Origin of the sequence: Serinibacter arcticus (assembly GCF_003121705.1) — a bacterium.
GTDB lineage: Bacteria > Actinomycetota > Actinomycetes > Actinomycetales > Beutenbergiaceae > Litorihabitans.
Genome location: NZ_PYHR01000002.1, coordinates 3969454 through 4026697 on the forward strand (window position 1 = coordinate 3969454; position 57244 = coordinate 4026697).

A 57244-nucleotide genomic window follows, 5' to 3' on the forward strand; every position below is an offset into this window, starting at 1 on the left:
CCGACGAAGTCGCCCGCGACCACCGACGTCACCCGGGCGCCCGAGACGTCGCGGGCGGCGAGCAGCGTCCGGCGCACGGCGCCCTTGCGGCTCGGCGGGCGCAGAGGAGACGCCGCGGTGAACGGGCTCGCGGCCGGGTCGAACGCGTACAGGCTCTCCGCGGTGGCGACGGCGGCGCCCGTCCGGGCGGTGTGGGCCAGCACCCCCGCCTCCATCGTCGGCAGCATCCGGGACCACGTCCGGGCGTCGTAGGGGGCGTGGAAGGCCATGTGGACGGCGGGGGCGTCGCCGATCGCGCGGGCCACGGCGTCGTGGTCGAGCACGTCGGCGCGGACGCGCTCGGCACCCTCGGGGCCGGAACCGGAGCGCGTGACCACGCGCACCGTGCGGCCCTGGTCGAGCAGGTGCGCCGCGATCGTCGCGCCGACGGGACCGTGGCCGAGGACGACCGCATCAGGGGTGGTGGACATCAGGTGACTCCTCGTCATGGATGTGAGCACTGCTCTCGGATCGACGGTAGCCCTCGGCGGGTCGCATGGCAAGAGCAGTGCTCACATTTGCGATGATGGGCGCATGAGCACCCCGCGCGAGCTGGCCCGCATCCGCACGATGGCCGAGATCACGCGCCTCGGCTGGCAGCACGTGGAGTCGGACGGCGCCGCCGCGCTCTCCCTGCGCGCCGTCGCGCGGGACCTCGGGATCGTCTCCTCGGCGATCTACCGCTACGTGCCGAGCCGCGACGACCTGCTGACGATGCTGATCGCCGAGGGTTACCGGGACCTGGCCGACGCCGTCGAGGCCGCACTGGCGGCGCGGGAGGCGACGGCGGGTCCGGCCGGGGCGAGGGGCCGCGCGCAGTGGCTGACGGTCAGCCACGCCGTCCGCGACTGGGCCCGACGGCGCCCCGCGGCGTGGGCGCTGCTGTACGGCTCCCCGGTGCCCGGCTACAGCGCACCCCCGGAGGAGACGACGCCGCAGGGCACCCGCGTCGTGCTGCGCCTCGGCGCGATCCTGGCGGACGCGGCGACGCGCGGCGAGGTCGACGCGCGGATCGGTCCGCTGGCGGTCGACACCCCGCTCGCCGAACCGCTCGCGGGCTCGCTGCGCGCGATCGGCGGCGAGCTGGGCCAGGACGTGCCGCCCGCCGCGGTGGCCCAGGTGATCCTCGGGTGGACGTCGCTGCTCGGCGCCGTGAGCTCGGAGGTGTTCGGCCAGCTCGGACGGGACCCGTTCGGCGACCCCGACGCCTTCGCCGCGCTCCAGCTCGCGGCGATCGCCGACGCCGTCGGCCTGCGGGAGTCCTAGGCTGGACGGGATGAGCACCCCGATCGGACCCCTGACCGTCCTGCCCGCCGCGCGCGAGGACATCGAGCTCCACACCGCCGACCACCTCACGCTCGTGGGCGAGGTCGCGCTGCCGGAGACCGCCCACCCCGTCGCCACGCTCCTGACGCTCCATCCGCTGCCCACCCACGGCGGCTACATGGACAGCCACGTCTACCGCAAGGCCTCGTGGCGGCTGCCGGCGCTCGCCGACGTCGCCGTCGTGCGCTTCAACACGCGCGGTACGTCCTCGCCGCGCGGGACGAGCGAGGGGGCCTTCGACGGCGGCGAGGCCGAGCGCCACGACGTCGTCGCGCTCCTGGAGTACGGGGAGTTCCACGACCTGCCGAACCGCTGGCTCGTGGGCTGGTCGTTCGGGACCGAGCTCGTGCTCAAGCACGGCGCCGACCCGAGCATCGAGGGCGCCATCCTGCTCTCCCCGCCGCTGCACCGCGCGAGCGACGCCGACCTCGACGTGTGGGCGGCGTTCGGCAAGCGGCTGGTGGTGCTGGTTCCCGAGCTCGACGACTACCTGCAGCCGGAGGAGGCGCGTCGCCGCTTCGCCCGCGTCCCGCAGGCCGAGGTGATCGCGGGCGAGGGCATGAAGCACCTGTGGGTCGGCGAGACCGCCGTGAGCTGGGTGCTCGAGCAGATCCTCGCCGTCGTCAACCCCGCGGCGCTGCCGCTTCCGCGGACGTGGGAGGGGCCGGTCGAGGCCGCCCCGGAAGGAGCCTGACATGACCGAGATCGACCTGAGCGTGCCCGCGATCGACGGCGTCCCCCTCGTGCTGCTGCACGGGTTCCCGTTCGACGGCAGCATGTGGGACGACGTCGTGGAGGACCTCACCGACGCCGGCGTGCCCACCGTCGCGATCGACGCGCCCGGGTTCGGACGGTCCGAGGTGCCCGACGGCGAGCCCAGCCTCGAGCTCGCGGCCGACGCCGTCGTGGCCACGCTGGACGAGCTCGGCGTGGACCGGGCGGTCGTCGCCGGGCTGTCGATGGGCGGCTACATCGCCCTCGCGCTCGCCGAGCGCCACCGCTCCCGGCTGGCCGGACTCGCGCTGCTGGACACCAGGGCCACGGCCGACACCGACGAGGCGCGGGCCAACCGGCTCCGGGTGGCCGAGGCGGCCCTCGGCGAGGCCGGGGCCGACGCCGTCGCCCCCATGCTGACCACGATCCTCGGCGAGACGGCGCTCGAGGGCGAGCCCGACGTCGTCGAGCAGCACCGCGCGTGGCTCGCCGCCGCGCCGCCCGCCGGCATCGCGTGGGCGCAGCGCGCCATGGCTGCCCGTCCGGACCGGCTCGGCGTGCTCACCGGTGTCGGCGTCCCTGTGCTCGTCGTCCGCGGGAGCGAGGACGTCATCGCGACGCAGGGCGACGCCGAGGCGATGGCGGCCGCGGTGACCTCCGACGGCGGTGACGCCGCGCTGGTCCTGATCCCGCACGCCGGCCACATGGCGGCGACCGAGGACCCGTCGGCCGTGGCCGAGGCCCTGACGGAGTTCTGGCGCCGCTGCGCGACCTGAGATCTCACTCCCAGCCGTGGGAGGCGTCCGCCCGCATGGTCGGGCACCTCTCGCCGACGGCGCCCACCAGCTCGAAGTGCCACCACTCGTTCTCGTAGGTGCGGCACAGCCCGACCTCGGACGAGCGCTCCTCCAGCCAGGCCGCGCCCTCGCGCGGGCCGACGTCGATCGCCGTCCCCGCGACGTGCGCCGAGACCTCCGGCGGCAGCACCGTGCGGCGCGCCCGGTCGAGGCCGTCCCGGGCGATCGCCTCGTCCAGCAGCCGCTGCTGCTCGGCGGCCGAGCGCCGGCCCGACGTGATGCGCAGCTCGATGCCGTCGGCGGCCGCCGCCTCCCGGGCGACGTCGAACCGGGCCAGGAGCTCGGCGTCCAGCCCTTCCGCACCGGGGACGACCGCGCCCCGACCGCCGTCGTCGACGTCGGGGGTGGTCGTGGCCGGCACCGGCCCGGCCGGGGCCGGGCCGTCGGCGCCCGACCGTCCCACGACGGCCGGGGCGGCCAGGGCGGCCGCCGTCGCGAGGCCTCCCACCACGAGGAGACCCAGGACGGCGCGGGTCCCGCGGGCGAGGGCGAGGCGACGACGTCGTCCCCGACCGAGGTGCTCGACCACCCCCGGGGCCGGCGTGGCGGGGGGCGTGGGGTCGTCGATCGAGGACGAGCGGGAGGAGCGGGCGTGAGCGGTGGTGGTGGCCATGCCGCCAGCCTCCGTCGCGGCGCCGCAGCCGCACATGAGCCCTGGGGTCACGCTCGCTGACCCCAGGGCGCACGCCGTCGGCCGCACCTCCGCCCGGGGGCCGACGAGGGACGGGCACCGACTCGCCTACCGTGGCGAGGTGCCCGACAGCAGCAGAGTCCCGTTCCCCGTCGCCGACGTCGCCACCGCCGCGATCGTCGGTGGTGGCTGGACGCTCGCCGTGGCGCTGCTGGCGCGCTCGCCGTGGTGGCACCCGAGCAGCGTGACCTCCTACCACTGGACCGGCGTGCTGCTCGCCGTCGCCGTGGCCGCGCGCCGCCGGTGGCCCGTCGCCGGGTTCTGGCTGGTGCTCGCCGGGACGGTTCTGGTCCAGCGGGCCGGGCTGCAGAGCTACTTCCAGGTGCTGCCGCTGGCCGTGGCGTCGTTCGCCGTGGTGCGGGCGGGCAGGCTCGGGTGGCTCGCCGCGCTCGTGCCGGCCGTCCTCGGCGCGGCGGCGATGACGGTCGCCGGCTACCCGGAGCTGCTGCTCCGCCTCGTCCCGCCGTGGTCGAGCCCTGTCGACCTGCTGCCGGGCTACGGGTTCCCGCTCGTGGTGACCCGGAACTACTCGGAGCTCGTGCAGCTGGTGGCGATCGTCGTCGCCGCCGTCGTGCTCGGCCACGTCTTCCACCGGCTCGACACCGCCCGCGCCGAGCTCGAGGCCCGCAACGCCGAGCTCGTGCGGCTCCAGGGCGTCGAGGCCGATCGGGCGGTCACGGCCGAGCGCAACCGCATCGCGCGCGACCTGCACGACGTCGTGGCGCACCACGTCACGGCGATCGTCGTCCGGGCGCAGGCCGCGCGGCACGTCCTCGAGCGCCGTCCCGAGACCGGTCCGGAGGCGCTGGGCTGGATCGCCGCCGAGGGCAAGGAGGCGCTCGGGGCCATGCGCTCGATGGTGCACGTGCTCCGCGTCGACGCCCCGACGGTCACGACGGCGAACGATCTGCGGGACTCGCTGCACCAGACGGTCGAGCGGCTGCGCGCCGGCGGGCTCGACGTGACGCTCGCGATCGACCCCGCGCCGGCCGGTGCCGGCGGGGAGGTCAGCGCGGAGGTCGGCGCCGAGGTCGGCGTCGCCGTCGTCCGGATCGCCCAGGAGGCGCTGACCAACGTCGCCCTGCACTCCGCGGCGACGTCCGCCGCGGTGACGCTCGGCGGTGACGGCGAGTCCCTCGTCCTCACGGTGACCGACCCGGGTCCGGCCCTGGCCCCGCCGTCGGGCCGATCCCCGCGGGGCGGGAACGGCGTGCGCCACATGACCGACCGAGCGGCCGCGCTCGGTGGCGAGGTGAGCGTCGGTCCGGACGGGACGGGCTGGCGGGTGGCGGCACGGCTGCCGCACGGGCGACCGACCACCGGCACGGAGGAGGGTCGATGAACGAGGCGGGGGAGCGCGAGGGCGCGCCGCTGCGCGTGGTCGTCGTCGACGACCAGCCCACGATCAGGCTGGGCCTGCGCATGATCGTCGACGACGAGGACGGCCTCGAGGTGGTGGGGGAGGCGGGCGACGGCGTCGAGGCGCTGGCGGTGGTCCGCCGGACGCGGCCCGACGTCGTCCTGATGGACGTCCGGATGCCGCGGTCGTCCGGGATCGACGCGATCCGCGCCGTCGTGGCGGACCCCGCTCTGGGGGCGGTCCGGATCCTGGTGCTCACGACGTTCGACGACGACGAGCACCTCGCCGACGCCCTCGAGGCGGGCGCGGGCGGCTTCCTGCTCAAGGACGTCGAGCCCGTGCTGCTGCTCACCGCGATCCACCGCGTCGCACGCGGTGACACGGTGCTCGATCCGACGATGGCCTCGCGCGTCGTGCGCGCCTACCTCGACGGCGGCGGTGCGCGACGGCGGGACGCGCGTCTCGACCTGCTCTCGCCACGCGAGGTCGAGGTGCTCCGTGCGGTCGCCCAGGGCCGGTCGAACCTCCAGATCGGTGCCGCGCTGCACTGCTCCGAGGCGACGGTGAAGAGTCACGTGCGCTCGATGCTGACGAAGCTCGACCTGCTCAACCGCGTCCAGCTGGTGGTGTTCGCCTACGAGGCGGGTCTCCTCGTCCCGGGGGTGTCGAGCGACTGAGGCCGAGGACCGACGGCGGAGGTCCGGGCGGGGACAGCGCTCAGCGCCGGCGGTGCCGTTCCAGCGCGGCCGACATGTCGATCGTCTCGCCGTCGCCCCCGCCCTCGCCCACGATGAGGGGCGGCGGGACGGGGAGCGGGGTGTAGCCGCGCAGGCGCTCGCGGAGCGACAGGTCGGCGCGCAGGACGTAGAAGCCGCCGTCCGTGCCGAGCGCGACGGAGCGGTCCTTCTTGAGGTACCAGCCCGTCAGGGTGGTGCGGGCGCGGCCGCCGCGGTAGCCCTGCACGGCCAGCGGCTCGGGCGCGACCGCCTCGTTCGCGGCGGTGGCCAGGAAGGCGTCGATCATCGCCTGGGCGCGGGCCGACTCGGCCGCCTTGCGCTCGTTGAGCCGACGCTCCAGCTCGAGGGCGGCCTCGCGCCGACCCTCGGCCCAGGAGGCGTCGGACACGGTCAGCGCCGCGGGGAGCCGGTGGCGGCGGAGGAGGTCTCCTCCGACGACTCGACGTGCGTCTCCGTGACGGAGCCGGTCTCGTCGGCGTCGGCGTCGTCCTCGGTGTCGGTGTCGGAGTCGGACGTCTCGGTCCCGGACCCCTCGTCCTCGGCCGTCGCGTGGGACGAGGAGTCCTCGTCGGCGCTCCCGTCCTCGTCGTTGTCGTCGTCGCTCTCGGCCGTCGCCTCCTCGAGCGCCGCGGCGGCCTGGTCGGCCTTGGCGATGAGGTGCTCGTCCGGAACCACGCTCGAGCCGAGCAACCCGCGGAGCTCGTCGAGGTAGGCGGTGATGGCCTCGCGCTGCCGCTCGAGGTCGGCGACCTCAGCGCGGACGGACTCGAGCCGGAGCTCGGCCTCCTGGGCGGCAGCGGTGAGGGTGCGGTCGGCGGCGTCGTTCGCGTCGTCGACGATGCGACCGGCCTGCTCGCGGGCGGAGGAGAGGGTCGAGCGCGCGCTCGCCTCGGAGGTAGCGGAGATCGAGTCGGCGCGGTCGAGGGCGTCCACGACGCGCTCCTCCGCCTCGGCGACCCGCGCGTTGACGTCGGCGAGCAGCTGGTCGGCCGCCGCCTTCGCGGCGTCGTGGATCTCGCGGTTCTCGGCCTCGGCGGCCTCACGACGCCGCGCGATGTCGAGGTCGCCGGCGGCCTGGGCCGTGATCGTCTCCTCGACGAGCACGTCCGCCTCCTCGCGAGCCGTGGTGACGAGGCCGTCGGCGGTCGAGCGGGCCTGACCCACCAAGGCGTCGGCCTCGGCCCGGGCGGTCTCCCGCGTGGTCGTGGCGTACGCCTCGGCCTCGGTGCGCAGCGCGCGGGCCGCGGCGGTCGCCGTCGCGACGAGCTCGCGGGCCTCCGCCTCGGCCGCGACCCGCAGCTCGGTGGTCTCCCGCAGCACTAGCGACTCGCGCGCCGCGAGGTCCCGCTCGAGCGTGGCGCGGCGCTCCGCCGTCTCGCTCTCGAGCGCGCCGCGGATGCCGCGGGCCTCGCGCTCCGCCGAGGAGACGAGCTCGGTCGAACTGAGGGCGGCGGCGGCGCGCACCGACTCCGACTCCGTCGCCGCGGAGGTGGTGACGTGCTCGGCCTCGGCGCGGGCGTTGGCCAGCAGGTCGGCCGCCTCGCGCTCGGCCCGGTCGAGCAGCTGCTGGGCCTCCTTCTCGGCGCGCGCGGTGATGGTGGAGGCCTTGGTCGAGGCCTGGGTGACGACGTCGGTGCTCTGCTCCTCGGCGGAGCGCAGCAGCTGCTCGATCCTGGAGCCGAGCCCCGCGTAGGTCGGCGCCTCGGTCTCGCTGAGGGCCCGCTGGGTCTCCGACAGCTGGCCGGACAGGCGCAGGGACTCGGAGTCGGAGGCCTCGACCTGGCGGCGTGCCTCGTTCAGGGCGCGGACGAGATCGCTCACGTGCTGGTCGACCTGGGCGCGGTCGTAGCCGCGCAGGACGACGGGGAAGGAGGCGTGCTCGTCAGTCATGAAGGAGTCTCCGGGGGTGGGGGGGCGCGAGGGAGGGGCCGGCGCTGCCAGCGTAACCGGCCCTCGGCGACGGCGGGGGTGGGTCCGGGTGATCGCCGTCGAGGTTCAGGTACCGCCCAGGGGGCGCGGGTACCCTGGGTCGCGCGCGCGCCGCCGGGCGGTTCGCGAGCACGACCTCATGTACCCCGCAAGGCCCTGGAAGGACGTGGCAATGGCCCGTCGGATCATCGGGATCGTCCTGACGCTCCTCGGAGCGGCGGCGATCGTCGTCGGTGTGCTCTCGACCACGTCGTGGCGCACCTCGGACACCGTGACGGCGACGTCACCCACGGCCGACGTGCCCTTCGTCGTCATCGAGCCAGGTGTCGCCGGCGTGGTCGACGACCGGGTCGACGTCGCCATCACCGCCGCCGACCCCGCGCAGACGGTCACGGTCATCACCGGCCGCGACGTCGACGTCGACGGCTGGCTGGCCGACGCCGCGCACCAGCGGCTGGTCGACGTCGTCGACTGGGACCAGATGGTGACCGAGGACGTCGAGGGAGTCACCGAGGGCGTGCCCAGCCCGGTCGGCAACGACATGTGGCTCGACACCCAGGAGGCCGACGGCGAGCTCGCCTTCACCTACGACGTGCCGACCACCGGTCGCCAGACGCTGCTCGTCGTGCGCGACGGCGACACGGGACCGGCGCCGACCGTGTCCTTCACGTGGGCCCGCGAGGTGACGACGCCGTACTTCGTGCCGCTCATGTCGGCCGGCATCCCGGCCGTGGTTCTGGGGCTAGCGCTGATCGTGTGGTCGTTCGTGGCCCGCCGGAACAAGAAGAACGAGGCCGCGCTCGCGACGGCCGGCGCCGAGGGCGACCCGACCCCGGGCGAGGCCTCCGTCGCTGCGGGGAGCGACGGCGAGGACGCCGAGACCTCGGTCCTGCCGCGGACCGCCGCCGCCGGTGCGGCGGTCGGGTCCGGCGAGCCCGGGGAGCCGAGCGATCCGCCGACGGCGGAGACCGCGGTGCTCACCCGCCGCCAGCTGCGGGCCCTCGGGGAGTCGGGGGCCGGCGGCGCCGCCGGCACCACGGCCTACGAGGGGCTCCAGGAGCGGCTCGCGGCGGTCGACGTCGACAGGATCGCCGCCGACATCGCCCCCGCCGACGACCGGGCCGCCCCGCCGGACGCCCCCGAGGCCTACCCGGGGTGGCTGCGCGCGCAGGAGGAGGGCCGGGAGGACGGGGCCACCGAGGTCGCCGAGCCCCCGGCGCGTCCGACGTGGAGCGAGCGCTGGGGCCTGGCCGTGCCGGCACCGGAGAGCGAGTCGGAGGGTGAGGAGCCCGTCACACCGCCGGAGGCGTCGGAGCTCGAGCCGCTGGACGCGCCCGGATCGGAGTCCGAGCCGGTGGAGGTCGAGCCGGCGGCGTCCGAGCCTGTGGAGGTGCCCGAGCCGGAGCCGCTGGTGGAGCCCGAGTCCGAGCCGGAGCCCGAGCCTCTGGTGGCACCCGAGCCCGGGCTCGAGCCCGAGCCGCTGGTCGAGCCCGAGTCCGAGCCGACCCCGAGCGACGACGATGCCGGCCACCCCGACATTGCCGACCACCCCGAGACCGACCGGAACGAGGAGGACCGATGACCCCGCGTCGTCGCCGGCTGTCCGCCGCGGGAGCCGTGCTCGCCACGTCCCTCCTGCTCGCGGGCTGCGCCGAGGAGGTGGCGCCGACCCTCGTGGCCGAGCCGCCGCCCGAGTTCGCCCCGCCCGCCGTCTCCGAGGAGCGCGCCCAGGAGGTCCTCGACGAGGTCGAGGACCAGATCGCCGCCGCTGACGCCGCCGGCGACATCGAGCAGATGCGCGCCAGGGTCGTCGCCCCGGCGATCGACTTCCGGGCGACGCAGTACGCGCTCAACACGGCCACGGGCGGTGCCGACGTCCCGCTACCGCTGACGACGGACTCCGACGTCTTCGTCGTGACGGCGACGGACTCCTGGCCGCGCTCGATCCTCGCGGTCTCCAACCCCGGCGAGGGGAGCACGGTCCGGCTCTACCTCGGCCTGACCCAGAACTCCCCGCGCGAGGACTACCAGCTCGTCAGCTGGTCGCGGCTGCTCCCGGGCGTGGAGACCCCCGTCTTCGCGACGGCGGAGATCGGCTCCGCGCCGGTCACCGCCGACCAGGAGGGGCTCCTGGCGACCCCGGCGGACGCGCTGACCCGGCTGGCGGCCGTGCTCACCGATCCGGCCGACCCCGCGTCGGCGGAGTTCGAGGAGGACCCGTTCCGCCCGTTCCTCACCGCCGAGCTCGACGGCCTGCGGCAGAGCGTCCAGGTGGCGGGCGAGGTCTCCTCGGCCTCGACGCCGGGCGCGCCCGTCTTCGCGATCGCGACCGCCGACGGCGGCGCGCTCGTGATGGGCACCGTCGACTCCACGGTGACGCTGCGCAAGACGATCGAGGGTGCCGAGCTGACGCTCGGCGGTCAGATCGCCGCCCTCGGCGGGGCGGAGCCCGTCGAGGCCGCCGCCGTGGCCACGTACCAGCAGATGGTCACCGTCTACATCCCGCCCGCCGGTGGCGAGCAGACGCAGATGCGGCTCCTCGGGGTCGACCGCGTGCTCGCGTCCGTCACCCGCACCGAGTAGCGACCCGCGCTCGTCCCGGCGAGCGTCACCGGCGAGAGCCGTCCCGTCACCCCCGCACCGTCCGAGAGGTCCCAAGCACGTGAGCCAGCCCCACTTCGATCCGCGCGGCGCCGTCGACCTGTCGTCGCTGCAGAAGCCCACCCCGGCGCAGGAGGCGGCGGCCGCGAAGGCCGCGGCCGCGCGTGCGGCGGTCCCGCCCGGGCTCGTCGTCGATCTGACGCCCGAGTCGTTCCAGACCGTCGTGGAGGGCTCGGCCACCGTGCCGGTCGTCGTCGCGATCGGTGCCAGCCGCACCGCCGCCGGCGAGCAGATGACGCCGCTGCTCGAGCAGGCGGTCGTGCAGTACGGCGGCCGGTTCGTGCTCGCGATCCTCGACGCCGACACCCAGCCCCAGATCGCGCAGGCGTTCGGGGTCGAGGGCGTCCCGTGCGCCGTCGCCGTCATCCAGGGCCAGCCGCTGCCGCTGTTCCAGGGCGCCCCCGCGCCCGAGCAGGTGACGCAGGTGCTCGACCAGGTGCTGGCCGCCGCCGCCCAGGCCGGGGTGACCGGCACGGTGGCCGGTGTCGAGCAGCCCGACGCCGAGCCGCAGGAGGAGCCGGAGCCCGAGCTGCCGCCGCTGTTCGCGGCCGCGTACGAGGCGATCGAGGCGGGCGACTACGACGCGGCCGCCGCGGCCTACCGCCAGGCGCTCAACGAGAACCCCGCCGACAAGGACGCCAAGGCCGGGCTCGGCCAGGTCTCCCTGATGCAGCGCCTGGCGGGGGTGACGGACCCGGTCGCCGACCTCGAGAAGGCGGAGGCGATGGGTCCGCAGGCCGTCGACCTGCAGCTGCACGCCGCCGACATCGAGATGGCGGCCGGACGCGTGGCCGCCGCGTTCGACCGCGTCATCGCCGTCGTCCGCGCCACCGCCGGCGACGAGCGCGAGGCCGCCCGCAAGCGGCTCCTGGAGCTCTTCGAGCTCGTGGACCCGCAGGCCGACGAGCTGAAGGCCGCGCGACGGAACCTGGCGCTCGCACTCTTCTGAGACGCCGGCGAGATCGGTGCGTGCGGGACCCCGGGCGGGGGTCCCGCACCGCTAGGGTCACGTCCATGCACGAGGTCATCGAGGCTCTTCGCCGCGCGGTCGCCGCGGCTCCCCAGGACGTCACGCTTCGCCTGCACCTGGCCGACCAGCTGGTGGCGGTCGGCGACGTCCCGGCGGCGCTGACGGAGATCGCCGTCGCGATCCAGCTGGATCCCGCCGACCCTCGGACCCACGACGCCGTGCGGCGCGCCCTCGACGCCGGGAGCGCGGCTCCCACGACGACGGCCGACCAGGGCCTCGCCCCGTCCGCCCCCGAGCCGCCGGCGCCGACCGCCTCGTCGTCACCGCCCCGCCGCCGTCGTCACCGCCCCCGACCACCCCGCCCGCCGACTTCGACTGGGGACGCGCGGAGTCGGAGCTGCTCGGCGGGACGGACGCGCTCGGTCGGACCGACCCCCTCCTCGCCGGTCGGGACGAGGCGGGTGAGGGCGACGACGCCCCCGCGGACGCGGCGGCGTCGTCCCCGCCGTCGCGGTTCCACATCGCCCCGCCCGACATCACGCTCGCCGACGTGGGCGGCATGCGCGCCGTCAAGGAGCGGCTGAACGCCGCCTTCCTCGCGCCGCTGCGCAACCCGGAGCTGCGCGAGCGGTTCGCCAAGTCGCTGCGCGGCGGGCTGCTGCTCTACGGCCCGCCCGGCTGCGGGAAGACGATGATCGCGCGCGCCCTCGCGGGCGAGCTCGGCGCCCGCTTCCTGTCCGTGGGTCTCACCGACATCCTCGACTCGGCGTACGGGGCGACCGAGCGCAACATCCACGAGATCTTCCAGCTCGCCAGGCGCGAGGCCCCGTGCGTCCTGTTCTTCGACGAGATCGACGCGCTCGGCGGCCGGCGCTCGCAGCGCACCCTCGACTGGACCCGCGGCTCCATCAACCAGCTGCTGACCGAGCTCGACGGCGTGGACGCGCTCAACGAGGGCGTCTTCGTGCTGGCGGCCACCAACCAGCCCTGGGACGTCGACCCCGCGCTCCGTCGCCCGGGGCGTCTGGACCGCACCGTGCTCGTGCTGCCGCCCGACGAGGAGGCGCGCACGTCGGTGATCGCGCACCACCTGCGCGGGCGGCCCGTCGCCGACGACATCGACACCCGGGCCCTCGCCCGCGCCTCGGAGGGCCTCTCGGGCGCCGACCTCGCGCTGGCGTGCGAGAGCGCGACCGAGGTGGCGCTCCTGCACGCCGCCTCGACGGGCCAGGTGCGCGACATCTCCCACGACGACCTGGCCCGCGCGGTCGCCGCGACCCGACCCTCCGTGGGCGCGTGGCTCGACAGCGCCCGCAACGTCGTGATGTTCGGCGACGACGACGGCACGTACACGGAGCTGCGCGCCTACCTGAAGAAGGTGAAGCGGCTGTGACGCACCCCGACGCCCTGGTGCTCGCCCGCGCGTACGCCGACGGCGGGCGCTGGCAGGACAGCCTGCGCGAGGTCGCGGCCGTGCTGGCCGCCGACCCGCGCGACGTCGACGCCCTGCTGCTGGCGTCGCGGGCCCACCTCGCGCTCGAGGAGACGGAGCAGGCGCTGGCCGCCGCGCAGGCCGCCGGACGCCTCGATCCCACCTCACCGGCCCCGGCCATGAACGCCGCGCTGGCGCTCTCGGCGCTGCGGCGACCGAAGGAGGCGCGGGAGGCGGCGGACCGCGCCGTCGCGATCGCCCCGAACCTCGTCACCGCCCACCTGGTGCGGATCGACGTCGAGACGTCGGCCCGGAGCTTCTCGCGCGAGGCCGACGCCTCGGGTCAGGCGGCGCTGCGGCTGGCCCCGAACGATCCGGCGGTCCACGTCGCCCTCGGCAACCTCGACCTGGCGCGCGGCCAGGCCCACCTGGCGCGGATGTCCTACGAGCAGGCCCTGCGTCTGGACCCGGACAACCGGGCGGCGCAGTACAACCTGGCGCTGGCGGCGTCGGGCCGGGTGAACGGGATGCCGGACGCCGTGCGGCACCTGCGCCAGCTGCTGCGCGCCGACCCGAGCGAGGGGAGCTACGAGCTCCTGCTGCGGCGGAGCCTGTTCACCGTGGTGACGACGGCTGTCGCCCTCACCCTGATGGCCACCCTGTTCCTGCTCCCCGGGGGCGGTCGCGCGGCCCCGTCCGGCGCCCTCGTCGGCGTCGTCCTCCTGCTCTGCCTGCTCCTGCAGGGCGGCGCGCTGGTGTGGATCCGCCGGACGGTTGGACCGGCGGCACTCAGCGTCCTCCGCGACCGCGGCTGGCGCCGGACGCTGCTGGTCGTCGCCGCGGTCGCGATCGCCGCGGCCGACGTCGCGCTCGCCGTCGCCGTCGGGGTGCCGCCCCCGGGGCGCAGCGGGCTGGTCGGCGGGGCCGCGACGCTCACGTTCCTCGCCCTGGTGGCGATGATCCCGAGCGCGGCGAACCGGCGGCGCTGACGTCTCCGTCCGCGCCGCCGGTCCGCGAGGCCCGCGCTGCTACCGCTCGGGTGTGAGCCAGATGGCGCCGAGCGCCGGGACCCGGATGGTCGCGGAGTGCGACCGACCGTGGTGCGGCTGGTCGTGCGCCTCGACGCCGCCGAGGTTGCCCACGTCGTAGCCGCCGTAGACCCCCGCGTCCGTGTTGAGCACCTCGCGCCAGCGGCCGCCGAACGGCAGCCCCACGCGGTAGTCCTCGTGCGTCTGGCCCGAGAAGCTCTGGACGACCACGACGACGTCGTCGCCGTCGGTCCGCAGGTAGGCCAGGACGTTGTGGTCGCCGTCGTTCGCGTCGAGCCACTGGAAGCCGGCGGGCGAGAAGTCGTCGGCCCACAGCGCGGGGTGGGCGCGGTAGAGCTCGTTCAGCCGGCGGACGAGCTCGGCGACGCCGTGGTGGCCGCCGTCGTCCATGTGGCCCCAGTCCAGGCCGCGGTCCTCGTTCCACTCGGCCTGCTGGGCGAACTCCTGGCCCATGAACAGCAGCTGCTTGCCCGGGTGGGACCACTGGTAGGACAGCAGACCGCGCACCCCGGCCAGCTTGGTCCGGTGGTCGCCGGGCATCTTGCCGTAGAGCGAACCCTTCCCGTGCACGACCTCGTCGTGGCTCAGCGGCAGCAGGAACTGCTCCGAGAACGCGTACACCAGCGAGAACGTCAGCTCGCCGTGGTGGTAGCGGCGGTTGACCGGGTCCTCGGAGAGGTAGTGGAGGGTGTCGTTCATCCAGCCCATGTTCCACTTCAGGCCGAACCCGAGACCCCCGGCGCTCGTCGGCGTCGTGACGCCGGGGAAGGAGGTGGACTCCTCCGCGATCATCACGGAGCCGGGCGCGACGCGGTAGGCGACGGCGTTGGCCTCCTGCAGCAGGGAGATCGCCTCGAGGTTCTCCCGCCCGCCGTAGACGTTGGGCTCCCACTCGCCGGCCTCGCGCGAGTAGTCGAGGTAGAGCATGGAGGCGACGGCGTCCACGCGCAGGCCGTCGACGTGGAACTCCTGCAGCCAGTAGGCCGCGTTGGCGACGAGGAAGTTGCGCACCTCGGTCCGCCCGAAGTTGAACACCAGCGTGCCCCAGTCCTTCTGCTCGCCGCGGCGGGGGTCCGGGTGCTCGTAGAGCGCGGTGCCGTCGAAGTTCGCCAGCGCCCAGGAGTCCTTCGGGAAGTGCGCGGGGACCCAGTCGAGGATGACGCCGATGCCGGCCTGGTGGAGGCGGTCGATGAGGTACCGCAGCTCGTCGGGGTCGCCGAACCGCGCCGTCGGGGCGTAGTAGGACGTGACCTGGTAGCCCCAGGAGCCGCCGAACGGGTGCTCGGCCAGCGGCATCAGCTCGACGTGCGTGAAGTTGAGCCAGCCGAGGTACTCCACGAGCTGGTCGGCGGCGTCGCGGTAGGACAGGCCCTTCTTCCAGGACCCGAGGTGGACCTCGTAGATCGACATCGGGCCGGAGTGGGGGTCCGTGGCGGCGCGGCGCTCCATCCACGCGCCGTCCTCCCAGGTGTAGCGGTCCTGCGCGACGACGGACGCGGTGGACGGAGGCACCTCGGTGGCGCGGGCCATCGGGTCGGCCTTCTCGTGCCAGGAGCCGTCGGCGTAGCGGATCTCGTACTTGTAGCGCGAGCCGACGCCGGCGCCGGGGACGAAGACCTCCCACACGCCCGTCGACCCGAGCGAGCGCATCGAGCCCGCGGGCCCGTCCCAGCCGTTGAAGTCGCCGATCACGCGCACGGCGGCGGCGTTCGGGGCCCAGACGGCGAACGAGGCGCCGTGCACCTCACCGAGCGCGGACGGGAAGGTCCGCACGTGGGCGCCGAGCACCTCCCACAGCCGCTCGTGGCGACCCTCCGCGAGGAGGTGGCGATCGACGTCACCGAGCGTGGGCAGGAAGCGGTAGGGGTCGTCGGTGATGGTCGCGGCGCCGTCGTAGACGACCTCGATCCGGTAGTCGGGGACGACTTCGGAGGCGTGCGTGGCGACCCAGATGCCGTCCAGCTCGTGCTCGGCGGGGACATCGACGATCTCGCCGCTCTCCTCCAGCACGCGGTAGGTGACGGAGGAGGCCAGCGGCCGACGGGTGCGGAAGGTCACGACGCCGTCGGCCAGGTGGGCGCCGAGCACGTCGTGGGGGAGCGCGAACTCCCCGCGCCCGACGGCGCCGAGCACGGCGTGGTCGACGGGCTGCGGCTGGGGGCGTGGTGCGGACATGACGGCTCCGTCGGTCGGGGGGTGGACGAGCGGGGCGCCGGTGGGCACGACGTCGTGCTCCGGCTCGGGCTCGGTCGGCTCGGGCGTGATGGGCTCGGTGGCTGAGGCGGCCCCGACGGGGCCGAGCAGGCGGTGCAGCGCGGCGAGCGGGATGCCGAGCCAGTCGGGGCGGTTGCGGTGCTCGTAGACCGCCTCGTAGAGCGCCTTGTCGAGCTCGAGCCCGCGCAGCAGCGGCCCCAGCAGCGAGGCCGTGTCGGTACCGGCGGCCGCGGCGTAGCCCTGCAGGAACGCGCCCTGCGCGGCGGCGACCCAGTCGCGCGCCGAGAACGCCTCGTCCTGCGCGGCCAGTTCGGCGCTGCCACCGGCGTAGTCCAGGGAGCGCATCATCCCGGCGACGTCGCGCATCGCCAGGTCGGGGAGCGACCGCTCCGCGAGCGGGCGCAACGGCTCGCCCTCGAAGTCGATCGCGACCCAGTCCTGACCGTGGTGCAGGACCTGGCCGAGGTGGTAGTCGCCGTGGATCCGCTGGAGGTCGGGCCAGTGCTCGAGGTGGTCGAGCTCGGTCAGCGCCCGGTCGACCGCGGGGCCGAGATCGGCCAGCGCCGGGACCTCGGCGACGGCGGCCGTCGCCCGGGCCCGGATGCTCGCCAGCACGCGGGCGCGCTGCTGCTCGTCGACGGGGGCGCTGCCGAAGGCGCGGACGAGACCGCGGTGGATGCCCGCCGTCGCGACGCCCAGCCGCCTGGCCGGCTCGGAGAAGTCCTCCCCGGCCGCGGCGGCGCGCGTGGCGACGCGCCACGCGTCCTCCACCCCCGGCAGGAACTCCTGCGCGAACGCGAGGTCGCCGGCGACGTCGGTGCCGGTGGCGGGGTCCTCCCACGCGCCGCTGACGTGCCCGAAGACCGCCGGGACGTAGGGCGAGCCGTCGGCGCTCAGCGCGCCGGCCACCACGACGTCGGGGTTGTCCCCGGCCGCAAGGACCCGGAACACCTTGACCATGACGGACGGCATCACCGTCTGCGTGGGCTCGGAGACGAGCGTGCAGATGAGGGAGGTGTTGGACTGCTCGCCCGACAGCACGGTGTGCCGTGCCAGCCGCAGGTGGCTCGCGTCGCCGGGGGTGTGTCCGACCACGCGAGGCTCGGGGGTGTGGCTGGTGGAGGTGTGCTGCGCCTGCGCCCGCCCGGTGAGGAGGTCGACGAACGCCGCCGCGAACACGGGGTCGTGGCAGCCGTCGTAGACCCAGCGCTCGCCGAGCACACCGTGCTCGGCCCGGCCGACCAGGGCGTGCGCCAGCTCGGGCGCCTCGGTGGCGCGGTAGGTGAGCGGCACCTGGTAGACGACGGGGGCGGAGCCGCCCTCGTCGGCCACCACGAGCACCTGCACGCCGACCTCGCCTGCGGGGTCGTCGAGGCGGTAGCCGCCGACGACGCGCAGCCGCGGCGTGCTGCCCTTGGCCGCGTACCAGCGCTGCGACGGCATCCACGGCGTGAGCAGGTCGATCTTGCTCGGCTCGAGCGTGGTGCGGTGGATCTCAGCCACGGGTGACCTCCAGCCAGAAGAAGTCGCGGGAGCCGAACGTCATCATCACGGCGCCGCCGCCCTCGGGGTGGGGGACCACGGGCGGGAAGCTCGACCCGCCGAAGAGGTCGGTCAGCGAGGCGTCGCTCGTGTCGGGCAGCCTGACCGTGGCCGTGCGGGGCGTGTTCGCGAGGTTGGCCACGCACAGCACCGTCTCGCCGTCGCGCCCGGGCTCGCGGCGCAGGAAGGCCAGCACCGACTCCTCGTCGCACGGCAGCGGGATGAACTCGCCGTGCCCGAAGACGGGGTGCGCCCGACGGACCGCGAGCAGGCCGCGGATCCAGTGCAGCAGCGACGTCGGCTGCGCCTGGTTGGCCTCCACGTTGACGGAGTTGTAGTGGTAGACGAGCGACTGCACGAGCGGCAGGTAGAGCTTGCCGGGATCCGCCGTCGAGAACCCCGCGTTGCGGTCAGGGGTCCACTGCATCGGCGTGCGCACGCCGTCGCGGTCGGGCAGCCAGATGTTGTCGCCCATCCCGATCTCGTCGCCGTAGTACAGGCACGGGCTCCCGGGCAACGACATCAGCAGCGAGTGCGCCAGCTCGATCTCGGCGCGGCTGTTGTTGAGCAGCGGGGCGAGGCGACGGCGGATGCCGACGTTCGCCCGCATCCGCGGGTCCTCCGCGTACCAGCCGTACATCGCGGCGCGCTCGTTCGTGGAGACCATCTCGAGCGTGAGCTCGTCGTGGTTGCGCAGGAAGGTGCCCCACTGCGCGCCGACCGGGATGTCCGGCGTCTCCGCGAGGATCTCGCGGATGTTGGTCGCGCGCTGGTCGCGCAGCGCGTAGTAGATGCGCGGCATGACGGGGAAGTGGAAGCACATGTGGCACTCGGGGCGCTCGGCGGTGCCGTAGTAGGCCACCACGTCCTGCGGCCACTGGTTGGCCTCGGCCAGGAGCAGCGTGCCGGGCGCCTCGGAGTCCACGAGCGCGCGCAGGTCCGCGAGGAACTCGTGCGTGCGCGGGAGGTTCTCGCAGTCGGTCCCCTCCTCCTCGAACAGGTAGGGCACGGCGTCGAGGCGGAAGCCGTCCACGCCGGTCCGCATCCAGAACCGGACGACGTCGAACATCGCCTCCTGGACGTCGGGGTTCTCGAAGTTGAGGTCGGGCTGGTGGGAGAAGAACCGGTGCCAGAAGTACTGCTTGCGCACCGGGTCGAACGTCCAGTTGGACGTCTCCGTGTCGATGAAGATGATGCGCGCGTCCGCGTACTCGGTGTTGTCGTCGCGCCACACGTAGTAGTCGCCGAACGGCCCCGTGGGGTCGTTGCGGGAGGCCTGGAACCACGGGTGGGCGTCGCTGGTGTGGTTCATCACCAGGTCGATCACGATCCGCATGCCGCGGGCGTGGATCTCGTGCACGAGCTGCTCGAAGTCCTCGATCGAGCCGTACTGGCTCGCGACCGACGTGTAGTCGGCGACGTCGTACCCGCCGTCGCGCAGCGGGGAGGGGAAGAACGGCGGCAGCCAGAGGCAGTCCACACCGAGCCACTGCAGGTAGTCCAGGCGCCGGATCAGGCCCTGGATGTCGCCGGAGCCTGACCCGTTGGTGTCGTCGAACGCGCGCAGCACGACCTCGTAGAAGACCGCGGTGCGGTACCACTCGGGGTCGGGGGAGCGCGTGTCGAGCGGCGTCGTGCGCTCGATGGGGGCGGTCACGGGTTCACCACCAGGACGTGGGCGACGGCGCCGCGCGGGTCGAGCTTCACGTAGTTCTCCCTGCCCCACTCCCAGCTCGCGCCGGTGATCTCGTCGACGACGGTGAGTCTCGTCCCGGCGTTCGACCCCGTCAGGCCGAGCGCGGACAGGTCGAGGCTGACCACGCCCTCGCGGGTCGTGAACGGGTCGAGCGTGAGGACGACGAGCACCGTGTCGGCCTTCCCGGTCGGGCTGTGCTCGGCGCTCAGGTGCTTGGAGAACGCGAGGATGGCGTCGTCCGACGTCGGGTGCACCACCAGGTTGCGCAGCTGCTGCAGCGCGGGGTGGCGGCGGCGGACGTCGTTGAGGACGCCGAGCAGCCGGGAGATGCCCAGCTCGTCGGCGCGCGCCCAGGGACGGTCGACGTACTGGTACTTCTCGTTGTCGATCTGCTCCTGGGCGCCGGGCCTGGGCACGTTCTCGACGAGCTCGTAGCCGGCGTAGATGCCGTACGTGGGCGCGGACAGCGCCGCCAGGGCGGCCCGGATCGCGAACGCCGCGACGCCGCCCTGCTGCATGTACGGCGTGAGGATGTCGTGCGTCGTGGGCCAGAACGACGGGCGCATGAGCGCCGCGGAGTCGCCCGAGACCTCGCGCAGGTACTCCTCGACCTCGGCCTTGGTGTTGCGCCAGGTGAAGTACGTGTAGGACTGGTGGAAGCCGACGGCCGCGAGGGTGCGCATCATCGCCGGGCGCGTGAACGCCTCGGACAGGAAGATGACGTCGGGGTGGGCGGCCCGGATCTCGGTGAGGATCCGCTCCCAGAAGTCCAGCGGCTTGGTGTGCGGGTTGTCGACGCGGAACGCCGTCACCCCGTGGCGGATCCAGGTCAGCAGCACGTCGCGGATCGCGACGTAGATGCCCTCGGGGTCGTTGTCGAAGTTCAGGGGGTAGATGTCCTGGTACTTCTTGGGCGGGTTCTCGGCGTAGGCGATCGACCCGTCCGCGCGGGTGGTGAACCACTCGGGGTGCTCGGTGACCCAGGGGTGGTCGGGGGAGGCCTGCAGCGCGATGTCCAGCGCGACCTCGAGGTCGAGCTCCCGCGCCCGCGCCACGAAGGCGTCGAAGTCGTCGAAGTCACCCAGGTCGGGGTGGATCGCGTCGTGCCCGCCCTCGGCGGCGCCGATGCCGTACGGCGAGCCGGGGTCGCCCGGCGAGGTGACGAGCGTGTTGTTCGGGCCCTTGCGGTTCGTCGTGCCGATCGGGTGGATCGGGGTGAGGTAGACGACGTCGAAGCCCATCTCGGCGATCGCCGGCAGCCGCTCGGCCGCCGTCGCGAAGGTCCCCGAGGTCCACTCGCCGGTGACGGGGTCCTGCGTGGCGCCCTCGGAGCGCGGGAACAGCTCGTACCAGGCGCCCGACAGGGCGCGCACGCGGTCCACGCGCAGCGGGTACGCGGCGCTCGGCGTCACGGACTCGCGCAGCGGGGCGGCGGCCAGGATCGCGGTGACCGCGCCGGTGCGGGCGGCGGCGAGCCGGGTCAGCGCCGGCACCGCGAGGTCGCGGAGCGTCGCGGCAGCGGTGTCGAGGACGTCGCGATCGGCGGCGTCCGCGGCCGCGGCGACCGCGCGGTCGAGCAGCAGCGCGCCCTCGGTGAGCATGAGCTCGACGTCGATGCCCGCGGGCACCTTGATGTCCGCGTCGTGCGTCCAGGTGCCCCACGGGTCCGACCACCCCTCGACGTGGAACGTCCAGTCACCCTCGGCGTCGGGCACGAGGGTGCCGGTCCACAGGTCGAGGCCGGGGTTCACGCACGTCATGGTCGAGGCGGAGGCGACCGTGCCGTCGGGCCGGGTCAGCACGAGCGTCGCGGAGACGGCGTCGTGTCCTTCGCGGAAGACGGTGGCCCGGGTGGGGACCACCTCACCGACGACGGCCTTGGTGGGCCAGCGTCCGTTCTCGGCGGTCGGGGCGACGTCCACCACCGGGATGCGTCCGATGGGGGTGTGCGGCGTGGGCAACGGAGTCGTCGAAGTCACGGTACGAACCTAGTGGCGTCCGTGGCCCGGGTCACCCATCGAGCCACGCGCGCGTCAGGCCGCAGGGGTCGTCAGGGGACGTCGGGCGCTGTCCGGGGAGGGTTGCGACCGTCGCGCCCGCCGGTCTCGAGCAGGGCGAGATAGCGCTCGCGGACGTCGACGACCTGGTGCAGCTGGCGCCCGACGTCCTCGACGAACTCGGTCCGGTAGACCGCGTCGACCTGGACGTTGATGCCGTAGTAGAGGCCGCTGAACGTGGCCAGCGCGCCGGCCACGCGCAGCAGCGTCTGGTCGAGCACGAGGTCGACGTCGCCGAACCCCAGGGGCTCCGAGAAACTCCCGCCGCCGACGTCCCACAGGCCCCGCACCTCGGGGGTGATCGCGAGCACCCCCACCATCACGAAGAACGCGAACGTCGCGAGGCTGACGACGAGGATCTGCAGGAGCTGGGTGGTGGCGATCATCGCGACGACGTTGGTGCGCTGGCGTGGCGTGAAGGTCGCGGCGGGGTCGTCACCGGGACGGGAGGCGTGGACGCCCTCGAGCACGGCGTCAGCCTCGCGGCGCGAGCCCGAGGTCGCCAGCGCGACGATGATCAGGACGAAGAACCCCGCGAGGGCGAAGTCGGCCTGGTCGGAGATGCGGTCGAAGACCTGCCACACCTCGGTGGTGAAGAACAGCACGATCGAGAAGATGACGATGAGGGGCAGGAGCCGCACGAGCCGGCGCAGCGACTGGCCCAGCTCCGTGGCCACGCGCATCACGCCCCAGCCGAGCGTGGACAGCAGGCCCAGCCCGACGACGAACCGCACGATCGCGAGCACCAGCAGGTTGACGACGATGGTGACCAGCCCCGTCACCCAGTCGTTGCCGCCGAGCAGCCACGAGGTGACGGCCGGTGCGAGCACGAAGAACGCCAGCTCCGGCCGCCCCACGTCCTGGGGCAGCTGGTTCCACGGCCGGCCCCTGACCAGGTTGAGCAGCGCGTACAGCCCCGCGACGGCGACGAGCGCCCCCGCGGACGCGGCGACGTTCTGCTGCCAGGACCAGGTCGTGTTCAGCACGCCGACGGTGCCGAAGAGCAGGAACACCAGCAGGAACGGAGCGCTGCGGCCGAACACGTCGCGGCGCAGGCTGTGACCGTCCACGAGGAGCGGCAGCCCGTGCCGGCGGAAGAACCGCTCGCACTGCGTCAGCGTGAGGGTGGGGACGTCGGTCATGGTGGGCAGATCCTACGGCCGGCCGGCGACCGCCCGATCAGCGGGAGAGGTAGAACCGGATGCTCAGCGGCTCGACCGGGACCACCGTGCCGGCGTCGGGGAACGCGCCGTCGACGACCGCGCTCTCGTGGCGCTCGCGCGGGCTCTCCCACACCGAGTCCCAGACCAGCTCCCAGCCCTGCGTGCGCGAGGGCGCGAGGGCGACGTCGACGTCGTTCAGGGCCCCGTTGACGACGACGAGAAGGTCGCGGCGCACGGGGGCGGCGACACCCTCGGCCGAGCGCGGGTTCGCGGCGGCGCCCCCGGCCCGGCGCATCTGGAGCACGCGCCGGTAGGGGTTGTGCCACGCGGAGCCCTCGACGGCGGCGCCGTCCTCGCCGAACCAGGCGAGGTCGATGAACGGGTCGTTGGAGCGGGGCCGGCCGTAGGCGAAGCGGGTCGGGCGCATCACCGGGTGGGCGTGCCGCAGCTCGAGGAGGTGGCGCGCGGTCTCGAGCAGGTCGTCCTGCCAGCCCGTGCGCTCCCAGTCCACCCAGGAGATGGGGGAGTCCTGGCAGTAGGCGTTGTTGTTGCCCTGCTGCGTGCGGCCGAACTCGTCTCCGGCCGTGAGCATCGGCGTCCCGGCCGAGACCAGCAGCGTGCCCAGAACGTTCCGGATGGAGCGACGGCGCACGGGCCGCAGCTCCGACCCGGGGGAGCCGGACTCCACCCGCCCCTCGACGCCGTGGTTCCAGGAGAGGTTGTTGTCGCTGCCGTCGCGGTTGTCCTCGCGGTTGGCGCCGTTGTGCTTGTGGTCGTAGGTGACGAGGTCGGCGAGCGTGAACCCGTCGTGCGCCGTGACGTAATTGATGCTCGCCGTCGGCCCGCGGTCGAACCGGTGGAACATGTCGGCCGACCCGGACAGGCGGGTGGCGAGGTCGCGGAGGTCGTGCGGCGTGCCGTGCCCACCCTGGGCCAGCGCCTTCGCGTCGGCCAGCCAGAACCGCCGCACGCTGTCGCGGTAGCGGTCGTTCCACTCGTGCATCGGCGGCGCGAACTCCCCGGTCCGCCAGCCCGAGGGGCCGACGTCCCACGGCTCGGCGACGAGCTTGACGTCCGCGAGCACCGGATCGCTCGCGAGCGCGACGAGGAAGGGGTGGTCGGGCTCGAACTCGCCGGCCTTGCGCCCGAGCGTCACCGCGAGGTCGAACCGGAAGCCGTCCACGCCGATCTCGCCGGCCCAGTAGCGCAGGGAGTCCAGCGTCAGCTGCACCACCCGCTGCCGGCGGAAGTCGAGCGAGTTCCCGGTGCCGGTGACGTCGGCGTACCGGGCGGGGGTCCCGCCGTCGTGCAGGTAGTAGCCCGTGTTGTCCAGACCGCGCCAGCTCAGCAGCGGACCGTCCAGCCCGCCCTCGCACGTGTGGTTGTAGACGACGTCGAGCACGACCTCGATGCCGGCGGCGTGCAGCGCGTCGACCATCGCGCGCACCTCCGCGACGACGGCCTCGGCCCCGGCATCGCGGGAGGCCCGGGTGGCGTAGCTCGGCTCGGGTGCGAAGTAGCTGAGCGTGGAGTAGCCCCAGTAGTTCGGCAGGTCGCGCGCAGCGATCGCGTGCTCGGTGGCGAACGCATGGATCGGCAGGAGCTCGATCGTGGTGACGCCGAGCCGTCGCAGGTGCTCGATGACCGCGGGGTGGGCGAGGCCGGCGTAGGTGCCGCGCAGCTCCGGCGGCAGGTCGGGGTGCAGCAGCGTGAAGCCGCGCACGTGCGCCTCGTAGATCACGGTGCGCGACCACGGGACGCGGGGCCGGGCGGCCAGGCGCTCCGCCGTCGCGACCGGGTCGCTCGCGGGCAGCACGACGCCGTGCGGCACGAACGGCGCGCTGTCGCGGTCGTCGCGGACCTCCAGCCCGTGATGGGTCGCGGCGGCGTCGGTGACGTGGTGGCCGAAGATCTCCGGGACGTAGGAGACCTCACCCGTCAGCGCGCGGGCGTACGGGTCCAGCAGCAGCTTGTCCGGGTTGTGGAGCTGACCCGCCGCCGGGTTCCACTCGCCGTGCACGCGCAGCCCGTAGCGGGTGCCCGCGGACACGTCGGGCACGTGCGCGTGCCAGAGGCCGTGGCGGGCGCGCAGCAGTCCGGTGCGGCGCTCGCCGTCCTCGCCCAGGAGGACGAGATCCACGGCGGAGGCCTGCGAGGCGAGCACGACGACGTCGACACCGTCGCCGACGACGTGCACGCCCAGGCGCGCCAGGCTGCGGGCCCCGCGCGAGGCGGCCGAGGCCGGCGTCGTGGCGGTGGGGCTGGGGTCGGGGACGGGCGCGGTGGAGGTCATGGCGGCGTCATTTTCCCACTCCGGCAGGGGTGCTGAGCGCCACGTCCGACCGCCGGGCGGGTCACCGCGGGGATCGGGGGTGGCAGGCTAGGGGGATGCGCGTCGTCGTTCTCCTCAAGCAGGTCCCCGACATCACCTCCGAACGGTCCCTGGGGCCCGACGGACGCCTGGTGCGGGAGCCGAGCCTCGCCGTCCTCAACGAGCTCGACGAGGGGGCGCTCGAGACGGCCCTGCGGGCCGCGGACGCCCTCGGGGGCGACGTCGTCGCGATCACGATGGGTCCCGAGCAGGCGTCCGCCGCCACCCGCAAGGCCCTCCAGGTCGGGGCGTCGCTCGGGATCCACCTGTGCGACGACGCGTTCGCGGGCTCCGACGTCGTGGGCACCGCCCGGGCGCTGGCCGCGACGGTCCGCCTGCTGGAGGCCGAGGACGACGCCGAGCCGGTCGGCCTGGTCGTCGCCGGGATGTCGGCGCTGGACGGCCTCGGCTCGGTCGTCCCGGCACTGGTGGCCGCGGAGCTCGGCCGCCCGATCGCCTCGTTCGTCTCCGAGGTCGCGGTGGCCGACGGCGGCGGCGCGGTCCTCGCGCTGCGCGAGACCGAGGACGGGGCCGAGCGCCTGAGCGTCCCGCTGCCCGCCGTCGTCTCCGTCACCGACACCATCGCGGCGCTGCGCGTGCCGAGCTTCGCCACCATGCTCGCGGCGCGCAAGGCGACGCTGCGCACGCTGACCGCCGCCGACCTCGGGCTCGAGCCCGCCGCCGTCGGACTCGCGGGCGCCCGCGTCCGCGTCACCGAGGCCGCCCCGCGGCCGCCCCGGCCCCCGGTCACCGTCCTGCCCGACGACGGCAGCGCCGGTCAGGCCCTCGTCGACCTGCTGCTCGCACGCGGCCTGGTGGAGGTGTCCGCATGAGCGCCGTGACCGTCGCCGTGACGGCGACCGACCCCGACCGCGCCGCGGCGCTCGCGGCCCTGGCCGCCCCGGCCGGCGACGTCACCGTCGTCGGCCTCGACCCCACGTGGACCTCCGCGCGGCAGGCCGCCGCGCTGGTCGACCACCAGCGGACGTCCGGCTCGGACGTGCTCGTGCTCGCCTCGAGCCACCAGGCCAAGGAGGTCGCCGCGCTGGCGGCGCACGCGCTCGGCGCCGGCCTGCTCGTGGACGTGCACGCGGTGGCGCGCACGGCTGACGCCGTCGTCGGCCACAAGCGCGAGCTCGGTGGCACCTGGGACGTCACGTGCACCGCCGCCGGCCCCGTCGTCGTGCTCGCCAAGCCCGGTCCCGTCGACGCGGGCGTCGTCGAGGTCACGCTCCTGGCCGCCCCGCCGAGATCGACGGGGACGTCGAGGTGCTCGAGCGCGTGCCGCACGCCTCCGACGGCCGGCCGTCGCTCGCCGACGCCACGATCGTCGTCGCCGGCGGCCGTGGGCTCGAGGGCGACCTGTCGCCCGTCCGGGCGCTCGCCGACGCCCTGGGTGGCGCGGTGGGCGCGACCCGCGACATCGTCGAGGAAGGCTGGATCGGGCACGAGACGATGGTCGGCCAGACCGGCACGATGATCGCGCCGCGCCTGTACGTCGGCGCCGGCATCTCCGGGGCGCCGCACCACCGCCTGGGGATGCAGGCGGCCGAGGTCATCGTCGCGATCAACCTCGACGCCGACGCCCCGATCATGGAGATCGCGGACGTCGCGATCGTGGGTGACGCGGCCGCCGTCCTGACCCAGGTCGTCGACGCGCTGGCCGCGCGCCGCGCGCACTGACGGACGCGACCCCGTGACCGAGGACCTGCGGATCACGGGCTCCGTCGTCGTCCCCGGGTCGGAGCTGACCGAACGGTTCTCGCGCTCGTCGGGACCCGGCGGGCAGGGCGTGAACACCGCCAGCAGCCGGGTCGAGCTGCTCCTGGACGTCGCGGCCTCGCCGTCGCTGCCGGAGCCGCTGCGCGCCCGCCTCCTGGAGCGGCTCGCCCCGAGGCTGGTCGACGGCGTGGTGACCGTCGTGGCGAGCGAGCACCGCAACCAGCTCGCCAACCGCCGGGCCGCGCACGTCCGCCTGACGGCGCTGCTGCGCGACGCCGCCGCCCCACCGGGGCCCCGTCGTCGCCCCACGCGTGCGACGCGCGGCTCGCAGGAGCGCCGCCTGACCGGCAAGAAGCAGCGGGGTGAGATCAAGCGGGGTCGGCAGGGCAGGAGTGGCGGCCGCGGCTCCTTCCTAGACTGACCGGGTGACCTACCTCGACCACGCCGCCACCACCCCGGTGCTGCCGAGCGCCCTGGAGGCGTTCGTCCGGGAGGCGTCGCGGCTCGGGAACCCGTCCTCGCTGCACTCCGACGGCCGCCGGGCGCGCGCCGTGCTCGAGACCTCGCGCGAGCGGATCGCGCACGCGCTCGGGGCCGAGAGCGCCGAGGTGATCCTCACGGCCGGTGGCTGCGAGGCCGACACGCTCGCCGTCGTCGGCGCGGCCAGGGCCGCGCGCCGCGCGGACCCGGGTCGGACGCGGGCGGTCACCTCCGCCGTCGAGCACCACGCCGTGCTCGAGTCGGTGCACGCGCTGGCCGACGAGGGCGGGGAGGCCGTGCTGGTACCCGTCGGCGCCGACGGCGTGATCGACCTGGCCGCCCTGGAGGCTGAGATCGCCGAGCACGCCGCGCGCACCGGCGTGGTCAGCGTGATGTGGGCCAACAACGAGACCGGCGCCATCCAGCCGGTGGCCGAGGTCGTGGAGCTCGTCCGGCGCCACGGCGGCAACGCGGTCGCCGTCCACTCCGACGCGGTCCAGGCCGTCGGGCACGTCCCGGTCGACTTCGGCGCGAGCGGGCTGGACGCCCTCAGCCTCTCGGGTCACAAGCTCGGCGCCCCCGCGGGGATCGGCGCGCTGCTCGCGCAGCGCACGCTGCCGCTCGCGCCGGTGGTCCTCGGCAGCGGTCAGGAGCGTGGGGTGCGCTCGGGCACGGTGCCCGTGGCGCTCGCGACCGCGCTCGCCGTCGCCGTCGAGCACGCGGTCGCCACGCTCGAGGCCGAGCGCGCGCGGCTCGTCCCGCTGCGCGACGAGCTCGCCGCCGGCGTGCTGGCCCTCGTCCCGGGCGCGCGGCTCAACGGGCCCGTCGGCCCGGCGGCCGGGGACGGCGGCGGCCGCCTGCCGGGGCACGTGCACCTGACCTTCCCCGGCGCCGACGTCGACGCGCTGCTGTTCGTGCTCGACGCCGCCGGGATCTCCGCCTCGGCGGGGGCGGCGTGCGTGGCCGGGGTGACCCAGCCCTCGCACGTGCTGCTCGCGGCGGGCGACGACGAGCGCGACGCCCGCAGCGTGCTGCGGCTCACGCTCGGCTCGACCACGACGGCGGACGACGTGGCGCGCGTGCTCGCGGTGCTGCCCGACGCCGTCGAGCGCGCCCGGTCGGCCGGACGCGTCGCGGCCAGGCGCGGCTGAGGAACGGGCCGCCGCACGCGGTCGGCCGGTGAGTGGGTCGGCCGGTCAGTCGCCGTCGACCTGCGGCGCGGGCTCGCGGTGGCGCGACAGGGCCGGCGTCCAGCCCTCGCGGCGCCGCGCGACGCCGCGGGCGGCGCTGGTGAGGGTGTCGGCGCCCGACCAGGTCGGGTCGACGCCGAGGAGGTCGTGAGCCTTGGTGGTGTCGAGCACGGGCGCGGCCTGCAGCGCGGTGAGCCACTCGGGGCGGGCGCGCACGACGCGGGTCCACCACGCGGCCTCGTGGCTGACGCGCGCGATCTGCTCGGGGACGGTGACGACGCGCTCGGCGCCGAGGGCGGCCGCGACCTCCTCGACGTGGAGCACGTCGGGCGAGGCGATGTTGTAGGCGCCCGGGGCGCGGCGCTCGATCGCGGAGAGGTACGCGGCGGCGACGTCGTCGGCGTGGGAGACCTGCAGCCGGAGTCCCTCGGGCCACAGCAGCAGCGGCACGGTCCGGCCGAGGCCGACCCGGGGCACCAGCGGGCCGACGTAGCGGCGCACGAGCGCGGCGCCGGCCGCCTCCTGCAGCACGACGCCGGCGCGCATCCTGGTGACGACGACGTCCGGGTACCGGCGCGAGAACTCGTCCGCCAGCCGCTCCATCCCGACCTTGTCCTGCGACAGGGTGACGCCGGCGACGCCGTCGGTCGGCCAGGACTCGTCCCGCGGCTCCTCGCCGTAGGAGGGCGCGTAGACGCTCGCGCACGAGGCGAGCACGACCTGGTGGGCCCGGGCCGCGGCGCGCAGCACGCCGCGGGTGAGGGCGACGTTCGCCTCGGTGGCGACGGACGACCGGCGCGCGGTCGACCAGGCGAGGTGCACGACCGCGTCGGCCCCGGCCGCGAGGGCGGCGAGCCGCTCGGCGTCGGGCGACCCGGCCGGGGCACCGGCGTCGAGCGCGTGGTGGGCGACGTGCGCGACCCCCTCGGGTGCGGGCAGGCGGCCCGGTCCACGCCGCGAGACGGCGTCCACGTGGGTGACGCTGCTCCGACCGGCCACGGCGCGCAGCAGGGCGGTCCCGGTGTTCCCGGTGGCTCCGACGACGACGATTCTCATGGCTCTAGCCTTCCATGTCGGCGTAGCGCAGGTGCACGTCCAGCGGCGTCACCTCGGGCCCGATGCGGAGGTCGGCGATCGCGCCGGCGTCGCGCAGCGTGTGCAGCTCCGCGGTGACGCGCTCGCGCAGCGCCCAGGGGTCGATGGTGTTGATGTAGATCTTCGTGCCGCCCTCGAACCCGGCCGGGACCTGGAGCCGCCACTTCAGGACGATGCGCCACGGCATCGGCTCGGACACGTCCGGCGGCCGGTGGTGCCACTCCTCGTTGGTGGCGACCTGCGCCCCGGTGGCGGCGTGCACGGCGTGCAGCAGGTCGGAGACGGCGCGACGCTGCGCCGCGTCGTGCTCCCAGGGCAGCTGGACGGCGGCGGTGGAGTAGATCTCGATGCTCGGGTGGCGGTGCCCCACCCCGGCGACGGCGACCGCGCCGTCGTTCGCGGCGATGACCAGCTGCTCGGTCAGAGCGAGGTCGATGACGGCGTGGCTGTACAGCCGCGGGTCCTCGCGCAGCATCGCGATCTCGCGCTGCGTCTGGGGGCCGTAGGAGTCGATGCCGACGAGCTGCTTGTGCAGGTGCTCGAACGTCGCGCCCGCCGAGCGGAGCCAGTTCTGGAACACCGAGACGTAGCGGGCGGCGGGCTGCCGCTCGTAGACGTCGCGCAGCGCGGCGACCGTGAAGTCGATGAAGTCGGCGTGCTCGGTCGGGGTGAGCGTGCCCGAGGAGGCGAGGTCCGCCGTCGTGACGGCGTCGTCACGCAGGTGGCGACGCGCGACGACGACGTCGTGCGAGCCGGCCATGAAGTCCTCGGTGACCTGCAGCAGGGCCGCCTCGTCGCGCGGCGCCGGGGCGAGGATGCCGCCGGCGGCCTCGCGTGCGGCGACGAGGGCGCCGATGTGCGCCCGCCCCGCCGGGTCGGCCAGGTAGTCGCGGGCCCACGCCGCGACGTCGGCGCCCGCGACGAAGCCGTGGTTGGTGCGCCACGACGCGGCCGGGACGATCTCGAACAGGTTGGCGAACCGGCGCACGTCGGCGACGTCCTCGGCCAGTCGTCCGGCCGGACGACGGCGCGAGATCGTGACGTCGTCGCCGCGCCGGACGAGCCGGGACTTCTCGGGGGTGGTCTCGAGGTAGCGCCCGGGGCAGAAGGCGCACAGCCGGCCCGTCTCCTCGCCCTCGACGGGGACGGCGTCGCTGACGTGACGGGGGAGCGGTCGGTGCGAGCGTCCCGGGATCGTCCAGACCTGCGTGCCGGTGAGCGGACCGACCTGCAGGACGGTGCCGTCGGCGAGACGGACGAGGGGATGGGCCATGGGATCCAGGATCCCAGCGGCCGCGAGGTGACCCGGCCGATCTGCGCGGATCGGGTGGTCACAAGGTCACAACGATTGCCGCGACGGCGACGCCGTCACCGTGCCGGGGGCGCCCCGACGTGGAGCTGGTGCGACGACGTCAGGTGCCGCGAGATCCGTAGCCCGGGAATCGGCGCAGCACGCGCGGCTCGAGCTGGTCGTCGACCAGGAACGAGTGCGGCTGGGTGCTCGCCCGGATGCGGGCGATCGGGCCGATCACGTCCGCCGACCGGTAGCCGGCCCGGACGAGCGCGTCGGTCAGGAGGTCCCGCGGGGATTCCGGGGTGAGGGCCTCGGTCCCGGCCGCCCCGGGGACGGTCCGCAGCGTCACGGGCAGCTCCTGGCGGCCGAGGGACCACGGCGGGGCGGGGACGTGGCGGCGCGGCATGGCGCCATTGTGGCCGACCGGGCTCGCGGGCGGGCAGGTGGCGGCGGTGCCTCTCCGTAGACTGGCCGGATGCGCGTCCTTGCCGCCCTGTCCGGGGGAGTCGACTCCGCCGTCGCGGCGGCGCGGGCGGTCGACGCCGGGCACGACGTCGTCGGCGTCCACATGGCCCTGTCCCGCAGCCGCGCCCAGCACCGCAACGGGTCGCGCGGCTGCTGCTCGCTCGAGGACGCCTCCGACGCGCGCCGTGCCGCCGACGTGCTCGGCATCCCGTACTACGTGTGGGACCTGTCGGAGGAGTTCACCGACACCGTCGTGGCCGACTTCGTCTCCGAGTACGCCGCCGGCCGCACCCCCAACCCGTGCGTCCGCTGCAACGAGCACATCAAGTTCGCCGCCCTCCTGGACCGTGGGCTCGCGCTCGGCTTCGACGCCGTTGCGACCGGCCACTACGCCCGGATCACGGCGGGTCCCGACGGCCCCGAGCTGCGCCGCAGCCTCGACCCCCTCAAGGACCAGTCCTACGTGCTGGCCGTGATGGGCCCCGAGCGCCTGGCGCGCTCGCTGTTCCCGCTCGGCGACGCCCCCTCCAAGGAGGCCGTCCGGGCCGAGGCCGCCGAGCGCGGCCTGAGCGTCAGCGCCAAGCCGGACTCCTACGACATCTGCTTCGTGGCCGACGGCGACACCCAGGGCTTCCTGCGCTCGCACCTCGGCTCGCAGCCCGGGGAGGTGGTGGATGCCGACGGCGAGGTGGTCGGCGGCCACGACGGCGCCTACGCGTTCACGGTCGGCCAGCGCAAGGGCCTGCAGCTGCCGCGCCCCGCGGCCGACGGGCGTCCGCGCTACGTGCTCGAGGTCGACACCGCCGCCAACCGCGTCATCGTGGGCCCGAACGAGCTGCTCTCGGTGAGCGACGTCGTCGGCGACGAGGTTGTCTGGCTGGCGCCCGACGTCGAGGCCGACGCCTGGTCGGAGGTGCTGGTGCAGATCCGCGCGCACGGCGACCCGCTGCCCGCATCCGTGCGGCGGGACGGGAGCCGCCTCCTGGTCGTGCTCGCCTCGCCACTGCGCGGACTCGCACCCGGCCAGAGCCTGGTGGTCTACGACGGCGACCGGGTGCTCGGCCAGGCGACCGTCGGTCTCACGGGTCGGGCCGCCGCCGAGCACACGCGCGGTCCCGCCGCCGTCGGCGCATGAGGCTCACGATCTCGGGGCTGGGCGCCTGGCCCGGCGACGACGCGCTCGCGGCCCACCAGGCGGTGCTCGGCGTGCTGGCCGACGCCCCGTCCGGGATCGACGGCCTCCCGCACCTCGCCGTCCTGCCCGCCCGCGGGCCCTGGGCCGCGCCGATCGGGCGCACGCTCGCGATGCTCGAGTCGATGCCCGCGACCCTCGAGCCGCACGGCTGGCGGCTCGCGTCGGCGCCGTCGGGCGAGCTCGAGCGGGCCGGTCGCACGCTGCGCGCGGACGTGGAGTCCTACGCCCTCGCGGCCGCGGGGCACGACGGCGTCGCGGCCGTCCCGGTCCTCGGCCCGCTGTCGCTCGCGGCCTCGCTCTGGCTCCCGGTGGGGGAGCGGGTCGCGGCCGACCCGACCGCCGTCGCCGACCTCGCCGGATCGCTCGCGCTCGGCGTCGCGCGCCACCTCGAGGACGTCGCCGCCGCGACGCAGCGCCCCGTGGTGCTCGGTCGGTCCCGGGGCGACGCCCACGACGACGGTGCTGCCGCCGACGCGTCCACGCCGGCCGCGACGATCGCCGGCCCCGTCCTCCTGCACGAACCGCTGCTGGGCGACGTGCTGGCCGGCCGGGTCTCGCGCTTCACGGGGGCCGGACGGCTCCGCCCGCTCGACGTCGGGCCCGTGACCGAGATGCTTCGCTCCCTGGTGGCGGCGTGGGCGCCGCACCCGTGCGTCGTCGTCGTGCTGCCCGACGCCGCCGCGCTCCGGGTCGCCGCAGCGGCCGGGCCGGCCGCCGTCGCCCTCGACGTGACGCAGCTGGACGCCGCCGGCTGGGAGGCGCTCGCGGAGGTCGTCGAGAGCGGCGTCGGGGTGTGGGCGACGTCGGTCCCGCACCGCGTGCCCGGCGGGCGCGGCGACCCCGTGGCCGCGGCCCGCGGCGTGCTCGACCCGTGGCGCTCGATCGGTCTCGGCACCGAGTCGGGCGAGCTGACGCTCACCGCGCGGCCGGGGCTCGGCACGCTCGCGCCGTCGGAGGCGACGGCGAGCCTGCGCGACACCGCGCAGGCCGCGCTGGCGCTGGCCGAGCTGCTCGCCTGAGCGACCGCCGACGACGATCGACGGGCCGGGCGGCGCCTACCAGCTGAAGAAGATCGCGCCCGTCGCCTCCGTGACGAGCGAGACGGCGAGCAGCAGCACCGCGATCCCGAGGGCGAGGTGCACGGCGGCACGCAGCGGGCGACGCCGGCTCCCGCCGTTGCCGATCACGCGGGCGGCGAGGAGGAACGTCAGGACGGCGGCCGCGACGGGGCGCCGATGGTCCAGAGGGCGTCGGCGTCCGTGCCGTCGGTGGCGGCGAGCGCCAGCAGCGCCAGGAGCCCGGGGACCACGATCGAGAGCACGAGCAGGAACACGCCGAGCGCGACGAGCAGACCCGACGGCTGCGGTCCGTCACCCATCGAGACGTTCTGCTCGAGCGGCTCGGCGACGCCGTAGGTCTGCGCGGCGGGAGCCAGGGGCTGGGCCTGCAGCGGTGCGGCGCGGAGCGTCTGGTGCTGGGCCTGGAAGGGCTGCCGGGCCTGGAACGGCTGCTGCGACTGCGGGACGGCGGTGCCGGGGTAGGCGCCGGCGCCCCGGTAGGGCGCCGATCCCGGCTGCGGCGCGCTGCCGGGGTAGGGCTGACCGGTCGGCGCCGGGCGGGCGGGCTGCTGCTGGCTCATCCGGTCACCACCAGAACACCGAGCACGACGGCGCCGACCGCGAGCAGCAGACCCGTCAGCGGGCGGTGCCGGGAGTCGACGAGGGCGCCCACGGAGAGGGCGAACATGCCGGCCGCGAGCAGCAGCGGGTCGAGGAGCGCCTGCCGGATCGTCGGCTGCACCGGGCACGCGGGGTCGCTCCCGACGGGGCAGGTGCTCAGGAGGTCGAGTGCGACCGAGGCGTCCTGCGACCAGCGCCACCCGAGCGCCACGAACGAGCCGAGGAGCGCGAGCGTCCCCACGAGCGTCGTGAGCGGACGCAGGCTCGCGGCGGGCGAACCCGTGTGGAGCATCGGGTCGGACATCGTGTTGATGATGGTGGAGCTGCCCCGCGCGGGAGGGCCGCCGCTGGGGCCGTACATCCCGGGGGTGCTCATGGCCCGAGCCTAGACCGCCGGGGGTTCGGCGGCGTGACCCATCTCACGCAAGGTGCGGTCACTGCACTTTTACAGGGAGTGCAATGATTCTCGCGTGACCGAGACCAGCCTGCGTGAACGCAAGAAGGTGCAGCGCCGCGACGCCCTTGTGGCCGCCACGCGCGCCCTCGTCCTGGAACGCGGCCTGGACGGCGTCACCGTCGAGGACGTGTGCGCGCAGGTCGGCGTCTCGCCCCGGACCTTCTTCAACTACTTCGCCACCAAGGAGGACGCCGTCCTGGGGCACACGCTGGACGACCTGAGCACCGACGCCGACGTGCAGCGCGTCTTCGTCGCCGGCGGGCCGTCCGGAGACCTCCTGCAGGACGCGGTCCTGGTCCTGCAGGACGTGCTCGACGACCCGCGCCTCAGCGCCCGCGACCTCGACGAGCTGATGGCGCTCGTGCACCGCGAGCCCCGGCTCCTGGAGCGCCACGTGTTCTGGATCGAGACGCAGCGCTCGGCCCTGGAGGACCTGCTGGTCCGTCGCGAGGCGGTCGCGCCGAGCGGCCTCGACCCCGCCGTGGTCGCCACCTACCTCATGGCGACCTTCCGCGCCGTCGCCGTCACCTGGGTCGCGGGCGGCCACCGCGGCCGCCCGTCCGACCACGTCCCCCGCGTCGTCGCGCAGCTCCGCCGGCTCGCGACCCCCACCCACCCGTCCGCAGGGAGCAGCTCATGACCGATCTCGTCGAGAAGGACGCCGAACGCGCCCCGATCGTCCTCACCCAGCGCACCGTCTGGGTGATCTTCGGGGCCCTGATGGCCTCGATGTTCCTGTCCTCGCTCGACCAGTCGATCGTCGGCACCGCGATGCCGACCATCGTCGGCGAGCTCGACGGCGTCGAGCACCAGGGCTGGGTCATCACGGCCTACATCCTGGCGATCGCCGTCGTGATGCCCCTCTACGGCAAGGTGGGCGACGTCGTCGGCCGCCGCTGGCCGTTCATCGCCGCGATCGCGCTGTTCACGCTCGGCTCGGCCGGCGCCGGGTTCGCCGGCAGCTTCGGCGAGCTCGTCGCGTGGCGCGGCGTGCAGGGCCTGGGCGGCGGTGGCCTGATGATCCTGTCGCAGGCGATCATCGCCGACATCGTCCCCGCGCGGGACCGCGGCAAGTACATGGGTCCGATGGGCGCGCTGTTCGGCATCTCCGCGGTGATCGGCCCGCTGCTCGGCGGCTGGTTCACCGAGGGCCCCGGCTGGCGCTGGGCCTTCTGGGTCAACATCCCGATCGGCATCGCCGCGATCGTCGTCGCGTGGGTCGCGCTGCGACTCCCGAGCAGGAGCAACCCGAAGCCGTTCGACTACCTCGGCGGCATCCTCGTGGTGCTGGCGACGTCGGGCATCGTGCTGCTGACGAGCTGGGAGTCCATCGTGGGCGCCGCGGTCGGCTACGACTGGACCGACGGACGGCTCCTCGGCGTCGCCGCCGCGACCGTCGTGGCCGTGATCGCGTTCGTCGTGGTCGAGACCCGCGTGCCCGACCCGCTCATCCCGCTGCGGCTGTTCCGCAACTCCACCTTCACGATCGCCACGGTGATCGGCTTCGTGCTCGGCATGGGGATGTTCTCCGCGCTCGCGTTCCTGCCGACGTTCCTGCAGATGTCGACCGGTGCCGGCGTGACCGAGTCCGGCTTCCTCCTGCTGCCGATGATGGTCGGCGTGATGCTGACCGCGATCGGGTCCGGCTTCGCCATCACGCGGACCGGCCGCTACAAGATGTTCCCCGTCGTGGGGCTCGCGGTCACCGCGATCGGCATGATCTGGCTGACCCGCATCACCGGCGAGATGTCGATGGTGCTGTTCGGCGCGATGATCTTCGTGATGGGCGCCGGCATGGGCCTGGTGATGCAGACGATCGTGCTCGCGGTCCAGAACTCGGTCGACCCGAGCGAGATCGGCGTCGCCACCAGCTCGAACAACTTCTTCCGCGAGATCGGCGCCGCCGTCGGCACCGCGCTGTTCGCCACGATCTTCACCTCGCGGCTCACCGAGAACCTCACCAGTGCGTTCCCCTCCGGGATCGGCGACGGCGGAGGCGGCGAGGCGGGCCTCACCCCGTCCATCGTGGCCGCGCTGCCGGACGAGCTGCGCACCCAGGTCGTGGACGCGTACACGAACGCGCTCGCCCCGAGCTTCTGGTACCTGATCCCGCTCATCCTCGTGGGCTTCGTGGTGGCGCTGTTCCTCAAGGAGGTCAAGCTGTCCACCGAGGCCGGCATGGTCGCCCGCGGCGAGGCCGTCGCCGCCCACTGAGCCTGTCGCCGCACGCCCGAGCACGCCTCGCGCCACCCACCGCCCGCGGTGGGTGGCGCGAGGCATACTGGCGAGGTGATCTCGTTCACCCTCGCCCAGCAGCTCAGCGACGCCGGCCTGCGCTGGCAGCCCCGTTCGGGGGACACCTTCACGCTTCTCGGTGACGCGTTCGACGGCGAGTCGTTCGCCGTCTCCGAGCTCACCATCGAGGTCCACACCTACCCCGGCGGCCAGGTGCTCGGTTTCAACGGCACCACCGAGTGGGCGCTGGACTCGGTCGCCGTCGAGGACACGCTGTGGCTCCCGCGCGAGGACCAGCTGCGCGACCTGCTCGGCGGCACGTTCATCGCCCTGACGCGGGACGACGCGAGCTACCAGGTGCACGTCGTGGACGCCGTGACGGGGGAGGACGACGCCCACGCCGCCGCCAGCCCGGTCGACGCCTACGCGCTCGCGCTGCTGGCGCTGCTGCGCCAGGTCGACGTCGATGGGTAGCGCCGTGGCCCGAGCTGTCGAGACGAACGCCGACCTGGCGATCGACCTGAACGCCGACCTCGGCGAGGGCGCCGGCGACGACGCCGCGATCCTCGACGTCGTCACGAGCGCCTCGATCGCGTGCGGCGGCCACCGCGGCGACGCCGCCTCGATGCGGGAGGCCGTCGCGCTGGCCCACGCCCGCGGGGTCGTCGTCGGCGCCCACCCCTCCTACGTCGATGTCGAGGGCTTCGGCCGTCGGCGCCTGGACGTCCCCGCCGACGTCCTGCTGGCGCAGCTGCTCGCCCAGGTGCGGGCGCTCGCGGCGGCGGCCGGCGCCGTGGGCAGCTCCGTGCGGTTCCTCAAGGCGCACGGCGCGCTCTACAACGCTGCGATGGTCGACGACGGCGTCGCGGCCGTCGTGCTCGACGCCGCCGAGCAGGCGCTCCCCGCGCCGCTCCCGGTCCTCGGCCTGCCCGGCTCGGTGCTCGAGCGGTCGGCCCGCGAGCGCGGCGTCGACTTCGTGGCCGAGGCGTTCGCCGACCGCGCGTCCGCCCCCGACGGCACGCTCCTGGCGCGGAGCGAGCCCGGCGCCGTGCTGACCGACCCCGTCGAGGTCGCCGCCCGCGCCCCCGGGCTCGCCGCGCGCGCCCGCACCGTCTGCGTGCACGGCGACTCGCCGTCGGCGCTCGTGCTCGCGCGCGCCGCCCGCGCGGGGCTCGAGGCGGGGGGCCTGGTGGTCCGGGCGTTCCTGCGTGCGTAGCCGCCGCTACGGCGAGCGCGACGTCCTCGTCGACGTCGCCTCGGTGGCCGCGGCCCAGGCCCTGGCGCGCCGGCTCGACGGCGCCGCGGGGGTCGTGGACGTCGTCCCGGCCGCGCGGACCCTCCTCGTGCGGTGCGACGGCGTGCCCAGCGCCCGACGCTGGGCCGACGCGCTGGCGACCGAGGACGAGCCGGACGTCGACACCGACGCCGTCCCGGTGGCCCGCCCCCGCGAGGTCGAGATCGCCGTCGTCTACGACGGTGCGGACCTCGACGCCGTCGCGCGCGGCGCCGGCCTGAGCGTCGCCGACGTCGTCGCGCGTCACACGGCGCGCCCCTACCGGGCCGCGTTCGCCGGCTTCGCGCCCGGGTTCGTCTACCTCGAGGGGCTGGACCCCGTGCTCGCGACGCCGCGGCTCGCCGTCCCGCGCACCGGCGTCCCCGCCGGGTCGGTGGCGGTCGCGGCCGAGATGACCGCCGTCTACCCGCGCAGCAGCCCGGGCGGCTGGAACCTGCTCGGACGGACCGACGCCGTCATGTTCGACCTGGACCGCGAGCGGCCCGCCCTCATCGAGCCGGGCGACGTGGTGCGCTTCGTCGACGTCGGACGGGGGAGCGCATGATCACGGTGGAGCGCGCGGACGGCCTTGTGCTGCTGCAGGACCTCGGACGCCCCGGCCACGCGCGGCTCGGCGTCGCGCCGTCGGGGGCGTTCGACGTCGGCGCCCACCTCGCCGCGACGGCGGCCGTGGGGAACGTGCGCGGGGCGGCGACCCTCGAGGTGCTGCTGGGGCCGCTCGTCCTGCGGACGCGTCGCGCGTGCGTCCTGGCCGTGACCGGCGCCGACGGCGACGTCCTGGTCGACAGCCTCGCCGTCGCCCCCGGAAGGCCGTTCACCCTCCTGCCCGGGGCCCTCCTCACCGTCGGGGCGGCCCGCGACGGCGTGCGCCGCCACGTCGCCGTCCGCGGCGGGTTCGACGCCACGCCGGTCCTCGGCTCCCGCTCGCGCGACACGCTCGCCGCGCTCGGGCCCGCCCCGGTCGTCGTGGGGGACCGGCTCGCGGTGGGCGACGCCGTCGCGACGGCGGGCGGTGCGGCGCTGCGCTCCGGCCTCCGACGGTCCGACGCCCGGGACGCCCCCCGGGGTCCCGGGCCCACCCCCGACGTCCTGGTCCTGGAGTGCCTGCCCGGTCCGCGGCCCGAGCTGTTCGCGGCCGACGCCCTCGCGCGGCTCGCGGAGCGGGTCGCCGTCGTGAGCGATCGCTGCGACCGCGTCGCCGTGCGGCTCGACGGCGTGGCCGTGGAGCGAGTCGACGACACCGAGCTGCCCTCGGAGGGTCTGGTCGCGGGCGCCGTCCAGGTGCCGCCGTCGGGGCAGCCCGTCGTGATGGGGCCCGACCACCCGTTGACGGGCGGTTACCCGGTGCTGGCGGTCCTGACCCGCGCCTCGCTCGACGCCCTGGCGCAGGTGCGTCCGGGGGCGCGCGTCCGGCTGGTGGTGCCGAAGGCCTCCGGGGAGCGCTGACGCGGCAGGAGTGCCACGATGTCGCCATGACCCAGACGCCGCCGCCCGCCCCGACCCGCTCGGGCTTCGGAGCGCTCGCCAAGAAGTACTGGCTGCCCGTGCTGCTGACGGCCCTCGCCGTCGTCTTCATCGTGCAGAACACGAACGACATCGCGATCCACCTGTTCAACCGGACGGTCGCGGCCCCGGCCTGGCTCGTCTACACGATCCTCGTCGTGCTGGGCATCGCGGTCGGGGCGTTCGCGCAGCGTCGTCGCATCAAGCGCCGCGTCGGCCTGGGCTGACACGAGGTCCGACCCGGAGCCGGCACGGGAGCGAGGAGCGCCGTCGCCCCCTCTAGACTCGGGGGCATGCCCACGTTCTCCTCCGAGGAAGTCGCGCGCCTGGCAGGTCTCGCGCGGATCGACCTCACCCCAGACGAGCTGGACCGGTTCGCCGGCGAGCTCGAGGTCATCGCCCACGCCGTCGAGAAGGTCAGCGAGCTGGCGACGGCCGACGTGCCCGCCACCAGCCACCCGATCCCGCTCACGAACGTCTACCGCGAGGACGTCGTGTCCGACGTCGTCGATCGCGACGAGGTGCTCGCGCAGGCGCCCGCCTCCGAGGACGGCCGCTTCGCCGTCCCGCAGATCCTGGGGGAGGAGTGACCATGACCGCGTCCCCGCTGGTCCGCCGGACCGCCGCCGAGCTCGCCGACCTGCTCACCGCCGGTGAGGTCTCCGCCGTCGAGGTCGCGCAGGCGCACCTCGACCGCATCGCCGAGGTGGACGGGGCGGTCCACGCCTTCCTCCACGTCGACGGCGCCGACACCCTCGCCCAGGCCCGCGCCGTCGACGACGCGCGCGCCGCCGGCACCGCGCTGCACCACCTCGCCGGTGTGCCGATCGCCGTCAAGGACGTCGTCGTCACGCGCGGCACGCCCACGACCGCCGGCTCCCGCATCCTCGAGGGCTGGGTCCCGCCGTACGACGCGACCCTGGTCGAGAAGCTGCGTGCTGCCGGCCTGCCGATGCTCGGCAAGACCAACATGGACGAGTTCGCCATGGGGTCGAGCACCGAGCACTCCGGCTACGGCCCGACCCACAACCCGTGGGACCTCACCCGCATCCCGGGCGGCTCGGGGGCGGCAGCGCCGCCTCGCTCGCGGCCTTCGAGGCCCCGCTCGCGATCGGGACGGACACGGGCGGCTCGATCCGCCAGCCCGCCGCCGTCACCGGCACCGTCGGCGTCAAGCCGACGTACGGCTCGGTGTCCCGTTACGGCCTGATCGCCCTGGCCAGCAGCCTCGACCAGGCGGGCCCGTGCTCGCGCACCGTGCTCGACTCGGCGCTCCTGCACGAGGTCATCGGCGGGCACGACCCGCGCGACTCCACCTCGCTGCCCGAGGCGGCGACCGGTTACGCCGACGCGGCCCGCCTCGGCGGCACGGGCGACCTGACCGGCGTGCGCGTCGGCGTCGTCAAGGAGCTCGCGGGCGAGGGCTACCAGCGCGAGGTCAGCGAGGCGTTCGCGCGCTCCGTGCGCGACCTCGAGGCCGCCGGCGCCGAGGTCGTGGAGGTGAGCTGCCCCTCGTTCGAGGCTGCGCTCGCCGCCTACTACCTGATCCTCCCGGCGGAGGCCTCCAGCAACCTGGCGAAGTTCGACGGCATGCGCTTCGGCCTGCGCGTCGAGCCGAGCGAGGGTCCCGTCACCGCCGAGCGCGTCATGGCCGCCACCCGCGGCCAGGGCTTCGGCGCCGAGGTCAAGCGCCGGATCATCCTGGGGACCTACGCCCTCTCGGCGGGCTACTACGACGCCTACTACGGCAGCGCGCAGAAGGTCCGCACGCTCATCCAGCGCGACTTCGCGGCCGCGTACTCCCAGGTCGACGTGCTCGTCTCGCCGACGGCCCCGACCACGGCGTTCACGCTCGGCGAGAAGCTCGACGACCCGCTGGCGATGTACCTCAACGACGTCGCGACGATCCCCGCCAACCTCGCCGGCGTCCCCGGCATCTCGGTGCCCAACGGCCTCGACGACGCCGGCCTGCCGATCGGCATCCAGGTGCTCGCCCCGGCCCGCGCCGACGCCCGCCTCTACCGCGTGGGCGCCGCCCTGGAGCACCACTACACGGCATCGCAGGGTGCCATCCTCGACCGCATCCCGGAGGTGTCCCGGTGACCACCCGCCCCGCCGTCGCGCTCGTCGACTTCGACGACGCCGTCCGCCGGTACGACCCCGTCCTCGGCATCGAGGTCCACGTCGAGCTCGGCACCGCCACGAAGATGTTCGACGGCGCCCCCGTCACCTTCGGGGCCGAGCCGAACACGCAGGTCACGCCCGTCTCGCTCGGGCTGCCGGGCGCCCTGCCCGCGGTCAACCGCAAGGCCGTGGAGTCGGCGATCAAGATCGGCCTCGCGCTCAACTGCGAGATCGCGCCGGTGTGCCGCTTCGCCCGGAAGAACTACTTCTACCCGGACGTGCCGAAGAACTTCCAGACCTCGCAGTACGACGAGCCCATCGCCTTCGACGGCTGGCTCGACGTCGAGCTGTCCGACGGCGAGGTCGTCCGCGTGGAGATCGAGCGCGCGCACATGGAGGAGGACGCGGGCAAGAACACCCACGTCGGCGGCCACGACGGTCGACTCCAGGGCGCGGAGTACTCGCTCGTGGACTACAACCGCGCGGGCATCCCGCTGGTGGAGATCGTCACGCGCCCGATCCCGGGCACCGGCGAGCGCGCCCCCGAGGTCGCGGCCGCCTACGTCCGCACGCTGCGCGACATCTTCCGGGCGCTGGACGTCTCCGAGGCGAAGATGGAGCGCGGCAACGTCCGCGCCGACGTCAACCTCTCGCTGCGGGCCACACCGGACAGCCCGCTCGGGACCCGCACCGAGACGAAGAACGTCAACTCCTTCCGCAGCGTCGAGCGCGCCGTGCGCTACGAGGTCTCGCGCCAGGCCGCCGTGCTCGACGCCGGCGGCACGGTCATCCAGGAGACGCGCCACTTCCACGAGAGCGACGCCTCGACCTCGCCCGGTCGTGTGAAGTCCGACGCCGAGGACTACCGCTACTTCCCCGAGCCCGACCTGGTGCCCGTCGCGCCGTCGCGCGAGTGGGTCGAGGAGATCCGGGCGACGCTGCCGGAGCTCCCGGCCGCGCGCCGTCGTCGCCTCGACGGCGAGTGGGGCTTCGCCGAGGCCGAGATGCGCGACGTCGTGAACGCCGGCGCCCTCGACCTCCTCGAGGCGACGGTCCGGGCCGGCTCCTCGCCCGCCGCCGCGCGCAAGTGGTGGATGGGTGAGCTGGCCCGCGTGGCCAACGCCGGCGAGGTGACGCTGGAGGAGCTGGCGATCACGCCCGCGCAGGTCGCGCAGCTGCAGGGCCTGGTCGACTCGGGCCGCCTCAACGACAAGCTCGCGCGCCAGGCGCTCGAGGGCGTCCTGGCGGGCGAGGGCGACCCCGAGCAGGTCGCCGCCGCGCGCGGGCTCGAGATCGTCTCCGACGACGGCCCGCTGCTCGAGGCCATCGACGCCGCCCTGGCGGCCCAGCCCGACATCGCCGAGAAGATCCGTGGCGGCAACCTCGGTCCGATCGGCGCCGTGATCGGCGCCGTCATGAAGGCCACCCGCGGCCAGGCCGACGCCGGCCGCGTGCGCGAGCTGGTGCTGGAGCGCGTGGCGTCCTGACATGACCGGGGGCAGAAGATGACGACGACGCCGCCGCTGTCCGCCGTCGCGCAGGACTACCTCAAGCTCGTCTGGAACGCGCAGGAGTGGTCCGACGCGCCGCTGACGGTCAAGGCGCTCGCGCAGCGCCTCGGCGTCACGGCGGGCACCGTCAGCGAGGGCGTCCGCCGGCTCGCCGACGTCGGACTCATCGACCACGCCCGGTACGGCCAGATCGCTCTCACCCCCGCCGGCCGGGTCGCGGCGCTGGCGGTGGTGCGGCGTCACCGTCTCGTGGAGACGCTGCTCGTGGAGACCTTCGGGTACTCCTGGGACGAGGTGCACGACGAGGCCGAGGTGCTCGAGCACGCCATCTCGGACGAGCTCGAGCGCCGGATCGACATCCACCTCGGCCACCCCACCCACGATCCGCACGGCGATCCGATCCCGACGGCCGACGGCGAGATCACCATCCCGGCCGCCCGTCACCTGGGTGACCTCGAGGCGGGGGAGTGCGGCGTCGTGACCCGGGTGTCCGACGCGGATCCCGCGCTCCTGCAGCGGCTCGCCCAGGAGCGCGTCGTGCCGGGGGAGCACGTGCGGGTGACGGGGCGGGACTCCGCGTCGGCGCTGATGTTCGTGGCGCCGCTGCCGCACGCGGAGGAGTCGGGGTCGACGTCGTCGGCGCCGTTCGGCATCACGGCTCTGCGTCACGTCTGGGTGGTGCCGGGGTGATGTTCGCGACCGGGCCGGCCGTCGCCGTCGGTGCGCTGTGCGTGCTCGGGGTGAACCTGTACGCGGCCGCCCTCATCGTGCTGCGCGCCCGGCGCTACCGGACACCGCTGTACAAGCCGATGCTGCTGAACATCGCCCTGTCCAACGTGCCGATCGTGCTGGCCGTGCTCGGCCTCGTCGTGGTCCTGCTCGCGCAGATCCCCGTGATCGAGGACGCCTCGCTCAGCTGGGTCGGTCCGACCGCGTTCGCCGCGACGGCGGTCGTGTTCGTCGCGTTCTTCCCGAACTCCGCCTACCTCATCACCGAGCTGAACTTCTCCCACCGCAAGGAGGGGGACGGCGTCCCGATGTGGTTCGACATCGTCATGACGTTGACGCTGACGATGTCAGGCATCCTCAACGCGATCGTCTCGCTCTCCCTCGTGCAGACCTTCCTGATGTTCGGCTTCGACGTGCGCCAGGAGTTCCCGCTCGCGCCGCCGCCGTGGACGTGGGCGGTCGCCGCGGGGGTTCTCCTGCTGGCGTGCATCGGCGTGTGGATGGGACGGATGATCCGGCTGAACAGCTGGGACATCGTGCTGCCGTGGCGCATCGTGGTGAAGATGGTCAGGCACCTGCGCCAGCCGGGGAAGGTGCGCGAGCTGCTGGGGTTCACCGTTGCGCACTGGGTCCTCCTCGCACTCCTGTACGTGGCGGTGTACGCCCCCGTCTCGATGCTCGTGCTGTCGGAGCTGAGGCTCGGGACGGCAGTGCGCTGACGGGGCTCCGGACCACCTGACGGACGCGCCCCACCAGCGGACCTACGGTGTCGTAGGTTTGTTCGGCGGTCATCGAGGTCGGTGCCGCCGACGTCTCACAAGGAGCTGGAATGTCACGTCCCCTGCGCTCGCGCACCTCCACCCACGGTCGGAACATGGCGGGCGCCCGCGCCCTCTGGCGCGCCACCGGCATGGGAGCGGACGACTTCGGCAAACCGATCATCGCGATCGCCAACTCCTACACGCAGTTCGTCCCCGGTCACGTGCACCTCAAGGACATGGGGGACCTCGTCGCCTCCGCGATCCGCGAGGCCGGCGGCGTGTCGAAGGAGTTCAACACCATCGCCGTCGACGACGGCATCGCGATGGGCCACGGCGGCATGCTCTACTCGCTGCCCAGCCGCGACCTCATCGCCGACTCGGTCGAGTACATGGTCAACGCGCACTGCGCCGACGCGATCGTCTGCATCTCCAACTGCGACAAGATCACGCCCGGCATGCTCAACGCCGCGCTGCGCCTGAACATCCCGGTCATCTTCGTCTCCGGCGGCCCGATGGAGGCCGGCAAGGCCGTGGTGGCGGACGGCGTCGCGAAGACCCCGCTCAACCTCGTCAACGCGATCAACTACGCGGCCGACGACGCCGTGAGCGACGCCGCGCTGGCCGAGGTCGAGGAGAACGCCTGCCCCACGTGCGGCTCGTGCTCGGGCATGTTCACAGCGAACTCCATGAACTGCCTCACCGAGGCCCTCGGGCTGTCGCTGCCCGGCAACGGCTCGACGCTGGCCACGCACGCCGCGCGCAAGGAGCTGTTCCTCGAGGCCGGCCGCACCATCGTCGACCTCGCCCGCCGCTACTACGAGGAGGAGGACGACTCGGCCGCGCCGCGCAGCATCGCGACCAAGGAGGCCTTCGGCAACGCGATGGCGCTCGACGTGGCGATGGGCGGGTCCACCAACACCGTCCTGCACATCCTGGCCGCGGCGCAGGAGGGCGAGATCGACTTCGACCTCACCGACATCGAGCGCATCTCCCGCGGGGTGCCGTGCCTGTCGAAGGTCGCGCCCAACCACCCGAACTTCCACATGGAGGACGTCCACCGCGCCGGCGGCATCCCCGCCCTGCTCGGCGAGCTGGACCGCGCCGGGCTGCTGAGCCACGACGTCACGTCCGTGCACACGCCGACGCTGCGGGCCTGGCTCGACGAGTGGGACATCCGCGGGGGAAGGCGAGCGAGCGCGCCGTCGAGCTCTTCCACGCCGCGCCCGGAGGGGTGCGCACGACGCAGGCGTTCTCGACGTCGAACCGCTGGGAGACGCTGGACACCGACGCGGCCGACGGCTGCATCCGCGACCTGGAGCACGCCTACACGGTCGAGGGCGGACTGGCCGTGCTGCGGGGCAACATCGCCGAGGACGGCGCCGTGTTCAAGACGGCCGGTGTCGATCCGGACGTCTTCCACTTCGTCGGCACCGCGCTGGTGTGCGAGTCGCAGGACGAGGCCGTGGACAAGATCCTCACCAAGCAGGTGAAGCCCGGTCACGTCGTCGTCGTGCGCTACGAGGGTCCCGCCGGCGGCCCCGGCATGCAGGAGATGCTCTACCCCACGTCGTTCATCAAGGGCCGCGGCCTCGGCAAGGTCTGCGCACTGATCACGGACGGCCGGTTCTCCGGCGGCTCGAGCGGCATCTCCATCGGGCACGTCTCGCCCGAGGCGGCGGCCGGCGGCACGATCGGCCTCATCGAGGACGGCGACGAGATCGAGATCGACGTCGACACCCGCCTCATCCGCCTCAACGTGCCCGACGCGGTGATCGCCGAGCGCCGCGCCAAGATGGAGGCCTCGGAGCACCCCTGGCAGCCGGTCGACCGCGACCGCTACGTCTCCCCGGCCCTGCAGGCGTACGCCGCGATGGCGACGTCGGCCGACCGCGGCGCCGTGCGCGACGTCTCCCTCATCCGGCACTGATCCCGCCCGGCTCCGCACGTGCCGCCGCCGGCGACGCCCCTTCGGGCTGTCGCCGGCGGCGGCACGTTCCTAGAGTGGGGTCATGACCGACACGGTGCGTCCAGAGATCGACATCAAGCCCCGCTCCCGACAGGTGACGGACGGCATCGAGGCGACGGCGTCGCGGGGGATGCTCCGTGCCGTCGGGATGGGCGACGACGACTGGGTCAAGCCCCAGATCGGCGTCGCGAGCTCGTGGAACGAGATCACCCCCTGCAACCTCTCGCTCGACCGGCTGGCCAAGGCCGTCAAGGAGGGGGTGCACGCCGGCGGGGGCTACCCGCTCGAGTTCGGCACCATCTCGGTCTCGGACGGCATCTCCATGGGGCACGAGGGGATGCACTTCTCGCTCGTCTCGCGCGACATCATCGCCGACTCCGTCGAGACGGTGATCTCGGCCGAGCGGCTCGACGGCTCCGTCCTGCTGGCGGGCTGCGACAAGTCCCTGCCCGGGATGCTGATGGCCGCCGCGCGGCTGGACCTGTCCTCGGTGTTCCTCTACGCCGGTTCGATCATGCCGGGGTGGGTGAAGCTCGAGGACGGCACCGAGAAGGACGTCACGCTGATCGACGCCTTCGAGGCCGTCGGCGCCTGCCAGCGCGGGCTGATGAGCAAGGGCGACCTGGACCGCATCGAGCGCGCGATCTGCCCGGGCGAGGGTGCCTGCGGCGGGATGTACACCGCCAACACGATGGCCTCGGTGGCCGAGGCGATGGGGATGTCGCTGCCGGGGTCGGCGGCCCCGCCGTCGGCCGACCGTCGCCGCGACATGTTCGCGCGGAAGTCGGGCGAGGCTGTGGTCGAGCTGCTGCGCCAGGGCATCACCGCCCGGCAGATCATGACGAAGGAGGCGTTCGAGAACGCCATCGCCGTCGTCATGGCGTTCGGCGGCTCGACGAACGCCGTGCTCCACCTGCTGGCGATCGCGCACGAGGCGGAGGTCGACCTCACGCTCGCCGACTTCGACCGCGTCGCGTCCCGGGTGCCGCACCTCGGTGACCTCAAGCCCTTCGGTCGCTACGTGATGAACGACGTCGACCGCATCGGTGGCGTGCCGGTGGTGATGAAGGCTCTGCTCGACGCCGGTCTGCTGCACGGGGACTGCCTGACGGTCACCGGGAGGACCGTCGCGGAGAACCTCGCCGACATCGACCCGCCGGACCCCGACGGCAAGATCCTCCGGGCGCTCGACAACCCGATCCACCGCACGGGCGGCATCACGATCCTGCACGGCTCGCTCGCGCCCGACGGCGCGGTGGTGAAGTCCGCCGGCTTCGACAACGACGTGTTCGAGGGGACGGCGCGCGTGTTCCAGCGCGAGCGCGCCGCGCTCGACGCGCTCGAGGACGGGACGATCACCGACGGCGACGTCGTGGTCATCCGCTACGAGGGGCCCAAGGGCGGACCGGGGATGCGCGAGATGCTCGCCATCACCGGGGCCATCAAGGGCGCCGGCCTGGGCAAGACCGTCCTGCTCCTCACCGACGGCCGGTTCTCCGGCGGTACCACCGGGCTGTGCGTCGGGCACGTCGCGCCCGAGGCCGTGGACGGCGGGCCGATCGCCTTCGTGAACGACGGCGACCGGATCCGGCTCGACGTGGCGAACAAGACGCTCGACGTGCTGGTCAGCGCGGAGGAGCTGGACGCCCGCAAGGAGGGGTGGCAGCCCCTGGCTCCCGTCTACTCGCGCGGGGTGCTGGCGAAGTACGCGAAGCTCGTCCAGTCCGCCTCGCGCGGCGCCATCCTGGAGTAGGTCGGCGAACCGCACGCGGGTCGGCGTGCAGATCCCCGGCGGCCCGGGACGGGGGCGCCGGGGCGGTGCCGCCGGGGGCGGTGCGCGACGGCGGGGGAGAGGGCCGTGGGCCGGAGAGTGGGCAGTGGAGCGGGCGCGGTGACGCAGGCCACAGAAACTGATTCCCCGCTTCTCCCTGACGCTCGGGCCGGCCCGGCCCCCGCCGCCGGGGCGCGTGATCGGCGTGATCTCGCGGCAGAACGGGTGTCCGGGTGGCGCGGCCAGCTGAGCAGGCGAGGAGCGAAGCCGCAGGATTCCGCCGTTTTGCCAGGTCAGCAACCCTGACGTAATGTTCTTGTCACACGGGGAAGCGAGCCGGACCGAGAGGGCCGGGGCTGACCGTGAATCCCAAGCGAAGAGCCGCTGAAGCGGTTCCACTGTCGCGGGGTCACCCTTGAGCTGGATCTGGTCAGGCCGTTGGTTTGACGGAGTGGCTTGGGGGGTGTAAGTTGGAGAAGTTGCCCCGGTTGGTCCGGGCCCCAGGGTTTGGGGTGTGGATGGACTGGTGTGGTGTGTTGTTTGAGAACTCAACAGTGTGTTTGTGAACTTGATGCCATTTGTTGGCCGGGTTCTGTGGCGCGGTCCTTCGGGGCATGCGTTGTGGGGTTTGGTTGACTGTTTTTGTTTTGCCGGGCGTCATGGCTTCCTTTGGGGGGTTGTGGTTGTTCGGGTTTTTGCTTGGATCATTGTCGTTAAATGATTCCCGTCGTGCTTTCGGGTGTGGTGGGGTTAGTTTTTGACGGAGAGTTTGATCCTGGCTCAGGACGAACGCTGGCGGCGTGCTTTACACATGCAAGTCGAACGATGATGGGGTGCTTGCATTCCTGATTAGTGGCGAACGGGTGAGTAACACGTGAGTAACCTGCCCCAGACTCTGGGATAACTCCGGGAAACCGGGGCTAATACTGGATATCACTTCCTGATGCATGTCGGGTTGTTGAAAGGGTTTCTGGTCTGGGATGGGCTCGCGGCCTATCAGCTTGTTGGTGGGGTGAAGGCCTACCAAGGCGATGACGGGTAGCCGGCCTGAGAGGGTGACCGGCCACACTGGGACTGAGACACGGCCCAGACTCCTACGGGAGGCAGCAGTGGGGAATATTGCACAATGGGCGAAAGCCTGATGCAGCGACGCCGCGTGAGGGATGACGGCCTTCGGGTTGTAAACCTCTTTCAGTAGGGAAGAAGCTTTCGGGTGACGGTACCTGCAGAAGAAGCGCCGGCTAACTACGTGCCAGCAGCCGCGGTAATACGTAGGGCGCAAGCGTTGTCCGGAATTATTGGGCGTAAAGAGCTCGTAGGCGGTTTGTCGCGTCTGCTGTGAAATCCCCAGGCTCAACTTGGGGCGTGCAGTGGGTACGGGCAGACTAGAGTGCGGTAGGGGAGACTGGAATTCCTGGTGTAGCGGTGGAATGCGCAGATATCAGGAGGAACACCGATGGCGAAGGCAGGTCTCTGGGCCGTTACTGACGCTGAGGAGCGAAAGCATGGGGAGCGAACAGGATTAGATACCCTGGTAGTCCATGCCGTAAACGTTGGGCACTAGGTGTGGGGTCTGTTTCCACGGATTCCGCGCCGTAGCTAACGCATTAAGTGCCCCGCCTGGGGAGTACGGCCGCAAGGCTAAAACTCAAAGGAATTGACGGGGGCCCGCACAAGCGGCGGAGCATGCGGATTAATTCGATGCAACGCGAAGAACCTTACCAAGGCTTGACATACTTGAGAAGCCACCAGAGATGGTGGTCTCTTTGGACACTCATGTACAGGTGGTGCATGGTTGTCGTCAGCTCGTGTCGTGAGATGTTGGGTTAAGTCCCGCAACGAGCGCAACCCTCGTCCTATGTTGCCAGCACGTGATGGTGGGGACTCATAGGAGACTGCCGGGGTCAACTCGGAGGAAGGTGGGGATGACGTCAAATCATCATGCCCCTTATGTCTTGGGCTTCACGCATGCTACAATGGCCGGTACAAAGGGCTGCGATACCGCGAGGTGGAGCGAATCCCAGAAAGCCGGTCTCAGTTCGGATTGGGGTCTGCAACTCGACCCCATGAAGTCGGAGTCGCTAGTAATCGCAGATCAGCAATGCTGCGGTGAATACGTTCTCGGGCCTTGTACACACCGCCCGTCAAGTCATGAAAGTCGGTAACACCCGAAGCCAGTGGCCCAACCTCTTGTAGGGGGGAGCTGTCGAAGGTGGGATTGGCGATTAGGACTAAGTCGTAACAAGGTAGCCGTACCGGAAGGTGCGGCTGGATCACCTCCTTTCTAAGGAGTCAACGTTGGCTGCTCACTTTCTTCTGCACTGCTTGTTCGTGCTCGCTCGTTGATGCTTCCTGCTGTGGTGGGGGGTGGAGGGTTGAGCTGTTCGGGGTGTGGGGTGTGGGTGGCAGGTCGAACATCATCATCTCGATGGTGGGGTTGCCTGTGACTCTTGGGTGGAACATCAGGTTCACTCTTTCATCGTGTCTGGTCTGCCGGCTCCTTCAATGGGGGGTCTGGGGGGCTGGGGCTGCGGTGGGGGGCACACTGTTGGGTCCTGAGGCAACACACGGGTTGTGCTGGTGGTGACGCTGGCGCGGTCGGGTGGTTGTTTCTGGCCCTCGCTGTCACTGGTCATCTCTGTTGGGGTGGGTGGTGGTGGTGGGTGGGGTTGGTTGTTTGAGAACTGCACAGTGGACGCGAGCATCTTTGATCTTTTGTGGTCAAGTGTTTAAGAGCAAACGGTGGATGCCTTGGCATCAGGAGCCGAAGAAGGACGTTGTGGCCTGCGATAAGCCTCGGGGAGTTGGCAAACGAGCTGTGATCCGAGGATTTCCGAATGGGGAAACCCCGCACGAGTCATGTCGTGTGACCTGCACCTGAATATATAGGGTGTGTGGAGGGAACGCCGGGAAGTGAAACATCTCAGTACCGGCAGGAAGAGATATTCCGTGAGTAGTGGCGAGCGAAAGCGGATCAGGCTAAACCGTGTGCGTGTGATACCCGGCAGGGGTTGCGCATGCGGGGTTGTGGGACCTTACTAGCACTGCTGCCGCAAGTGCGAAGGAGTTACAAAAGCGTGTCATAGTCGAACACTCTTGAACGGGTGGGGATACAGGGTGCGACCCCCGTAGACGAAATGGCATGGTCTTCTGTGAGTGTTCCCGAGTAGCACGGGGCCCGTGAAATCCCGTGTGAATCTGGCAAGACCACTTGCTAAGCCTAAATACTACCTGATGACCGATAGCGGACAAGTACCGTGAGGGAAAGGTGAAAAGTACCCCGGGAGGGGAGTGAAATAGTACCTGAAACCGTTTGCTTACAATCCGTCGGAGCCTCCCTAGTTGGGGTGACGGCGTGCCTTTTGAAGAATGAGCCTGCGAGTTAGTGGTACGTGGCGAGGTTAACCCGTGTGGGGAAGCCGTAGCGAAAGCGAGTCCGAATAGGGCGATTCAGTCGCGTGCTCTAGACCCGAAGCGAAGTGATCTACCCATGGGCAGGTTGAAGCGCGGGTAAGACCGTGTGGAGGACCGAACCCACCAGGGTTGAAAACCTGGGGGATGACCTGTGGGTAGGGGTGAAAGGCCAATCAAACTTCGTGATAGCTGGTTCTCCCCGAAATGCATATAGGTGCAGCGTTGCGTGTTCCTTGCCGGAGGTAGAGCTACTGGATGGCCGATGGGCCCTACCAGGTTACTGACGTCAGCCAAACTCCGAATGCCGGTAAGCCAGAGCGCAGCAGTGAGACTGTGGGGGATAAGCTTCATAGTCGAGAGGGAAACAGCCCAGATCACCAGCTAAGGCCCCCAAGCGTGTGCTAAGTGGGAAAGGATGTGGAGTTGCCCAGACAACCAGGAGGTTGGCTTAGAAGCAGCCACCCTTGAAAGAGTGCGTAATAGCTCACTGGTCAAGTGATTCCGCGCCGACAATGTAGCGGGGCTCAAGCACACCGCCGAAGCTGTGGCATTCACACTGTAGACAAGCCTTCGTGGTTCAGTCGTGTGGATGGGTAGGGGAGCGTCGTGTGGGCAGTGAAGCTGCGGAGTGATCCAGTGGTGGAGCCTACACGAGTGAGAATGCAGGCATGAGTAGCGAAAGACGGGTGAGAAACCCGTCCGCCGAATGACCAAGGGTTCCAGGGCCAGGTTAATCCGCCCTGGGTAAGTCGGGACCTAAGGCGAGGCCGACAGGCGTAGTCGATGGACAACGGGTTGATATTCCCGTACCGGCGAAGTACCGCCCATACCGAGCCCGGTGATACTAACCACCCAATCCTTCCCACCGTGACCTTCGGGTTGCATCGGGTAGGGGCGCGTGGGACCTGAACCGGTAGTAGGTAAGCGTATTAACAGGGGTGACGCATGAAGGTAGCCAGTTGGAGCGATGGTTGACTCCTTCCAAGCCCGTAGGACGCATGATAGGCAAATCCGTTGTGCATACAGTCCGAGAGGTGATGGTGACCGCGAACGCGGGAATATGGTGATCCTATGGTGCCAAGAAAAGCCTCGACGCGAGGTACTAGCCGCCCGTACCCCAAACCGACTCAGGTGGTCAGGTAGAGAATACTAAGGCGATCGAGACAATCGTGGTTAAGGAACTCGGCAAAATGCCCCCGTAACTTCGGGAGAAGGGGGGCCCGGAGCGTGATCCACACTTGCTGTGGTGAGCGTGCAAGGGCCGCAGAGACCAGGGAGAAGCGACTGTTTACTAAAAACACAGGTCCGTGCGAAGTCGCAAGACGATGTATACGGACTGACGCCTGCCCGGTGCTGGAAGGTTAAGAGGACCGGTTAGCCGCAAGGCGAAGCTGAGAATTTAAGCCCCAGTAAACGGCGGTGGTAACTATAACCATCCTAAGGTAGCGAAATTCCTTGTCGGGTAAGTTCCGACCTGCACGAATGGCGTAACGACTTCTCCGCTGTCTCAACCGCGAACTCGGCGAAATTGCACTACGAGTAAAGATGCTCGTTACGCGCAGCAGGACGGAAAGACCCCGGGACCTTTACTATAGCTTGGTATTGGTGTTCGAAACGGCTTGTGTAGGATAGGTGGGAGACTGTGAAACCTTTACGCCAGTAGGGGTGGAGTCGTCCTTGAAATACCACTCTGGTCGTTTTGGACATCTAACTTCGGTCCGTGATCCGGACCAGGGACAGTGCCTGGTGGGTAGTTTAACTGGGGCGGTTGCCTCCCAAAATGTAACGGAGGCGCCCAAAGGTTCCCTCAGCCTGGTTGGCAATCAGGTGTCGAGTGTAAGTGCACAAGGGAGCTTGACTGTGAGACTGACAGGTCGAACAGGGACGAAAGTCGGGACTAGTGATCCGGCGGTGGCTTGTGGAAGCGCCGTCGCTCATCGGATAAAAGGTACCCCGGGGATAACAGGCTGATCTTGCCCAAGAGTCCATATCGACGGCATGGTTTGGCACCTCGATGTCGGCTCGTCGCATCCTGGGGCTGGAGTCGGTCCCAAGGGTTGGGCTGTTCGCCCATTAAAGCGGCACGCGAGCTGGGTTTAGAACGTCGTGAGACAGTTCGGTCCCTATCCGCTGCGCGCGCAGGAAACTTGAGAAGGGCTGTCCTTAGTACGAGAGGACCGGGACGGACTAACCTCTGGTGTGCCAGTTGTTCCGCCAGGAGCACTGCTGGTTAGCTACGTTGGGAAGGGATAACCGCTGAAAGCATCTAAGCGGGAAGCCTGCTTCAAGATGAGGTTTCCATCACTCCTTGAGAGTGGAGAGGCTCCCAGTAGACCACTGGGTGATAGGCCGGAAGTGGAAGCGGGGACTAAAGACCCGTGGAGCTGACCGGTACTAATAAGCCGATCACTTCACCACACCAACAAGCTCAAAATATGTTGCGACGCGTCCACTGTGCGGTTCCCGAACCACCAACACACCCCCGACCCGGGTACTGCCTGGGTTGGGTGGGGTTGTGTTTGACAGTTCGACAGAGTTACGGCGGCCATAGCGAGGCGGGAAACGCCCGGCACCATTCCGAACCCGGAAGCTAAGCCCCTCAGCGCCGATGGTACTGCCCTGGAGACGGGGTGGGAGAGTAGGACACCGCCGAACACCCATTCGAAAGGCCCCACCCGCAAGGGTGGGGCCTTTCGCCATTCCCGGGCAGGTTCACCGGACGCCCAGCCCGGTGGTCACCCTGTCCTGAGTGCTGACTTCCTGCCGCCCCCACCGGCGTGTCACCGGCAGCAACTCAGCACTCAGCGGGCGAGGGCGAGCTTCGGCCTTGCTGCTGAGTGCTGACTTTCTGCCGCCACCACCGGCGTGTCACCGGCAACAACCCAGCACTCAGCGGGGGTGGGGCTCGGGCCGCTCAGCGGGTCGGATCGGATGGCTCTGGTTAGGGTGGAGCTTCCCCGTCCTTGGAGGCCTGTCGCATGCTTCGCGTCACCGTGAGTGGTTCCGGTGCTCCGCGCGTGGTCCTCGGACCGGGGGAGACGTTACTGATCGGTCGGGCACCCGACCAGGCGCTGCCGGATCGCGATCCGTCCGAGCAGCTGCGTATCACCGCGCTCGCCCTGCCCCGGGTCGCCGCCCACGTGTCCCGTCTTCTCGGTGAGGTCGCCGTGGGGGAGGAGGTCGTGCGGCTGCGCTGGCACGGCAGCACCGGTGCCCAGCTCTCCAGCCTGTTCGACGCCCCCGGGGGAGCCCGCCGCGTCACCCTGTCCGACGGCATGGTGGCTCTTCTGGACGAGGGGGACAACCAGCTGCTCGTCCTCCAGGGCCGGCAGCAGTCCGACCGCACGTTCACCGATCTGCTGGTCTCGATCGACGTCGAGCTCGTCGACGCCCCCGCCGTCGGGCAGCCGTGGGTCCCGCAGCCGGACCCCGACTCCGCCCCCACCACGGAAGCACCACGGCTCGAGCCGTGGTCGCGCGAGTGGTACGTCGCCCTCGCGCTCGCCGAGCCCTGGTTGAGCGGCGACGACGACTACCCGCGCCCCGCGTCGAACCGGGAGATCTACGAGCGGATCCTGGCCTGGCGAGGCCACGCGTGGAACCTCGAGCGGGCCCAGCGGGTCGACGACGCCATCAGGGTCGTCGCCCGGATGGCCTTCGGGGTGGCGGACGACCCCTTCACCCAGGGGTCGGGACGCGTCCAGAACGTGCGCTTCGCCGTCGGGCGTCGGTCCGCCGAGGTGCAGCTCGTGACCGCCGCCGATCTGGGCGCCGTCCTGACCGCCCAGGCCCGCGGCGAGGGGCTGCGCCCCGACACCGCCTCCTGACGCGCCGGCCGACCTGACGAGGTCGGCGAGGGCGTCCCTGCTCCACCAGCCCCACCCGAGCCCCTCGCTCGGCGCCCCGTGCGCCGGACGAGGGGCTCGTCGTCGTTCCGGGGCTCCCTGGGTGGGCGGTCGGCGGCCCACGCGGCGGAACCTTCCACCCCCTCCGGGCTCCCGTCGTCGACCCCTGTCTGCCTAGCGTGCACAGCACACGTTCACCACGGCGAGAGGCAGAGACATGTACGACAGAAGCACCTTCTACGGCATCGACCCGGAGTACTCCCGCAACGCCTCCCGGGGCATGGAGCAGGGCTCCTCGGACCTGGGGAGCCTGGTCGGCTCCATCTCGGCGATGCTCGACTCGATCACCTGGGAGGGCGCCGGCGCCAAGCGGTTCCTCGGCGACTGGAACGGGTCGCTGCGCCCCGAGCTGCAGGCCGTCACCGAGTCCCTCGCGGACTCCGCCCACGAGCTGCGCGTGCGCGCCGAGATGCAGGAGCAGGCCTCCAGCTAGGCGGAACCTTCCACCCCCCGAACGCTCGCGGACGGGGCAGGCGCCGACCTAGCGTCGACGTCATCAGCACCGGCGGGACCACCGCCCAGCAGCACACCACGAACGACAGACACGGAGAGGAGGCGGGGAGATGACCTTCCAGGGAGCAGACGTCAGCGCACTCGACAGGATCGCCAACACCTGCCAGGAGGGGGCCGACTTCGCCCAGCAGGTCGTCGTCGCCCTGAAGGTCGTCGTCGCCGCGCTCAAGGCGATGTCCTGGACGGGGTGGGCGGCCGCCTACGCGGCCTACCTCGAGGCCACGGTGATCCCGTGGGTCCAGGCGACCGGCAAGTACCTCGCGAACGCGGCACGGATGCTGTCGATGGTCTCGCAGATCCAGAAGTCCACCAGCGAGGACTCCCCGACCATCACCATTCCGCGCGGCAGCTACACGCCGGTGACGATGCCGACCCAGACGGCCACGAACCCGCCGCAGCTCAGCGTGCCCGAGGTCCGGATCACCGTGTCCGTCACGGGGACCGGGTCGACGGGTGGCGGCGCGGCCGTGTCCACGCCGACGGCGATCGGCGGCGCCGGTCAGGCTCCGGGCGCCGGCGGCCCGGGGGCGGGCGCCGTCGGCGGTGAGGCTGCGGTCACCACCCCGGTGGCTCCGGCCGTCGGTGCCGGTGCCGGGGCGGGAACGGCCGGCGCGACCGGCGGAGGGGACGGCTCCTCGATCGGGGGCTCCCTCTCCCGGGCCGGCGAGGCGATCTCGACCATCGGACGAGGGATCACCGGGATCGGTGACGGCGTCTCCCAGATCGGCGCGGGGATCGACCAGATCCGCAGCGGCATCGACCAGCTCACCGGCTCCTCGAGCGGCAGCGGCTCGGGCGGGGTCGTCGGCGGCGGCAGCGGCGCCACGGCTCCCCAGATCGGTGCCGGTGGCCTGGGTCAGCTCGGTGCCGGAGCGATCGGTGCCGGGGTCGGCGCGATCGGCGCCGGCGGCACCGCGCTCGGTGGGCTGACGTCCGGCTCGGCGTTCCAGCTGCCGTCCGGCGGCGGGGGACTGGGGTCCGGCGGCCTGGGGCTCTCGAGCCCCGGATCCTCCGGAGGCACGTCCCTGCCGGTCTCGGCGCCGCAGCTGTCCTCGCTCGGCGGGGCCGGGATCGACTCCGCGTCGTTGGGTGCCGGTACGGGCTCCGAGGGCACCGGCGAGGTGTCCCCGGCG

Annotated in this window: 49 protein-coding genes, 3 rRNA genes and 2 pseudogenes (2 of these 54 running past the window's edge); 38 read left to right on the forward strand and 16 right to left on the reverse strand. The window is 72.6% G+C overall.

The annotated features are described in order from the left end of the window. On the reverse strand, positions 1-470 hold the beginning of the coding sequence (locus tag C8046_RS17635) for an NAD-dependent epimerase/dehydratase family protein (protein ID WP_158277260.1). Its footprint begins 490 nt before the window's first position; 470 of the gene's 960 nt are visible here — the first part of the coding sequence; its start codon is at positions 468-470; its stop codon lies beyond the left edge, outside the window. 103 nt (positions 471-573) lie between these two features. On the opposite strand from C8046_RS17635, the gene C8046_RS17640 reads away from it, so the two are divergent. The 3 genes from C8046_RS17640 to C8046_RS17650 are packed head-to-tail and all read left to right on the forward strand — an operon-like array spanning position 574 to position 2855. Further along, positions 574-1305: a TetR/AcrR family transcriptional regulator gene (locus tag C8046_RS17640; protein WP_109230568.1), complete on the forward strand. Its 732-nt coding sequence runs from the start codon at positions 574-576 to the stop codon at positions 1303-1305. 10 nt (positions 1306-1315) lie between these two features. Beyond that, entirely contained in the window at positions 1316-2059 is a 744-nt protein-coding gene (locus tag C8046_RS17645) for an alpha/beta hydrolase (RefSeq protein ID WP_109230569.1), read from the forward strand. A 1-nt stretch (position 2060) separates the two neighbouring features. Continuing rightward, positions 2061-2855: an alpha/beta fold hydrolase gene (locus tag C8046_RS17650; RefSeq protein ID WP_109230570.1), complete on the forward strand. Its 795-nt coding sequence runs from the start codon at positions 2061-2063 to the stop codon at positions 2853-2855. Positions 2856-2859: 4 nt separating this feature from the next. Here the strand turns inward: C8046_RS17650 and C8046_RS17655 are convergent, their stop codons facing one another. Further along, positions 2860-3549: a M15 family metallopeptidase gene (locus C8046_RS17655; protein WP_199224513.1), complete on the reverse strand. Its 690-nt coding sequence runs from the start codon at positions 3547-3549 to the stop codon at positions 2860-2862. A gap of 139 nt (positions 3550-3688) precedes the next feature. Between C8046_RS17655 and C8046_RS17660 the strand changes: the two genes are divergently transcribed. Together C8046_RS17660 and C8046_RS17665 are read left to right on the forward strand one after the other, a co-directional pair. Beyond that, positions 3689-4969 carry a sensor histidine kinase gene (locus tag C8046_RS17660; RefSeq protein ID WP_158277261.1) on the forward strand — a complete coding sequence of 427 codons (1281 nt, stop codon included), beginning with the start codon at positions 3689-3691 and terminating at the stop codon, positions 4967-4969. Beyond that, positions 4966-5664, forward strand: coding sequence for a response regulator (locus tag C8046_RS17665; protein WP_109230572.1), 699 nt, complete (start codon positions 4966-4968; stop codon positions 5662-5664). The genes C8046_RS17660 and C8046_RS17665 overlap by 4 nt, the downstream gene beginning before the upstream one ends. A gap of 40 nt (positions 5665-5704) precedes the next feature. Here C8046_RS17665 and C8046_RS17670 read toward each other — a convergent pair whose 3' ends face one another. Together C8046_RS17670 and C8046_RS17675 are read right to left on the reverse strand one after the other, a co-directional pair. Beyond that, entirely contained in the window at positions 5705-6112 is a 408-nt protein-coding gene (locus tag C8046_RS17670) for a hypothetical protein (RefSeq protein WP_109230573.1), read from the reverse strand. A gap of 2 nt (positions 6113-6114) precedes the next feature. After that, positions 6115-7614, reverse strand: coding sequence for a DivIVA domain-containing protein (locus tag C8046_RS17675; RefSeq protein WP_109230574.1), 1500 nt, complete (start codon positions 7612-7614; stop codon positions 6115-6117). Positions 7615-7825: 211 nt separating this feature from the next. On the opposite strand from C8046_RS17675, the gene C8046_RS18935 reads away from it, so the two are divergent. The 6 genes from C8046_RS18935 (at position 7826) to C8046_RS17705 (ending at position 13705) form a co-directional block, all read left to right on the forward strand. Further along, positions 7826-9235 (forward strand): hypothetical protein, encoded by a 1410-nt coding sequence (locus C8046_RS18935; protein WP_199224514.1) that lies wholly within the window; start codon positions 7826-7828, stop codon positions 9233-9235. Beyond that, complete coding sequence (locus C8046_RS17685) at positions 9232-10236, forward strand: hypothetical protein (RefSeq protein WP_109230575.1); 1005 nt, start codon at positions 9232-9234, stop codon at positions 10234-10236. Before C8046_RS18935 ends, C8046_RS17685 begins: the two co-directional genes overlap by 4 nt. 79 nt (positions 10237-10315) lie before the next feature. Further along, positions 10316-11263, forward strand: a complete 948-nt coding sequence (locus tag C8046_RS17690; protein ID WP_109230576.1) for a tetratricopeptide repeat protein — start codon at positions 10316-10318, stop codon at positions 11261-11263. Between the two features lie 65 nt (positions 11264-11328). Further along, positions 11329-11868 carry a tetratricopeptide repeat protein gene (locus C8046_RS20290; RefSeq protein WP_109230577.1) on the forward strand — a complete coding sequence of 180 codons (540 nt, stop codon included), beginning with the start codon at positions 11329-11331 and terminating at the stop codon, positions 11866-11868. Further along, entirely contained in the window at positions 11844-12677 is an 834-nt protein-coding gene (locus C8046_RS17700; RefSeq protein WP_109230578.1) for an ATP-binding protein, read from the forward strand. Before C8046_RS20290 ends, C8046_RS17700 begins: the two co-directional genes overlap by 25 nt. Further along, on the forward strand, positions 12674-13705 hold the full coding sequence (locus C8046_RS17705) for a tetratricopeptide repeat protein (protein ID WP_158277262.1): 1032 nt from the start codon (positions 12674-12676) through the stop codon (positions 13703-13705). Before C8046_RS17700 ends, C8046_RS17705 begins: the two co-directional genes overlap by 4 nt. A 39-nt stretch (positions 13706-13744) precedes the next feature. Here C8046_RS17705 and glgB read toward each other — a convergent pair whose 3' ends face one another. From glgB to glgX, 5 genes are all read right to left on the reverse strand, one after another. Beyond that, the gene (gene glgB, locus C8046_RS17710) at positions 13745-17482 is read right to left on the reverse strand and encodes a 1,4-alpha-glucan branching protein GlgB (protein WP_235866391.1); all 3738 of its coding nucleotides are present in this window, start codon (positions 17480-17482) and stop codon (positions 13745-13747) included. After that, positions 17475-19178 (reverse strand): maltose alpha-D-glucosyltransferase, encoded by a 1704-nt coding sequence (gene treS / locus C8046_RS17715; RefSeq protein ID WP_235866392.1) that lies wholly within the window; start codon positions 19176-19178, stop codon positions 17475-17477. The genes glgB and treS overlap by 8 nt, the downstream gene beginning before the upstream one ends. Further along, positions 19175-21196, reverse strand: coding sequence for a maltotransferase domain-containing protein (locus tag C8046_RS17720; protein WP_109230581.1), 2022 nt, complete (start codon positions 21194-21196; stop codon positions 19175-19177). Before C8046_RS17720 ends, treS begins: the two co-directional genes overlap by 4 nt. Positions 21197-21267: 71 nt before the next feature. After that, positions 21268-22416: a hypothetical protein gene (locus C8046_RS17725; protein WP_109230582.1), complete on the reverse strand. Its 1149-nt coding sequence runs from the start codon at positions 22414-22416 to the stop codon at positions 21268-21270. A 37-nt stretch (positions 22417-22453) separates the two neighbouring features. Next, on the reverse strand, positions 22454-24730 hold the full coding sequence (gene glgX, locus C8046_RS17730) for a glycogen debranching protein GlgX (RefSeq protein WP_109230583.1): 2277 nt from the start codon (positions 24728-24730) through the stop codon (positions 22454-22456). A gap of 95 nt (positions 24731-24825) precedes the next feature. On the opposite strand from glgX, the gene C8046_RS17735 reads away from it, so the two are divergent. From C8046_RS17735 to C8046_RS17755, 5 genes are read left to right on the forward strand one after another with little or no spacing between them, the layout of a single operon-like run. Beyond that, positions 24826-25641, forward strand: coding sequence for an electron transfer flavoprotein subunit beta/FixA family protein (locus C8046_RS17735; protein WP_109230584.1), 816 nt, complete (start codon positions 24826-24828; stop codon positions 25639-25641). Further along, positions 25638-26288: a hypothetical protein gene (locus tag C8046_RS19630; RefSeq protein WP_235866495.1), complete on the forward strand. Its 651-nt coding sequence runs from the start codon at positions 25638-25640 to the stop codon at positions 26286-26288. Before C8046_RS17735 ends, C8046_RS19630 begins: the two co-directional genes overlap by 4 nt. Further along, positions 26171-26491, forward strand: a complete 321-nt coding sequence (locus C8046_RS17745) for an electron transfer flavoprotein subunit alpha/FixB family protein (RefSeq protein WP_235866487.1) — start codon at positions 26171-26173, stop codon at positions 26489-26491. The genes C8046_RS19630 and C8046_RS17745 overlap by 118 nt, the downstream gene beginning before the upstream one ends. Before the next feature lie 13 nt (positions 26492-26504). Continuing rightward, positions 26505-26951 (forward strand): alternative ribosome rescue aminoacyl-tRNA hydrolase ArfB, encoded by a 447-nt coding sequence (gene arfB / locus C8046_RS17750; RefSeq protein WP_109230587.1) that lies wholly within the window; start codon positions 26505-26507, stop codon positions 26949-26951. 4 nt (positions 26952-26955) lie between these two features. Beyond that, positions 26956-28161 (forward strand): cysteine desulfurase family protein, encoded by a 1206-nt coding sequence (locus C8046_RS17755; protein WP_109230588.1) that lies wholly within the window; start codon positions 26956-26958, stop codon positions 28159-28161. Between the two features lie 45 nt (positions 28162-28206). Here C8046_RS17755 and C8046_RS17760 read toward each other — a convergent pair whose 3' ends face one another. The 3 genes from C8046_RS17760 to C8046_RS17770 form a co-directional block, all read right to left on the reverse strand. After that, a complete protein-coding gene (locus C8046_RS17760) occupies positions 28207-29256 on the reverse strand; it encodes an NAD-dependent epimerase/dehydratase family protein (RefSeq protein ID WP_109230589.1) in 1050 nt (349 codons plus the stop codon). A 4-nt stretch (positions 29257-29260) separates the two neighbouring features. Continuing rightward, entirely contained in the window at positions 29261-30568 is a 1308-nt protein-coding gene (locus tag C8046_RS17765; protein WP_109230590.1) for a DUF4921 family protein, read from the reverse strand. Between the two features lie 139 nt (positions 30569-30707). Beyond that, positions 30708-30995, reverse strand: coding sequence for a hypothetical protein (locus C8046_RS17770; RefSeq protein ID WP_109230591.1), 288 nt, complete (start codon positions 30993-30995; stop codon positions 30708-30710). Between the two features lie 69 nt (positions 30996-31064). On the opposite strand from C8046_RS17770, the gene mnmA reads away from it, so the two are divergent. Both mnmA and C8046_RS17780 read left to right on the forward strand, forming a co-directional pair. Then, complete coding sequence (gene mnmA / locus C8046_RS17775; RefSeq protein WP_109230592.1) at positions 31065-32189, forward strand: tRNA 2-thiouridine(34) synthase MnmA; 1125 nt, start codon at positions 31065-31067, stop codon at positions 32187-32189. Next, positions 32186-33268: a hypothetical protein gene (locus C8046_RS17780; RefSeq protein WP_109230593.1), complete on the forward strand. Its 1083-nt coding sequence runs from the start codon at positions 32186-32188 to the stop codon at positions 33266-33268. Before mnmA ends, C8046_RS17780 begins: the two co-directional genes overlap by 4 nt. Positions 33269-33304: 36 nt before the next feature. Here the strand turns inward: C8046_RS17780 and C8046_RS19835 are convergent, their stop codons facing one another. The 3 genes from C8046_RS19835 to C8046_RS17790 are packed head-to-tail and all read right to left on the reverse strand — an operon-like array spanning position 33305 to position 34304. Then, a complete protein-coding gene (locus C8046_RS19835) occupies positions 33305-33436 on the reverse strand; it encodes a hypothetical protein (RefSeq protein WP_268921381.1) in 132 nt (43 codons plus the stop codon). Positions 33437-33456: 20 nt separating this feature from the next. Then, positions 33457-33888 (reverse strand): hypothetical protein, encoded by a 432-nt coding sequence (locus C8046_RS17785; RefSeq protein ID WP_109230594.1) that lies wholly within the window; start codon positions 33886-33888, stop codon positions 33457-33459. Beyond that, positions 33885-34304: a hypothetical protein gene (locus tag C8046_RS17790; protein ID WP_146197219.1), complete on the reverse strand. Its 420-nt coding sequence runs from the start codon at positions 34302-34304 to the stop codon at positions 33885-33887. The genes C8046_RS17785 and C8046_RS17790 overlap by 4 nt, the downstream gene beginning before the upstream one ends. Before the next feature lie 94 nt (positions 34305-34398). On the opposite strand from C8046_RS17790, the gene C8046_RS17795 reads away from it, so the two are divergent. The 15 genes and pseudogenes from C8046_RS17795 to C8046_RS17865 all read left to right on the forward strand — a co-directional run bounded on the left by C8046_RS17795 (position 34399) and on the right by C8046_RS17865 (position 50563). Then, a complete protein-coding gene (locus C8046_RS17795; RefSeq protein ID WP_146197220.1) occupies positions 34399-35025 on the forward strand; it encodes a TetR/AcrR family transcriptional regulator in 627 nt (208 codons plus the stop codon). Continuing rightward, positions 35022-36599 carry an MDR family MFS transporter gene (locus tag C8046_RS17800; protein WP_109230597.1) on the forward strand — a complete coding sequence of 526 codons (1578 nt, stop codon included), beginning with the start codon at positions 35022-35024 and terminating at the stop codon, positions 36597-36599. Before C8046_RS17795 ends, C8046_RS17800 begins: the two co-directional genes overlap by 4 nt. Before the next feature lie 75 nt (positions 36600-36674). Next, positions 36675-37094 (forward strand): pilus assembly protein CpaE, encoded by a 420-nt coding sequence (locus C8046_RS17805; RefSeq protein ID WP_109230598.1) that lies wholly within the window; start codon positions 36675-36677, stop codon positions 37092-37094. A 4-nt stretch (positions 37095-37098) separates the two neighbouring features. Continuing rightward, positions 37099-37836, forward strand: a complete 738-nt coding sequence (gene pxpA, locus C8046_RS17810; RefSeq protein ID WP_235866393.1) for a 5-oxoprolinase subunit PxpA — start codon at positions 37099-37101, stop codon at positions 37834-37836. Next, a complete protein-coding gene (locus tag C8046_RS17815; RefSeq protein WP_109230600.1) occupies positions 37829-38458 on the forward strand; it encodes a 5-oxoprolinase subunit B family protein in 630 nt (209 codons plus the stop codon). Before pxpA ends, C8046_RS17815 begins: the two co-directional genes overlap by 8 nt. After that, positions 38455-39360: a biotin-dependent carboxyltransferase family protein gene (locus tag C8046_RS17820; protein ID WP_109230601.1), complete on the forward strand. Its 906-nt coding sequence runs from the start codon at positions 38455-38457 to the stop codon at positions 39358-39360. Before C8046_RS17815 ends, C8046_RS17820 begins: the two co-directional genes overlap by 4 nt. Positions 39361-39386: 26 nt before the next feature. Next, a complete protein-coding gene (locus C8046_RS17825; RefSeq protein ID WP_109230602.1) occupies positions 39387-39644 on the forward strand; it encodes a DUF1049 domain-containing protein in 258 nt (85 codons plus the stop codon). Positions 39645-39710: 66 nt separating this feature from the next. Beyond that, positions 39711-40007: an Asp-tRNA(Asn)/Glu-tRNA(Gln) amidotransferase subunit GatC gene (gene gatC / locus C8046_RS17830; RefSeq protein WP_109230603.1), complete on the forward strand. Its 297-nt coding sequence runs from the start codon at positions 39711-39713 to the stop codon at positions 40005-40007. A gap of 2 nt (positions 40008-40009) precedes the next feature. Further along, positions 40010-41520: pseudogene (gene gatA / locus C8046_RS17835) on the forward strand (Asp-tRNA(Asn)/Glu-tRNA(Gln) amidotransferase subunit GatA). Next, positions 41517-43028 (forward strand): Asp-tRNA(Asn)/Glu-tRNA(Gln) amidotransferase subunit GatB, encoded by a 1512-nt coding sequence (gene gatB, locus C8046_RS17840; RefSeq protein WP_109230604.1) that lies wholly within the window; start codon positions 41517-41519, stop codon positions 43026-43028. The pseudogene gatA and the gene gatB overlap by 4 nt, the downstream one beginning before the upstream one ends. Before the next feature lie 18 nt (positions 43029-43046). Continuing rightward, positions 43047-43742, forward strand: a complete 696-nt coding sequence (locus tag C8046_RS17845) for a metal-dependent transcriptional regulator (protein ID WP_109230605.1) — start codon at positions 43047-43049, stop codon at positions 43740-43742. Continuing rightward, positions 43742-44500, forward strand: a complete 759-nt coding sequence (locus tag C8046_RS17850) for a DUF1361 domain-containing protein (RefSeq protein ID WP_109231034.1) — start codon at positions 43742-43744, stop codon at positions 44498-44500. Before C8046_RS17845 ends, C8046_RS17850 begins: the two co-directional genes overlap by 1 nt. Before the next feature lie 110 nt (positions 44501-44610). Then, positions 44611-46469: pseudogene (ilvD, locus tag C8046_RS17855) on the forward strand (dihydroxy-acid dehydratase). Positions 46470-46551: 82 nt separating this feature from the next. Further along, positions 46552-48261 (forward strand): dihydroxy-acid dehydratase, encoded by a 1710-nt coding sequence (gene ilvD / locus C8046_RS17860; RefSeq protein WP_109230606.1) that lies wholly within the window; start codon positions 46552-46554, stop codon positions 48259-48261. Positions 48262-49036: 775 nt separating this feature from the next. Next, positions 49037-50563, forward strand: a 16S ribosomal RNA gene (locus C8046_RS17865). Between the two features lie 8 nt (positions 50564-50571). Here the strand turns inward: C8046_RS17865 and C8046_RS18215 are convergent. After that, positions 50572-50751: a hypothetical protein gene (locus tag C8046_RS18215; protein ID WP_146197061.1), complete on the reverse strand. Its 180-nt coding sequence runs from the start codon at positions 50749-50751 to the stop codon at positions 50572-50574. Between the two features lie 247 nt (positions 50752-50998). Here C8046_RS18215 and C8046_RS17870 point away from each other — a divergent pair. The 5 genes from C8046_RS17870 to C8046_RS17895 all read left to right on the forward strand — a co-directional run. After that, positions 50999-54111 (forward strand): 23S ribosomal RNA (locus tag C8046_RS17870). A 119-nt stretch (positions 54112-54230) separates the two neighbouring features. Further along, a 5S ribosomal RNA gene (rrf, locus tag C8046_RS17875) occupies positions 54231-54348 on the forward strand. Together the 16S, 23S and 5S rRNA genes form the textbook arrangement of a ribosomal RNA operon. Positions 54349-54671: 323 nt before the next feature. Beyond that, positions 54672-55520, forward strand: a complete 849-nt coding sequence (locus tag C8046_RS17880; RefSeq protein ID WP_109230607.1) for a hypothetical protein — start codon at positions 54672-54674, stop codon at positions 55518-55520. A 235-nt stretch (positions 55521-55755) separates the two neighbouring features. Continuing rightward, positions 55756-56031 (forward strand): hypothetical protein, encoded by a 276-nt coding sequence (locus C8046_RS17885; RefSeq protein ID WP_109230608.1) that lies wholly within the window; start codon positions 55756-55758, stop codon positions 56029-56031. Between the two features lie 130 nt (positions 56032-56161). After that, positions 56162-57244, forward strand: the 5' portion of a protein-coding gene (locus tag C8046_RS17895; protein WP_158277263.1) for a hypothetical protein. It continues 528 nt past the right edge of the window; 1083 of the gene's 1611 nt are visible here — the first part of the coding sequence; the start codon lies at positions 56162-56164; the stop codon falls past the right edge of the window.

Excerpts from the sequence above, each read along its gene's own strand:
- C8046_RS17800 (WP_109230597.1), top strand. The coding sequence starts at position 35,022 with ATGACCGATCTCGTCGAGAAGGACGCCGAACGCGCCCCGATCGTCCTC.
- C8046_RS17760 (WP_109230589.1), bottom strand. The coding sequence starts at position 29,256 with ATGAGAATCGTCGTCGTCGGAGCCACCGGGAACACCGGGACCGCCCTG.
- C8046_RS17785 (WP_109230594.1), bottom strand. The coding sequence starts at position 33,888 with ATGAGCCAGCAGCAGCCCGCCCGCCCGGCGCCGACCGGTCAGCCCTAC.
- C8046_RS17650 (WP_109230570.1), top strand. The coding sequence starts at position 2,061 with ATGACCGAGATCGACCTGAGCGTGCCCGCGATCGACGGCGTCCCCCTC.
- C8046_RS17685 (WP_109230575.1), top strand. The coding sequence starts at position 9,232 with ATGACCCCGCGTCGTCGCCGGCTGTCCGCCGCGGGAGCCGTGCTCGCC.
- glgX (WP_109230583.1), bottom strand. The coding sequence starts at position 24,730 with ATGACCTCCACCGCGCCCGTCCCCGACCCCAGCCCCACCGCCACGACG.
- C8046_RS17640 (WP_109230568.1), top strand. The coding sequence starts at position 574 with ATGAGCACCCCGCGCGAGCTGGCCCGCATCCGCACGATGGCCGAGATC.
- gatC (WP_109230603.1), top strand. The coding sequence starts at position 39,711 with ATGCCCACGTTCTCCTCCGAGGAAGTCGCGCGCCTGGCAGGTCTCGCG.
- C8046_RS17845 (WP_109230605.1), top strand. The coding sequence starts at position 43,047 with ATGACGACGACGCCGCCGCTGTCCGCCGTCGCGCAGGACTACCTCAAG.
- C8046_RS17850 (WP_109231034.1), top strand. The coding sequence starts at position 43,742 with ATGTTCGCGACCGGGCCGGCCGTCGCCGTCGGTGCGCTGTGCGTGCTC.
- C8046_RS17780 (WP_109230593.1), top strand. The coding sequence starts at position 32,186 with ATGAGGCTCACGATCTCGGGGCTGGGCGCCTGGCCCGGCGACGACGCG.
- C8046_RS20290 (WP_109230577.1), top strand. The coding sequence starts at position 11,329 with ATGCACGAGGTCATCGAGGCTCTTCGCCGCGCGGTCGCCGCGGCTCCC.
- C8046_RS17675 (WP_109230574.1), bottom strand. The coding sequence starts at position 7,614 with ATGACTGACGAGCACGCCTCCTTCCCCGTCGTCCTGCGCGGCTACGAC.
- C8046_RS17655 (WP_199224513.1), bottom strand. The coding sequence starts at position 3,549 with ATGGCCACCACCACCGCTCACGCCCGCTCCTCCCGCTCGTCCTCGATC.
- mnmA (WP_109230592.1), top strand. The coding sequence starts at position 31,065 with ATGCGCGTCCTTGCCGCCCTGTCCGGGGGAGTCGACTCCGCCGTCGCG.
- C8046_RS17790 (WP_146197219.1), bottom strand. The coding sequence starts at position 34,304 with ATGAGCACCCCCGGGATGTACGGCCCCAGCGGCGGCCCTCCCGCGCGG.
- ilvD (WP_109230606.1), top strand. The coding sequence starts at position 46,552 with ATGACCGACACGGTGCGTCCAGAGATCGACATCAAGCCCCGCTCCCGA.
- C8046_RS17645 (WP_109230569.1), top strand. The coding sequence starts at position 1,316 with ATGAGCACCCCGATCGGACCCCTGACCGTCCTGCCCGCCGCGCGCGAG.
- C8046_RS17725 (WP_109230582.1), bottom strand. The coding sequence starts at position 22,416 with ATGACCGACGTCCCCACCCTCACGCTGACGCAGTGCGAGCGGTTCTTC.
- C8046_RS17665 (WP_109230572.1), top strand. The coding sequence starts at position 4,966 with ATGAACGAGGCGGGGGAGCGCGAGGGCGCGCCGCTGCGCGTGGTCGTC.
- C8046_RS17770 (WP_109230591.1), bottom strand. The coding sequence starts at position 30,995 with ATGCCGCGCCGCCACGTCCCCGCCCCGCCGTGGTCCCTCGGCCGCCAG.
- C8046_RS17735 (WP_109230584.1), top strand. The coding sequence starts at position 24,826 with ATGCGCGTCGTCGTTCTCCTCAAGCAGGTCCCCGACATCACCTCCGAA.
- C8046_RS17885 (WP_109230608.1), top strand. The coding sequence starts at position 55,756 with ATGTACGACAGAAGCACCTTCTACGGCATCGACCCGGAGTACTCCCGC.
- C8046_RS17700 (WP_109230578.1), top strand. The coding sequence starts at position 11,844 with ATGCGCGCCGTCAAGGAGCGGCTGAACGCCGCCTTCCTCGCGCCGCTG.
- C8046_RS17820 (WP_109230601.1), top strand. The coding sequence starts at position 38,455 with ATGATCACGGTGGAGCGCGCGGACGGCCTTGTGCTGCTGCAGGACCTC.
- C8046_RS18935 (WP_199224514.1), top strand. The coding sequence starts at position 7,826 with ATGGCCCGTCGGATCATCGGGATCGTCCTGACGCTCCTCGGAGCGGCG.
- C8046_RS17825 (WP_109230602.1), top strand. The coding sequence starts at position 39,387 with ATGACCCAGACGCCGCCGCCCGCCCCGACCCGCTCGGGCTTCGGAGCG.
- C8046_RS17880 (WP_109230607.1), top strand. The coding sequence starts at position 54,672 with ATGCTTCGCGTCACCGTGAGTGGTTCCGGTGCTCCGCGCGTGGTCCTC.
- C8046_RS19630 (WP_235866495.1), top strand. The coding sequence starts at position 25,638 with ATGAGCGCCGTGACCGTCGCCGTGACGGCGACCGACCCCGACCGCGCC.
- C8046_RS17765 (WP_109230590.1), bottom strand. The coding sequence starts at position 30,568 with ATGGCCCATCCCCTCGTCCGTCTCGCCGACGGCACCGTCCTGCAGGTC.